Raw genomic sequence first — 54,501 nt, 5'->3', positions numbered from 1 at the left:
GGTGCTGGCGGACGGCGACGCGTCCGGCGTCTTGCTGGGTGACGGGCTGCCGCCCGCGGGCTTGTCGCCGCAGCCGGCCAGTGCGGTCATCAGAAGCGCGCCGCTGAGTGCAAGAGCAAAGAGCCTTTTCTTCATTATAAATGCCTCCTGTTCAGATTGAGGGCCTCGGCTGGAAACGTTTCATTGGAAACGTTTCCAGCCCCCTGTGCCATTTATGTTAAACCACTTTCTCCGTATTTTCAAGTGGTTTTTGCGCACTTTACACAATTTCAGCGTTCCGTCAAAAATACGCCGGGGCAAATTGTACAATGCGCCACATTTGGGGCTTGGAAGTGGGGCAAATCCAGGCGGAACCTTCCAGGAGTGGCATGGAACCCCTCTATTGGTACAGCCAATTGAGGGAGATGCCGGGTGAAAAACGGTTTTAAAAAGACGAGGGTCCGCAGGGCCGGGTGGGCGGCGCCCCGCATGAGCATCCCTATGGAAGAGGCGCCGGCCCACCGGTGCTCGGGCGCCTTCTCTTAGGGTTTCACAAATTCACCCTGTTTCTCCCAAAAACGCTGTCCATTATTTCAGCAGGTTATTTCGCCCTTTCGGCAGCATTTACGGTATATGCTGCACTTGGAACGCCTGATTTGACCTTTTGCACAAATTGAGCCGTTAATATTTTCACAGTTTGCCGCGAATTTCTCTTGCATCCGCGCCAAATATGGGGTATGATTGGGTCGATTCAAAATAATATTCTTTGCTAAAAAAAATTTGTGAGGCGATTATGATGGAAAAGAACGCCGCAAAGACCAGCGAGACCGTCTTCTCCTACACAGGCATTCCCCCTGCCGGGCAGCTCGTCCCCCTGGGTCTCCAGCACGTAGTGGCCGCCGTGGTGGGCGTCATCACCCCGGCCATGATTGTGTCCGGCGTATGCAACCTCTCCGGCGAGGAGAAGACCCTGCTCATCCAGGTCTCCCTGATTGTCACGGCATTGGCCACCCTGCTCCAGCTCTTCCCCATTTTTGGCCGCATCGGCTCCCGCCTGCCGGTCATCATGGGCATCAGCTTCGCCTACGTCCCCACCCTCCAGGCCATCGGAATGGATTTCGGCATCGGCGCAATCCTGGGCGCCGAGCTCATCGGCGGCTTTGTGGCAATCCTCTTCGGTATTTTCGTCAAGCCCATCCGCAAGCTCTTCCCCCCGCTGGTCACCGGCACGGTCATCTTTACCATCGGCCTTTCCCTCTACCCCACCGCCGTGCGGTATATGGCCGGCGGCAATGCCTCCAGCGAGTGGTTCGGCGGCGCCCGGAGCTGGATTGTGGCCCTCATCACCTTCGCGGTGGTCATTATCCTCCAGAACTTCACCAAGGGCGTGTGGAAGCTGGGCGCTCTGCTCTTCGGCATGATTGTGGGCTACATCGCGGCCTTTATCGCGGGAATCGTGGACCTCTCCGCCGTGGGCGACGCCGCATGGTTCGCTCTGCCCAAGTTCATGCCCTTCGAAATTCAGTTTGAGCCCGCGGCCATTGTGTCCCTGGCCATTGTATACATCGTCAACTCCGTCCAGACCATCGGCGACCTCTCCTCCACCACCATGGGCGGCATGGACCGTATGCCCACCAACAAGGAGCTCTCCGGCGGCATCGTCGGCCAGGGCGTCATGAGCGTCATCGGCGCCTTCTTCGGCGGCCTGCCCGTGGCCTCCTACAGCCAGAACGTGGGCATCGTCACCGTCAACCGGGTCATCAACCGGGCGGTCTTCGCCCTGGCCTCTGTTATCCTGCTGGTGGCCGGTCTGGTGCCCAAGTTCGCCTCCATTCTCTCCACCATCCCTCAGTGTGTGGTCGGCGGCGCCACCATCTCGGTTTTCGCCATGATCACCATGACCGGCATCCGCATGATCACCTCCGAGGGCAAGTTCACCATGCGCAAGAGCACCGTGGTGGGCCTCTCCGTCGCCCTGGGCGTGGGCATCACCCAGGTCAGCGGCTGCCTGAGCGGCCCCGGCTTCCCCTCCTGGGTCGCCACCGTGTTCGGCTCCTCCTCCGTGGTGGTCGCCACCCTGATGGCCATCCTCCTCAATCTGATCCTCCCCAAGGACCCCGAGGAGAAGGCTGCGGCCAAGGCCGACGCCGCAGTCAGCGAATAAGAGTCGCCTCATCGAAAAGAGCGCGCTTCGGCGCGCTCTTTTCGCGTCCGCCGGGCCGGGACAGGAGGGGGGATACAAAGTCGGAAAAAGCCCGGTCTTCTTTCGCAGGTTCTCCACCACGGCCGGCACAGGCTGCGCCCCAAGCGTCGGCGGCATTTCTCCCCCGCCGTCGGGACCGCTCCATGTCCTCCGTAATTCGGCAGTTTTTGTGCAGTTTGCCATGTCCTTTCGTCGACTTCCCCAGTTTTTGCATTTTACATTGACACCCGTGTATATAGAATGCTATAATTCTTTTAGTAGTTAAGACGTATATACAAGTATATGTTTATACTTATTGGAGGTGGCGTCAGGATGGAACCTGTGGTACGGATGGTGGGAATCACCAAGCGTTTTCCCGCCATCGTGGCCAACGACAGCGTGGACTTCACTCTGGAGGCGGGGCAGATCCACGCGCTGGTGGGGGAGAACGGCGCAGGCAAGACGACGCTGATGCGCGTTCTCTACGGCCAGTACGCACCCGACGAGGGCGAGATCTGGGTGGGTGGGGAGAGGCGCAGCTACAACGTGGCGGGGGCCCTGGCCCTGGGCATAGGCATGGTCCACCAGAATTTCATGCAGATTCCGGAGATGTCCATTGTGGAGAACATCATCCTGGGCCATACACCCAAGAGGCTGGGCTTCGTTAATTACCGGCAGGCCCGGCAGCGGGTGCAGGAGCTGCTGACCCGCTTCGGCATGAAAAACTCGCCCGACGCGCCCATCAGCTCCCTCTGCGTGGGCGAGCGGCAGAAAATTGAGATCATCAAGGTCCTCTACCTGGGTGCCAGGGTGCTCATTCTGGATGAGCCCACGGCGGTGCTCACACCCCAGGAGACCACCGAGCTTTTCGGCATCCTCCGGGAGCTGAAGGCGGAGGGCACGTCGGTAATCTTCATCTCCCACAAGCTGCGGGAGGTCATTGAAATTGCCGACCGCATCACCGTAATGCGCAAGGGCAGGGTGGCGGCGGGCTTTGACGGCGGCGGCGTGGACGAGACCGCCGTCGCCCAGGCCATGATCGGCAAGCAGGACGTGCAGCTGCTCCAAAACGACAAGGCCGCAGACATCGGCGCCGCAGTGCTGGAGGCAAAAAACCTCTGGTGCTTCGACGGAGACGGCGTGCCGAAGCTGCGCAACCTCTCCCTCCAGGTCCGCGCGGGGGAGATCCTGGGCGTGGGCGGCGTGGAGGGCAACGGCCAGTCCCAGCTTATCGACATTCTGGTGGGGATGCTCCAGGCCTCAGGCGGAACTGTGACCCTGGCCGGGGAGGATATCTCCCGCTGCTCCATCCGCGAGCGCCGGGACAGGGGTCTGGGCTATATTCCCGAAGACCGCATGACCACCGGCCTGGCTCTGGAGGGGGACATCGACGAGAATCTGATCTGCGGCTGCGATAACAGAGGGCCCTTCAGCCGTATGGGCCTGCTGATGAGAAAGGCTATTCGGGAGAACACGGGGAGAATGATTGAGAGCTTCGACATCCGGGGCGTCAGCGCCGGAAAGCCCGTCAAATCCCTCTCAGGCGGCAATATGCAGAAGATTGTCCTGGCCCGGGAGATCGCCCGCAATCCCAAGGTACTCATCGCCGCCCAGCCCACCCGGGGACTGGATATCGGCGCCATCAATTTCGTCCGGGAACACCTGCTGGCGCGCAAGCGCGGCGGCACGGCCATCCTGCTGGTGTCCGCGGATTTGGAGGAGCTGATGAGTCTGAGCGACCGGCTCATCATCCTCTACGAGGGTTCCTGCGCCGGTGAGATCACCGATCTGGGCACGGTGAGCGAGGCGGACATCGGCCTGCTGATGGGCGGCGTCACCCGCCGGAAAAAGGAGGGCTAGTCAATATGGGAGCAAAAACGGCGGCCCTGGATCTCCGGGGTCTCAAGCACTGGGCACTGGGTCTTGTGAGCCCGGTGTGCGCCATCCTCATCTCTTTCATCATGGCGGGCATCGTGGTGGTATTCTCCGGCGGGAATCCGCTGGAGGCCTACGGCGCCCTGCTCAGAGGGGCCTTCGGCAGCGCTGCGGGCCTCAGGAACACGGTGCGGTATACTCTGCCCATCATCATGCTGGCCCTCTCCTTCTCCCTGTGCGACCGGTGCGGGTACTTCAATATCGGCCAGGAGGGGCAGATGTTCACCGCCGCCCTGGCGGTGGCCTGGGTGCCTCAGTTCATGGGCGGCGCGCCCGGTTTTCTCCAGATATTGGTCATGGTGCTGCTGGGGGCGCTGGTGGGGGGAGTGATGTCCCTGATCCCGGCCCTCCTGAAATTCCTGCTGGGCATCAACGAAATTGTGATTGGCGTGCTCCTCAACTACATCGCCACACTGCTGAGCAGCTACATGCTCCTCCACGCCTCCTTCGCCGACCCCAATTCCTCCATGCCCATGTCCTACCTCATTGAGGCCGCCCTCCCTGCGGCGGCCATGGTGGGCGGCGTGGTCCTGATTGTGCTGGTCTACGGCCTGGGGATGCAGCGTACGGTGCCGGGCTACGAGCTGCGGATGATCGGTAAAAACCCCCGGTTCTCCAGAGCCTGCGGCCTGCCCACCGTGCGGATTATCCTCATTATGGCCCTCATTGGCGGCGCCTTCTCCGGCCTGGCCGCCGTGGGTGAGGTGGCGGGGGTGTACCACAAGATGTACGAGGGCTTCGCTGCCGGAATGGGCTATAACGGCATGACCGCCGCCCTCATCGGCAAGGGTGGAAGCGTGGGCATGGTCTTCGGCTCCCTCATCCTGGGCGCGCTCCAGAGCGGGTCGGTGACGCTCTCGGTGGAGACCAGCGTGCCCGCCGAGCTGGTGCAGGTGGTGCAGGGCTTCGTCATGTTCTTCGCCACTGTCAACATCCTGCGCTTCGGCTTCCGCCGGAACCGGAAGGGGGGAAATTAAGCCGTGCTGGATTTTCTCAATCTGACGGTGCGCCTGGCCGCGCCGGTGCTGCTGGTGGCCCTGGGCGGACTCTTCTCCCTGCGGGTGAATATCTTCAACATCGCCCTGGAGGGCTTCATGCTCTTCGGCTGCTTCGCCTCGGTGGTGGGGGCCTACCTCACCGGGAGCGTGCTGGGCGGCATCCTCTTCGCCGCAGCGGTGAGCCTTCTCATGACCATGGTCTACGCCCTCTTCGTCTTTGAGCTGGATGTGGACCCGGTCATCTGCGCCATCGCCGTCATCACCATCGCGGGAGGGCTGACCCGGTATCTCCTCATCCCCATCTTCCACACCAGCGGACGGTACATCCTCCCTCCGGAGCTGGCCCTGCCCACGGTAAACCTGCCCTGGCTGGAGGCCATCCCGGTACTGGGGCCCATCCTCAACAACCACTCCATCCTGGTCTATCTCGCCCTGGTCCTCCCCTTCCTGCTGCACATCTTCCTCTATAAGACGGATTTGGGCCTCTCCATGCGCTCGGTGGGGCTGAATGCGGAGGCGGCGGCCTCGGCGGGCATCAGCGTGAAGAAGGTCCGCTACTTCGCCCTGGCGATGAACGGCATCCTCTGCGGGCTGGCGGGGGCCCAGCTGGCCCTCTCCCTGAACCTCTTCAATGTGGGTATGACCAACGGCCGCGGCTTTACAGCTCTGGCCGCCCTGACCCTCACGGGCTTCGAGCCCATCCTCACCCTGCTGGCCTGTCTGCTCTTCGGCGCGTCGGACGCGCTGGTGCTCATGCTCTCCGGCGAGGGCTACCCTGTCCAGATTCTCTCCATGCTCCCCTACGTGCTGGCTCTGGTGGTGGCCATCGTGCCCCCCATCGTCCGCAGGCTTGCCAAAAATGCCAGGCGGCGCAGAGCGGAGCGGACCCTCATGGCACCCGGCCGGGAGTGCCCGGCACAAGAATAAGCATAAAAGGAAAGGCGGCATACACATGAAAAAACAGTTTACCCGGTTCCTCTGCGCGGCGCTCGGCGCGGCTATGCTCCTCGCCCTGGCGGGCTGCGGCCCCAAGGAGGGGAGCGGCGGCGACGGCGACAGGACCAAGGTGGCCTTCGTGTCCTACATGGCGGTGGACCAGGCGGAGTGGCTTCAGAACCTGGACCAGGGTCTGAAGGACTACCAGTCCGCCCACCCCGAGCTGGAGATCAAGCTGGTGGAGGCCACCCAGACCAGTGAGTACGAGCCCAAGGTCCGGGCCCTGGCCGACGCAGGGTACGACATCATTATCACCAGCTACGACAATATGGCGGCAGCCACCGTGGCGGTAGCCAAGGACTTCCCCGACATCAAGTTCGGCAGCATGGACGGCGCGATCCCGGATCTGGAGAACTGCAAAAATATCCAGGAGTTCGGCCTGAGCCGGACCGAGACCGCCTACCTGGCCGGCGTGGCCGCCGGCATGATGACCCAGACGAACAAGGTGGGGATCGTGGGCGGCTCCGACGTGGGGCCCATCAACGAGATCATCGCCGGCTGGCAGCAGGGGATGCGCAGCGTCAACCCCGACATCGAGGACGTGGTGGTCTACGCCAACACCTTTACCGATCCCACCAAGGGCAAGGAGCTGGGGCTGGCCCTCATCGGCAAGGACTGCGACATCATCGGCGGCGCGGCGGGCGGCACCGGCGTGGGCGCGGCCCAGGCCGCGGCGGAGAAATCCTCCTACTATGTGGGCTGGGATGTCCACTACGGCGACGTGGTGGGCGACCTGGAGCTGGGCAGCGCGGTCAACTTCTTTGACAAGATGGTCATCCAGTTCATTGAGGACGCGGTGGGCGGCAAGTACACCCCCGGTGTGCGTACCATCTACGGACTGAAGGAGGGGGCCTGCGACTTCGAGTTCCTGGAGGGCTCCAAGGTATCCGACGAGGCCAAGGCCGCCGTGGAGGAGGCCCGCAAGGCCATCACCGAGGGCAGGGTGGAAATCAGCAGCGAGCCCATCCATAAATAACCATAACATCATTTGGAGGAAATCAGCATGAATCACGAGCAACTGTACGACCGCATCCTGGGCTGTCTGGTGACGGCGGGCATGGGCGACGCCATCGGCGCGCCCTCCGAGGCTATGAGCCGGGCGGAGATTCTGGAGAAATTCGGCGGCCCCATCGACACCTTCCTGGACGGCGGCGAGAACGCCTACGCCTACGGCAACCTGGTCGGCGAGGTAACCGACGATGCCAGCCAGATGTACGAGATGGCCAAGGCGGTGATCGCCTGCGGCGGGAAGCTCACCGTGGAGGCCGCCGCCCAGGCGCTGGTCACCTGGTCGGAGCGCTATCCCAAGTACTTCCCCCGCAACGCAGGCCCCACCACCTCTTACGTCATCAATGAGCTCAAGGCGGGCAAGGACCCCATTGCAACCGGGCTCGTGGGTCATGTCTACGGCCGGGGCACCTCCAACGGCGCGGCCATGCGGGTGGCGGCGGCCGGCCTGTGCAGGCCCGGCGACCTGGACTACGCCGTCCGCACCGCCGTCACCATGACCGCCCCCTCCCACGGCACACAGCACGCCTACGCCGGAGCCTGCTGCATTGCCTCGGGTATCGCCGCCGCCATCGGCGGGGCCGGCCTCTACGGCGTGCTCAAGGCCTGTCTCTACGGCGCCGAGGAGGGCGAGCGCATCGGCCGGGCCGAGGCCCGCACCGCCTCCGGCCCCAGGCTGCAGCCCAAGCTGCTCCAGGCCGTCGAGTGCGCCCTCTCCTCCCGCTCGGTGGAGGAGGCCGGGCAGAAGATTGAGGACCTCATCGGCAACGACGGCTCCATCCAGCCCAGCGTGGCCGCTGCCGTGGGCCTCTTCGCCGCGGCGGAGGGCGACCCTGCCAGGACCATCCTGGGGGGCGCCAATATCGGCGGCGATACCGACACCATCGCCTGCATCGCGGGAATGCTGGCCGGGGCCTACGCCGGCTTCTCCGCCCTGCCCGAGGGCTGGTATGCCACCTTCAAGAACGCCAACCCCACCCTGGACTTTGAGTCCGCAGCGGAGCGTCTGACCGTGATTGCTCAAAACGCCTGAGCCGCAGGCGCAGTTGGGAGGCAGCGCATATGGTAGACTCCGTCTTTCTCACCTTTCCCCTGGTGGATATGACGGTGCCCCTGGACGGGGAGCTCCCTGTCCGGGCGGGCACCACCACACCCATCCGCACCGTCGTCAACGAGCCGGGCGGACCGGCCAACATCCTCATCGCCGCCAGGCGCATGGGCTGCAGCATCCTGCCCGTGGGCCTGGTGGGTGACGACTATTACGGCTCCTTTCTGCTGGACGCCTACCGCCGGGAGGGCATCGACACCTCCCGGCTGAAGGTCCGGCCCGGCCTTGAGACCCGGAAGGTCCTCGTACTGGTGGATCGCAATGGACAGCACGCCTATATCAGCATGCTGGAGGGGGCGTTCGAACCCCTTCCCGACCTGGAGGATCTGATGGCCTCCACCCGCTCCCTCTGTCTCTCGGGCTATATGCTGATGGACCGCGGTACCGGCAGCGAGATTATGCGCGCGGTCCGACTGGCCCGGAAGCTGGGCCGCGCCGTTTTCTTCGACCCCGGTCCCCTCATCCCCCAAATTCCGGCGGACTGGATGGACGAGGTTCTGGCATCCAGCGATGCGGTGATTCTCAACGACGAGGAGGCGCGGCTCCTCTCCGGCCTTGAGGGCGTGGAGGAGGGCGCGCGGGCCATCGGCGCGCGCACGGCTGGCCGGGTGGTGGTAAAGGCCGGGCCCGGGGGCTGCCACATATGGGAGGACGGCGCGGGGTACTGGTATCCCGGCTTCTCCGTCCCGCTGGTGGACACCACCGGCGCGGGGGACTCCTTCCTGGGGGCCTACATCTTCGCCGCCCTCTCGGGCTGGGACCGGGAGACGGTAGCCCTCTTCTCCAACGCCATGGGGGCCGCTATGGTGTCCAAGCGCGGCTCCGGCACCCAGGTGCCCACCTTCGGGGAGCTGGTGAAGGTCCTGGAGGACGGCGGGTGTGCGGTGCCGGCGGAGACCCGCCGGCGGGGCCGCTTCGGGGCGCTCACCCTGCGCCGGGAACTGGACAATATTAGCAAGGCATGATAAAATGATGTCAATTCAAGAGTGGATGTGGTGTTATGCTCATCAGGCAGCCGGGAATTTCGCTGTGCCATCAGATTAAGGAGAGCCTCCGCCGGGAACTGGATTCCATCGGTTACGGCGAGCAGATCCCCTCCGAGCAGCAGCTCTCCGCCCGGTACGGCGTCAGCCGCGGCACGGTGCGCCAGGCCATCACCGAGATGGTAAATGAGGGGCTGCTCTACAAGATACAGGGCAAGGGCACCTTTAAGGGCGGTATCGCCGTAAGCCACTCCCGGTACGCCGGCCTGGTCCACAGCTTCACCGAGCAGCTCCTCCGCGGAAGACTTCAGCCGGGCATCCGTTCCGTGGAGCTGGACGTGACCCCCGCGCCTGAGCGGGTGGCTCACCGCCTCCACCTGGAGGTGGGGACCTCCGTGTGGCGGCTCTCCCGCATCCGCCTGGCCAACAATCAGCCCGTGGCCCTGGCCACGGCCTACATCCTGCGGGAGCTGACGCCCAGCCTGAAGGCCGGGGATCTGGAGATGTCCCTGATGGACATGATGGAAAAATGCTATCAGATCAGCTTCGTTCACTCCGAGACCTACTGTATGGCCGCCCTGGCCGACGCCCATCTCGCCGAGATGCTGGACTGCGCCGAGGGCGCCCCCATCCTCCAGACCGAGTATGTGGGGTATTCCCCCGCCCACTACCCCGCTATGGTGGACATCACCCAGTCCCTGGGGGATAAATACATCCTGCGCATCGACCAGGGGGATACGGCCCCGTCGCCGGCGGAGCAGGACGGCGTATGAGAAAAAAGAGGCGCTCTCTGTGCGGAGAGCGCCTCCTTCATATCTCAGCAATAGTTCAGCCCTTGGCCTCGTCGATATAGCTGTAGAGCGTATACTTGGAGATGCCGAAATACTTGCAGACCTTGTCGCCGGATTTGGTGATGAGGAAGGCCCCGGTGTCGTTGAGGAACTGGATGGCCTTCACCTTGTCCTCCTTGGTCATCAGCGCCACGGGCTTTCCCACCAGCGCCACGCTCTGGTCGATGAGCTCATCCAGCAGGTCGGCCACATTGCGGGAGATCCGCTCCGGCTCCTGCTGGGGCGTGTCTGTCATAGTGAAGGAGCGCAGATTCTCCTCCATGGCCAGCATGAGGGTAATGTCGTAATTGATGCCGAAAATACCGATGGCCGCGCCGTCGTCGTCCCGGATGTAGATGGTGGAGGACTTCAGAATCTTGCCGTCCTTGGTCCGGGTCAGGTAACACAGGTGGTCGTTCAGGTTCTCCCGGCCTCCCCGCAGGGCCTCCAGCACCACGTGGGACGGACCGTCCCCCACCTTGCGGCCGGTGACAGAGCCGTTCTCAATGGCGACGATGGAGCTGTCCTGGTCGTTGGTGGCCAAATCGTGGACCACCACCTCACAGTTGGGCCCAAACTGACGCGACAGGCCCTTGGCAAGCTGGAACAGGAATTGCAGCATGGAAGCGTCCATGAGGTCATCTCCTCTACCTTATATGTGATGCTTGTCTTCATGCGCAAGCAGTCAAACGCCGAATGCCGGCGGCTCAAACCCCGGACATTGCCCCTCAGTGCCCGTGTGCTGAAATAGCAGACGGAAATACTATTATTAATTGTAACATATTTTGTCGATTATTCAACAAAATTCGTTTGAACTAAAAAAATTTTTGATATGCTAAAAAACGGTTGAATTCTCTGTAAAACTATGATAAGATGGCATCGTCAAAAGAAAAACTCTGTACACAATGAACAAAATTTGATAGGTATGAGCTGCAACGAAGTGCTTCGCGCACGGGCTGAATTGGACGTTTTGTGATTCGGCGCGGGCGAAAGGTGCCGGAAACAGCGGAAACAGGGCGTCCATTTCTCATAATGGGCGCTATTTTTGTACATAAAACCGGATGGAACGCAATGAATGGAGGAATTACCATGCTGCTGGTCGGCAACGGAAAGCTCATCACCCGCGACAGTGAAAACCCCTATTTTGAGGACGGCGCCGTGGTCATCGACGGCGAGGCCGTCAAGGCTGTGGGCACACTGGCCGATATGAGGGCCAAGTACCCCGATGCGCAATTCGTGGACGCAAAGGGCCAGGTCATTATGCCCGGCCTCATCAACGCCCACACCCACATCTACTCGGGGCTGGCCCGGGGCCTGGGCATCGAGGGCAACAACCCCACCAACTTTCTGGAGGTCCTGGAGGGGATGTGGTGGAACATCGACCGCCACCTCACCATGGACGGCACCCGCGCCAGCGCCTACGCCACTGTGCTGGACTGCATCCGGGACGGCGTGACCACCATCTTCGACCACCACGCCAGCTTTTGCGAGATCCCCGGCAGCCTCTTCGCCATCAAGGATGTGTGCAGGGAGCTGGGGATGCGCGCCTGCCTGTGCTACGAGGTCTCCGACCGGGACGGCGAGGAGAAGTCCCTCCAATCCATTCAGGAGAACGCCGACTTTGCTAGGTGGGCCAGGGACGCGGACGACGACATGATCAAGGCCATGTTCGGCGGCCACGCCCTCTTCACCATCAGCGACAAGACCTTTGAGCGCATGGTGGAGGCCAACGACGGCATGACCGGCTTCCACATCCATGTGGCCGAGGGCATGAACGACGTGTACGACTCCCTGAGAAACTATGGCTGCCGCCCGGTGAGCCGCCTGCTGAACCACGGAATTCTGGGCGACAAGACCCTTTTGGGCCACTGCATCCATATCAACGGCGCTGAAATGGACATCATCAAGGAGACCGGGACGATGGTGGTCAATAACCCCGAGTCCAACATGGGCAACGCCGTGGGCTGCTCCCCCGTGCTCCAGATGTTCCAGAAGGGGATTCTGGTGGGCATGGGCACCGACGCCTACACCCACGATATGCTGGAGAGTCTCAAGGTCTTCCTCATCATTCAGCGGCACAACGCCTGCCACCCCAACGTGGCCTGGTGCGAGTGCATGGATATGCTCTTCAAGAACAACGCGGCCATCGGCGCCAAGTATTTCAAGAAGCCCCTGGGCGTTCTCAAGCCCGGCGCGGCGGCCGATGTTATCGTTATGGACTATAAGCCCTTCACCCCCTTCGGAGCGGAAAACATCGACGGGCATATGCTCTTCGGCATGATGGGCAAGAACTGCCGCACCACCATCATCAACGGCAAGGTGCTCTATAAGGACCGGGAGTTCGTGGGCATCGACGAAGACGCCATCAACGCCTGGACCATGGAGCAGAGCAAGAAACTTTGGGGCGAATTGAACCACAGGACTTATTGATGCCGCGAAGGGCGTTGACGGCGTCTTCCGCAAGCGTTTTGCCCCAGGCAAAACCTTGATGCCGGGGCAGTTCATCTGCCCTGTGCAGATAAAATAAAACGGGGTCCCCGCACGGCACAGCCGCGTGGGGAGCGCCATCAACGCCTGGACCATGGAGCAGAGCAAGAAACTTTGGGGCCAGCTTAACCACAGCATTTATGAAAGTCTCAGTTTAGACTCCCCCGCACCGACGGCGGCAATTGAGCACGGCAAAAAACGCAGTTATCAGCAAGTCCCGCCGGGTAAGTGTAACGCGCCTGCGAGCGCAGCCTCAAGCGGCATTCAAGAAAAACCGGCTTTCCCCGCGGGAAGCCGCAGAGAATAAAATGGAGGTTATCTCTATGAGCGACATTATGCGCCCCATTCCCTTCCCCCAGCTGATGAGCTGGGTCCTGAACGAGTACAAGGCCCAGGGCAGCATCTTTGGCGTGGACAAAGTTGTAAAGCACGTGAACGGCCAGGCCCTGCCCATCTTCTCCGAGAAGATCGAGTCCCCCTTCGGCCCCGCCGCCGGCCCCCACACCCAGCTGGCCCAGAACATCATCGCGGCCTATGCCGCGGGCTCCCGCTTCTTCGAGCTGAAAACCGTCCAGATCATGGACGGCGAGGAACTCTCCAAGTGCGTGGCGAAGCCCTGCATCACCGCCGGGGACGAGTGTTACAACTGCGAGTGGTCCACCGAGCTGACCGTGCCCCAGGCCTACGACGAGTATGTGAAGGCCTGGTTCGCCTGTAAGCTCATGGCCAGGGAGTTCGGTCTGGGCGACAGCGACGGCTTCGTCTTCAACATGTCCGTGGGATATGATCTGGCGGGCATCAAGAGCGAAAAGATCGACAACTATATCGAGGGCATGAAGAACGCCTCCAAGTCCGCCGTGTGGGCGGAGTGCATGGACTGGACCCTGCAGAACCTGGACGCGTTTCAGAACGTGAGCGAGGGCTTTGTCCGCTCCATCTCCCCGGTGGTTTCAAATTCCATCACTGAGTCCACCCTCCACGGCTGTCCCCCGGACGAAATTGAGCGCATCGCCACCTACCTCATCACCGAGAAGGGCCTGAATACATACGTCAAATGCAACCCCACCCTCCTGGGATACGAGTTCGCCCGGGCGCGGCTGGACAGTCTGGGCTTCGACTACATCGCCTTCGACGACCACCACTTTGTGGAGGACCTCCAGTGGGCCGACGCGGTGCCCATGTTCCGCCGTCTCATCGCCCTCACCCAGGAGCGGGGGCTGGAGTTCGGTGTGAAGCTGACCAACACCTTCCCTGTGGACGTGGCGGCGGGCGAGCTGCCCAGCGCGGAGATGTATATGTCCGGCCGGTCCCTCTACCCTCTCACCATCGCCCTGGCCGCCCGCATTTCCACGGAGTTCGAGGGCAAGCTGCGCATCTCCTACTCCGGCGGTGCAGATCTGCACAATATCAAGAGCCTCTTTGACGCGGGGATTTGGCCCATCACGATGGCAACCACCATCCTCAAGCCCGGCGGGTACGACCGCCTGTCCCAGATCGCCGATGTGCTGATGGAGTGCGGCAGCAAGCCCTTCGCGGGGGTGGACGCGCAGCGTGTAACCGCTCTCTCCGAGGCAGTGCCCGCAGAGGATCTCTACCGCAAGCCCATCAAGCCCCTGCCCGACCGCAAGAACGGCAAAAAGGTCCCCCTCATCGACTGCTTCAACGCCCCCTGCCGCAACGGCTGCCCCATCGAGCAGGACATTCCCGCCTACCTGATGGCCTACAGCCAGGGCAAGTACGAGGAGGCGCTGGAGATTATTACCCGCCGCAACGCCCTGCCCTTTATCACGGGCACCATCTGCCCCCACCACTGCGCCGACAAGTGCATGCGCAACTACTATGAGGAGTCCGTGCGTATCCGGGACGTGAAGCTGGCATGTGCGGAAAACGGCTACGACGCCCTCCTGCCCAAGCTGGAGGCCAAGGCCCCCCAGAGCGGCAAAAGGGTCGCCGTGGTCGGCGGCGGCCCCGCCGGCATCTCCGCCGCCTTCTTCCTGGCCCGGGAGGGCGTGGACGTAACCGTCTTCGAGCGGAAGGAGACCCTGGGCGGCATTGTCCGGCACGTCATCCCCGAATTCCGCATCGCCTCTGAGGCCATTGACAAGGACATCTCCCTCTGCAGGGCCATGGGCGCCAAGTTCCGCACCGGGGTGGAAGTGAAGTCCGCCGCCGATCTGCTGGGCCAGGGGTATACCCACGTCATCTTTGCCACCGGCGCGTGGAAGGCCGGGGACGCCCATCTGGAGTACGGCCAGGCCCTCAACGTCATCACCTTCCTGGAAACCGCCAAGTCCGACCCGGCCAGCCTGAAGCTGGGCGCCGACGTGGCGGTCATCGGCGGCGGCAACACCGCCATGGACGCCGCCCGGGCCGCGAAGCGAATCCCCGGCGTGGAGCGTGTGCGCCTGGTATACCGCCGGGATAAGCGCAACATGCCCGCCGACGAGGAGGAGCTGGCCCTGGCCCTGGAGGACGGCGTGGAGTTCATGGAGCTGCTCTCCCCCATCGGTGTGAAGGACGGGGTTCTCACCTGCCGCGTGATGGAGCTGGGTGAGCGCGATGCGTCCGGCCGCCGCGCCCCCGTGGACACCGGCCGGGAAGTCACCATGCCCGCCAGCGCGGTGATCACCGCCGTGGGCGAGAAGGTGGACAGCGAGCTATTTGCCGCAAACGGCGTGGAACTTGGCAGGAAGGGCCTCCCCGTGGTCGGCGATACCATGGAGAGCTGTGCGGAGAACGTCTTCGTGGTGGGTGACGCCCGGCGTGGCCCCGCCACCGTGGTGGAGGCCATCGCCGACGCTTCCGCCGCCGCCGTGGCCATCGCGGCTATGGACCCCAATGCGGACGTGGAGAAGAACGTCACCGACGACTACTTTAAGCCCAAAGGCAAGCACGGGAACCTCTGCACCGACTGCGACCACTGCTCGGACACCCGCTGCCTGGGCTGCGCCACCGTATGCGAGACCTGCACCGAGGTCTGCCCCAACAGGGCCAATATCCATGTGGCCGTACCCGGCAAGCGGCAGAGGCAGATCGTCCATGTGGACGGGATGTGCAACGAGTGCGGCAACTGCGGCACCTTCTGCCCCTATGACAGCAGGCCCTACAGGGATAAGTTCACCTTGTTCTGGAGCCGCGAGGACTTTGAGGGCAGCGAGAACGAGGGCTGGCTCCCCAAGGGCGACGGCTCCGGCGTGTGCCTGGTCCGCCTGGGCGGACAGGTCAGGGAGTACGACGTGACCGACAGCAGCTGCGGACTCTATGAGGATATCCGCCAGTTAATTCTGGCGGTGAGGAAGGATTACGGCTATCTGGTGAGGTGAGAAGCGTGAGCGTAGGCGCATAGGGGGATAAGACGTCATGAGCTGAAAAACAGGTTGGGCGTCCCCCCTTACTCAGCGCGCTTTCTCAAACTTCGCCCGAAAGTGGAGCGTCTTTTCCGGCGCGGAATGCGCGGGATGGTCCGGCTCCTAAAAAATGGACTCCCCTTACTCTAATCATTCTGTAAGGAGGAAGTACAAATGCAGCATCTGGAACGTATGACGGAGCGGGTCGTCCTCATTACCGGCGGGGGCGGCGGCATCGCCCGGGGCATTGCCCGGGCCTTTGCGGACGAGGGGGCAAAGCTCATCCTCACCGACCTTTTCCCCGGCGGCATGGAGAAGACCAAAGCCATGCTGGAGCAAGATTTCGGCGCGGAGGTCTTCACCTACGTGGCCGACGGCGCCAGGGAGGAGGAGGTCAAGGCGGCCATTGAGGCCGGAGCGGCCCATTTCGGCAAGCTGAACGTGGTCATCAACAACGCCCAGGCCAGCGCCTCGGGTCTCACCCTGGTCCAGCACAGCAGGGAGGATTTCGATATCGCCATCCACTCGGGCATGTACGCCACCTTCTTCTACATGAAGCACGCCTACCCCTACCTGAAGGAGACCCACGGCAGCGTCATCAACTTCGCCTCCGGCGCGGGCATCTCGGGCAAGCCGGGCCAGAGCTCCTACGCCGCCGCCAAGGAGGGCATCCGGGGCATGAGCCGGGTGGCCGCCAACGAGTGGGGCGCGGACGACATCAACGTCAACGTGGTCTGCCCCCTGGTCATGACCGACAAGCTCGCCCAGTGGGGCAAGGAGAATCCCGAGATGTTCCAGAAGAACCTGGACGACATCCCTCTGGGCCGTTACGGCGACGCGGAGAAGGACATTGGCAAGGTCTGCGTCTTCCTCGCCAGCTACGACGCCAAGTATATCACCGGCGACACCATCTTCATCCAGGGCGGGGTCGGTATGAAGCCCTGAGTAAATGCCACTAGGAGGCGGCGGCAATGTCTGCAAAGGCGACGGTAAAGCGGTATCTCACGCGCCTGCGGGAGATACCCCGGATGACCGTGAAACGGTATCTGATGTTCCTGCTGGGGGTTCTGGTCTGCGCCACGGGAATCGCGTTTATCACCCGGGCTGCGCTGGGCACCTCCCCCATCTCCAGCACCCCCTTCGTGCTCAGCCTCATCACGCCCCCGTCCATGGGCGTGTACACCTTCCTCTTCAATATGCTCTTTCTGGTGGGTGAGGCCGTGCTTTTGAAGCGGTTTACCTGGAAGCAGGTCCTCCAGATTGCCGCCACCTTCATCTTCAGCCTCTGCATCGACGGCGCGCTGGCCCTCATCCCCACCCAGCTCCACGGGCCGCTTCCCATGAAGCTGCTCTACCTGGCCATCGGCTGTCCAGTCATGGCCCTGGGTATCTCCCTGGAGATTTTCGGCGGGGTCATCATGCTGCCCGGCGAGGGCTTCGTAAAGGCTCTGGCGGAGAAGCTCAGGGTGGAGTTTGGCAACATGAAGGTCATTTTTGACAGCTCTCTGACCGCAATTGCCGCGGTCATCGCCCTCCTGGCCTTCGGCAGGCTCAACGGCGTGGGCTTCGGCACCCTGGTCTCCGCCCTTTTGGTGGGACAGATCGTGAAGTTCTACACCAGGCGTCTGGGATTCATCAAAAAGGTCTTTGAGGAAAAGCCCCGTCCCAGCAGCGGCGAGCTGAGAGCATAACGGCAGAGAACGCGGCGGTACGAATGTACCGCCGCGTTCTCTGCCGTTATCTGTTTATTTCAGGGCTTCCCTGTCACGCTTCACGTCCGCCGCGACGGGCCCTAAGCCGTACGACTGCGCAAAAATCCTCCATGCGGTTTCCGGGCGCGCCGCCCTGCGGCTTTTCGCTCCGCTCCCGCCTTACTACCCTGCGCCCGGACGCTCAGCGCTTCCGGGTTGCGATACACACCGTCAGCCCTGCCAGGGAGGGGGCAAAGAGTATGACGAAGAACATCATCAGGCCGTCCCGGAGCGCCGCGGCGTGAACTTCCACGGTTCCGGTCTGGGGCAGGCCGCCCAGGGGGACGGCCTCATCCACGATGATAGTCTCGCCTGTGGACTCGTCTGGGGGCACCGGCTCCGGGGGCTGCTCCGGCCGGCCAGGGGAACGTCCTCCTCGGGAATCTCGACCTCCGAACCGGGCGTCTCGGGTATCTCGGCGGGGCTTTCGCCGGGACCGGGCTTGGGTTTCTCAGGTTCCACAGGAGTCAGCGGCGGCCGGTAGGGGGGCACATAGGGCGGCTCCTCTTCGGCCCCGGACGCCTTGGTATAGGTATTGGTAATGCGCAGAACGGCGGCGGCCCTGTCGGCCCCTTCGCCGCCGACTGCAAAGGTGACGGCCAGGTTGTAATCCGCCAGGCCGGCATTCTGCTCGGTAAAGGTATAGGTCCCCAGGGGCAGCTTCTCCAGGGTGCAGGCATACACGCCGTCCGCCTGCACGAAATCGGTCAGGGTCAGGGTCCGCGTCTCAAAGCTCCCGTTTCCGCTCTCCAAGGTGAAGCTCAGCCCCTCGGGCACGGTCGTTGCCGCCCCGGCAAAGACCTTCTCCAGGGTCAGGGTGCCGGCTGCCGTCTCAGGTTTCTCCGGCTCCTCGCCGGGCTTGCCAGCCAGGGTGAAGGACACATCCAGCGCGCCCATCACCGCCTCCATACCAAAGCCAATCATGGTCTGGTAGGGCTTGCCCACCTCGTGGGCGCCGTCGTAGACCACGCCGTAATTGAGAAAGCTGGATAGCTCGCCGCCCACTCTGCGGTAGCTGACGTAGGAGAAGCCCAGGTCGGATACGCTCTGCTCCGCCCCGCTCACAGTGACGGTTACCACGCTGCCGAGGACCAGGGATGCCGAATCGGTCAAGGGAAACTGCGTCCCACTCCAGAGGCCGGGCAGGCTGTAGGTCGCCTCGGCGTTCTCGGGAATCTTCACGGCGGTAATTTCCGCGTACTTGTCGGCGCTCAGGGTGAAATATCCGGTATACTTGTCCCCGGCCTCGTCGTAAGTGAGGACGGCGGGCCCCTCAGGCTGGGCGGCCACCGTAACCGCGTCCACCCGCTCCAGCACCTGGTCGGTGGTGGCGTAGGTGAAGAGGGCCCGGCTGTAGGCATCTTGGTAGGTGGGGACGCTCTTGCCCGCCAGGATGTCCCAGATTACCTGCTGAGTGCTTATTCCCAGCCCCATGCTGTGGGAGAGCATATCGTCGTAATAACGGGAGAGTCCATAGGAGTCCAGCGGGTAGCCGGCCTCCAGGGCGCGGACCAGCCGCGCCGCGTTGGCGCTCACCTCGGCGACGGGCTCGCCGCCGAGATAGCCAACGCCCATGCCGGGATAGGCGAAGCGGGGCCCGCTGCAGTAGGTATAAAAGGTCTCGCCGTTTCCGGTAATGGACCGCCCCCCGGTGCCGAAGCCGTCCCCGGTCACGGTATCCACGCCCGCGGCCAGCACCTCGCTCGGCAGGGCCACAATCGCCTTGTCGTGAGTACTGATGATCTTGTTGTAGCCGACCAGCGCGTCGTACTGCTCGCGGACAACCTCCGGTCCAGCCTGATCCGCATAGGCGGCGGCACAGCCGTAGACGACAGCCTCCAGCCGCTGCACAAAAGCGTCGTACTCCCGGCTGTAGATGCCGGGAGTACCGGGTCTGTCCACGGTGCCGTTGTGGTTGGCCTCGGTCAGAACATGGCTTTTCAGCTTCTCCACCAGCGTGGCGGCGAAAAGCGCGGATGAGACGTCCTCTTTCTCTTCCTCGGCGGCGGTCGGCGCAGGCAGTCCGTTCTGCACGGTATCGGGGCGCGGCGCGCCCTCCTCTTCCCCACCGGTGGGTGTGGGAGTGACCAGCTCCTCCAGTCCCGCCTCTGCGGCGGGCCGGTCGTATTCCTCCCCGGCAAGGGCCGCGATGGAGAACAGGGAGACGCAAAGGCTCAGGGCCAGCAGGACCGAAAGCACACGGTTCAGTCTTTTCAAGTTCATCAGCTCCATATGTTTTTCAGCCGGCTCATTCTATTCTCAAAAGGTCACAAAGCGGCAAAAAAATCCACCGCCCTGGCAAATACACCAGAGCGGCGGACTTTTTTCGGTTTATTTCTTCTTTTTGCTGTAGGGGGTCCCCTCCAGGGGCAGGGCGGTGCGGAAGTTCCCGTCCCGGTTGTAGTAGGCGTTCTGAACGGCTGGGGCGGTGGGGATGGAGCAGATCTCGCCGATGCCCTTGGCACCGCAGGCCAGCTCGGAGTCGTTCTTTTCAATGATGACGGCCTCCACAGGAGGCGTCTGGTTGGCGCGGAAGAGTCCCAGACCGGCGTAAACCGCGGTGGGGCGGCCATCCTTTAGGGGGAAGTCCTCGGTGAGGGCGTAGCCCAGGCTCATGACCACGCCGCCCTCGATCTGACCCTCCACGCTGACGGGGTTCACGGCCCTGCCCACGTCGTGGGCCGCGATCACCCGCTTCACCCTGCCCTCGTCGTCCAACTCCACCAGATGGGTGGCGTAGCCGTAGGCGATGTGGCTGACGGGGTTGGGCCGGTCGGAGCCCAGCTTATCGGTGATGCCGGTATACTCCTGGTGAAAATCCACGCCCTCCACGGCGGTGAGATCCCGTCCCTCCAGGGCCCACCTGAGTTCTGTAGCGGCCCGCCTTGCGGCTTCGCCGGTAAAGAGGGTCTGGCGGGAGGCGGTGGTGTTGCCCGAGTTGGGGGCGATGGAGGTGTCCGGCGCGTCCCACACCACCTGATCGGGCCGGAGGCCGGTGACCTCACAGACAATCTGACAGGCAATGGTGCCGATGCCCTGGCCGATGCAGGCGGCGCTGGTGCGGACGTGGACGACGCCGTCCTCCACATGCAGGGTGACGCGGCCCGTATCGGGGATGCCCACACCCAGGCCCGCGTTCTTCATAGCGCAGGCGATGCCCGCCTTGGGATTGGCCTCATAATAGGGCCGCACGGCGTCCAGAGTCTCCACCAGGGCGGTGCCCGCGTCGGCAACCTGCCCGTTGGGGAGAACCTGGCCGGGGCGGATGGCGTTGCGGTAGCGGATTTCAAAGGCGGAGATGCCCACCAGTTCGGCCAGCTTGTTCAGGTTGCACTCGCTGGCGAAGCAGCTCTGGGTCACGCCGAAGCCCCGGAAAGCGCCGCAGGGCGGGTTGTTGGTGTAGTAGGCCTTGCCGTCGATGATGATGTCCTGGAAGTTGTAGGGGCCGGCGGCGTGGGTACAGGCCCGCTGGAGCACTGGCCCGCCCAGGCTGGCAAATGCGCCGGAGTCGGTGAGAAGGGTGGCCTTCATGGCGGTAATGATGCCGTTCTCGTCGCAGCCGGTGGTGACCTCCATCTCAAACCCGTGGCGCTTGGGGTGGCAGAGCATGGACTCCTTGCGGGTCATGGAGACCTTGACGGGCCGCCCGGTCAGCAGGGCCAGGACGGCCGCGTGGTGCTGAACGGACATATCCTCCTTGCCGCCGAAGCCGCCGCCTACGCTCTTGGCCACCACCCGGACCAGGTCGGGGTTCAATCCGGTGGCGTCGGAGCACTCCCGCTTGGTCTGATAGATGCCCTGGTCGCCGGAGTACACCACCACGCCGTCCCCCTCGGGGGCGGCCACGGCGGTCTCAGTCTCCAGGAAGGCGTGCTCGGTGGGGGGCGTGTGGTACTGGGTGGTGACGACGTACCTGGAGGCCGCCAGCTTGGCCTCCGCGTCGCCCCGGACCAGGTGCTCGTGGGCAAAGCAGTTGCCCCCCTCCTGGAGCTCTGGGGCGTCGGGGGCCATGGCCTCCTCCAGTGTGAGGACGGGCTTTAATACCTCGTACTCAATCTTTACCTTGGCCCGGGCCTCGTTAAGGGCCTCCACGGTCTCGGCGGCGATGAGGACGATGGGGTCGCCGCAGAAATGGACTTCTCCTCCCACGGGGACCAGCACCCACTGGTCCCGCTTCAGGTGGCCCACCTTGAGCTGGCCGGGCAGGGCGGCGGCGGTGATGCACTTCACCACGCCGGGGGTCTGGATGGCCTCGGTCACATCGATGGACTTGACGATGGCCCGGGGGTACTCGGACCGGACCGCGCCGCCGTGGAGCATACCGGGCAGGCGGATGTCGTCAGCGTACTCCGCTGTGCCGACGGCCTTGGCGGGGGCGTCCACCCGGGGCAGGTTCTCGCCCACCCTGCCGGTGAACACCTCGTGGGGGACCTCGCCCCCCTCCCGGAACATCTTCGCCGCCAGCAGGACGGCGTCCTCGATCTTCTTATAGCCTGTACACCTGCATATATTGTTGCGCAGGGCGAAACGGACCTGATCCCGGTCCGGGTCGGGATTCTCATCAATCAGGCCCTTGGCCGAGATGACCATGCCCGGGGTGCAGAACCCGCACTGCACCGCGCCGCAGTGGGTAAACGCCCAGGCGTACACGTCCTTCTCCCGCTCGGTCAGGCCCTCGCAGGTGATCACCCGCTTGCCCTCCATCTTCGAGGTCTTCTGCACGCAGGCTTTGGTGGCCTTGCCGTCAATGAGAATCATACAGGTGCCGCAGGCGCCTTCGGAGCAGCCGTTCTTCACGGAGGTGAGGTTCAGTTCCTCCCGCAGGAAAGTGAGAAGCTTCTCGTCTTTCTCGGTGGAGACGGTTTTCCCGTTCACGACAAAGGTATACATGGCGATATTGCCTCCTCTTATGCTGGCGGGGATCAAAGCCCGCCCAGTACTTGTTACCTGATTCACAATTATAGCTTAGCACCAAACCAGCCCGGTGGCAACCTTAATACATATGGCAAAATAACCAAATATCTAAAAATATTTTTGGCATTACAAAAATTTTTTAGATTGCCTCTTGACTTGTTGAAATCCCGTGATATGATGTGTACAGAAAGCAAAAAATTCGTTTGGTTTTCTCCAGAATTTTTCGGAGGCGAGAGAGACATGAAAGACCCCATCAAGTGGGTAGACAACCACATGCCCAAAAGCGAAGACAAGCAGCTGGAGGTCATGTCCCTGGCCAACGTGGCCAAGGCGCGGTTTTTCCACAGCAGTTTCCCCCAGTACTCCATCACCCCCCTTGCCCGGCTGGACGGCATGGCCAAATATTTGGGCCTCGGGAGCCTCTTCGTCAAGGACGAGAGCTTCCGCTTCGGCCTCAATGCGTTTAAGGTTCTGGGCGGCTCCTTCGCCATGGCGAAGTACATCGCCGCGCAGATGGGCCGTGATGTCTCCGAGATGACCTACGACTACCTGACCAGCGAGGCCTTCCGCAAGGAGTTCGGCCAGGCCACCTTCTTCACCGCCACCGACGGCAATCACGGCCGGGGGGTTGCGTGGGCGGCGGGCAAGCTGGGCCAGAAGGCCGTGGTACATATGCCCAAGGGCTCCAGCAAGCCCCGGTTCGACAATATCCTGAAGGAGGGTGCCCAGGTTACCATTGAGGACGTGAACTACGACGATTGCGTCCGCATGGCGGCTGCCGAGGCCGAGGCCACCAAGAACGGCGTCATCGTGCAGGACACCGCCTGGGACGGCTACGAGGAGATCCCCTCCTGGATTATGCAGGGGTACGGCACCATGGCCAGCGAGGCCAGCGAGCAGCTGCGCCAATGCGGCGTGAACCGCCCCACCCACGTCTTTGTCCAGGCGGGCGTGGGCTCCCTGGCCGGCGCGGTCATCGGCTACTTCACCAACCTCTATCCCAATGACCCGCCCAAGTTCATCGTCATGGAGGCCAGGGCGGCCGACTGCCTCTACCAGGGCGCTCTGGCCGGAGACGGCAGTCCCCGCATCGTGGACGGCGATCTCCAGACCATCATGGCGGGTCTCGCCTGCGGCGAGCCCAACACCATCTCCTGGGACATCCTGCGCAACCATGTCACCGCTTTTGTCTCCTGCCCCGACTGGGTTTCCGCCCGGGGGATGCGGATGCTGGGCGTGCCCGTCAAGGGCGACCCGGTGGTCATCTCCGGCGAGTCCGGCGCGGTGGGCATGGGCCTCATCGCCGCGCTGATGGAGACCGACGAGTACAGGGACCTCCGGGAGGCCATCGGCCTGGACCGCTTCTCTCAGGTGCTGATGTTCTCCACCGAGGGCAACACCGACCCCATGAAGTTCAGGAAGGTGCTGTGGGACGGGGAATATCCCACTGTCTGACCTGGGCAGACAGCGGGGGCACGGGCCGTTTCGCCCGCACAGCCGCCCCCCTTGCGACGCCGCGCTTGCGGCGGGCCCCGGAGGGCGCCAACCTATCGAAGAAGAAATCATTGATTATATGGAGGGCAATCAAATGGACTTTAACCAGATCAAATCCGCCGCCGCGGGCTACAGCGCCGACATGAACCGCTTCCTGCGCGCCATGATCTCCCACCCCAGCGAGAGCTGCGAGGAGAAGGATGTCGTCATGTGCATCAAGGCCGAGATGGAGAAGCTGGGCTACGACAAGGTGGAGATCGACGGCCTGGGCAACGTCATCGGCTGGATGGGCGACGGTGAGAAGATCATCGCCATCGACTCCCACATCGACACCGTGGGCGTGGGCAACCGCGACAACTGGACCCACGACCCCTACGAGGGCTACGAGGACGACGCCGTCATCTACGGCCGCGGCGGCTCCGACCAGGAGGGCGGCATGGCCTCCGCCGTGTACGGCGCCAAGATCATGAAGGATATGGGCCTCATCCCCGCGGGCTACAGGATCATGGTCGTCGGCTCCGTCCAGGAGGAGGACTGCGACGGCATGTGCTGGCAGTACATCGTCAACAAGGCCTACCCCCAGGAGAAGGATAAGATTGAGTTCGTCATCTCCACCGAGCCCACCGACGGCGGCATCTACCGCGGCCACCGGGGCCGTATGGAGATCCGCGTGGATGTGAAGGGCGTCTCCTGCCACGGCTCCGCCCCCGAGCGCGGCGACAACGCCATCTATAAGATGGCCGACATTCTCCAGGACGTCCGCGCCCTCAACGAGAACGACGACGCCGACGGCACCGAGGTCAAGGGCCTGGTGAAGATGCTCAACCCCAAGTACAACCCCGAGCACTACGAGGACGCCCGCTTCCTGGGCCGCGGCACCTGCACCACCTCCCAGATCTTCTTCACCTCCCCCAGCCGCTGCGCCGTGGCCGACTCCTGCTCCATCTCCATCGACCGCCGCATGACCGCCGGCGAGACCTGGGACTCCTGCCTCCAGGAGATCCGGGACCTGCCCAGCGTGAAGAAGTACGGCGACGACGTGAAGGTCTCCATGTATATGTACGACCGTCCCTCCTGGACCGGCGAGGTCTATGAGACCGAGTGCTACTTCCCCACCTGGATCAACAAGGAGAACGCCGCCCACGTCCAGGCTCTGGTGGACGCCCACCACGCCCTCTTCGGAGGGGAGCGCATCGGACCCGACGGCGCCATGCACCTGCGCCACCGCCCCCTCATCGACAAGTGGACCTTCTCCACCAACGGCGTCTCCATCCAGGGGCGGTACGGCATCCCCTGCGTGGGCTTCGGCCCCGGCGCGGAGTCCCAGGCCCACGCCCCCAACGAGATCACCTGGAAGCAGGACCTCGTGACCTGTGCGGCCCTGTACGCCGCCGTCCCCGGCCTCTACAAGGAGGAGAACAAGACCTCCGACGTGTCCCAGTTCCGCGCCACCCTCACCGATAACGACATCCAGTAAAAAACAGCGTGCCGGGCGGACCCTGGGGCTGCCCGCCGAGAATGAATCAGATTGAAGGAGAAATAATGATGGATAAGACTCTTCAGATGTATATTGACAAGCTCAACAAGCTCAACTTCAAGGAGATGTACGAGGGCGACTTTTTCCTGACCTGGGATAAGACCGACGACGAGCTGGAGGCCGTCTTTACCGTGGCCGACGCTCTGCGCTACATGCGCGAGAACAATATCTCCACCAAGATCTTCGAGAGCGGCCTGGGCATCTCCCTCTTCCGTGACAATTCCACCCGGACCCGCTTCTCCTTCGCCAGCGCCTGCAACCTGCTGGGCCTGGAGGTCCAGGATCTGGACGAGGGAAAGAGTCAGATTGCTCACGGCGAGACCGTCCGTGAGACCGCCAACATGATCTCCTTCATGGCCGACGTCATCGGCATCCGGGACGACATGTACATCGGCAAGGGCCACACCTATCAGAAGGAGGTGGTCGAGGCCGTGACCCAGGGCCATGAGGACGGCGTTCTGGAGCAGAAGCCCACTCTGGTGAACCTCCAGTGCGACATCGACCACCCCACCCAGTGCATGGCCGACATGCTGCACATCATTCACGAGTTCGGCGGCGTGGAGAACCTGAAGGGCAAGAAGGTCGCCATGACCTGGGCCTACTCCCCCAGCTACGGCAAGCCCCTCAGCGTTCCCCAGGGCGTGGTGGGCCTGATGACCCGCTTCGGCATGGACGTGGTGCTCGCCCATCCCGAGGGCTATGAGATCATGCCCGAGGTCGAGGAGGTCGCCAGGCAGAACGCCGCCAAGACCGGCGGCACCTTCACCCGCACCAACTCCATGGCAGAGGCCTTTAAGGACGCCGACATCGTGTATCCCAAGAGCTGGGCCCCCTTCGCCGCCATGGAGAAGCGCACTGATCTGTACGGCAAGGGCGACAGCGACGGCATCAAGGCCCTGGAGAAGGAGCTTCTCGCCCAGAACGCCCAGCACAAGGACTGGTGCTGCACCGAGGAGCTGATGAAGACCACCCGCGACGGCAAGGCCCTGTACCTGCACTGCCTGCCCGCAGACATCAACGACGTCTCCTGCGTGGACGGCGAGGTTGAGGCCAGCGTCTTCGACCGCTACCGCACCCCCCTCTACAAGGAGGCCTCCTTCAAGCCCTATGTCATCGCCGCCATGATCTTCCTCGCCAAGGTCAAGGACCCCCAGGCCACCCTCAAGGCCCTGGAGGAGCGCGGCACCTCCAGATGGTTCCAGAAATAAGAAGCGCTGAGCCGCCGAGCAGGGGCGATAAGGACAGAGCGAATGGGGCCAGACCAAGAAAAGAAAGGCGTCCCCCGCACCCCTTTCTGTCTGGACCCGAAGTCGGCGGGCTTATCGCCCCGGCCGCGAGGCGTGCGAAGCGTGACACCCCCGGCAACCCGTTGCCCGTTTTCCCCTGCCGGACCGATTCAGCAGTCGCCGGCCTGATATAGACCGATTCTTCCTTCTTTCTCTTCCCGCGCCGGCCCGTCCGCAGATACGACTGCCTATGTATATGCGGACGGGTCATTATTTTCTGGACGCCTTAACAGGAGGTTATTTATAACCATGGGTAAACGAATTGTAATTGCATTGGGCGGCAACGCCCTTGGAAATAATCTGCCCGAGCAGATGATCGCCGTTCAGCAGACCGCAAAGGCCATCGCCGACCTGATCGAAGAGGGCCACGAGGTCATCATCGCCCACGGCAACGGCCCCCAGGTGGGCATGATTCAGACGGCCATGGCCGAGCTGACCCGCTCCGACCCGGAGAAGTACATTCCCTGCCCCCTCTCGGTCTGCGTGGCCATGAGTCAGGGCTACATCGGCTACGACCTCCAGAACGCCCTGCGGGAGGAGCTGCTGGACCGCGGCATCGACAAGGGCGTCTCCACCGTGCTCACCCAGGTGGAGGTGGATCCCGACGACCCCGCCTTCCAGAAGCCCACCAAGCCCATCGGCGCTTTCATGACCAAGGAGGAGGCCGACAAGCTGGTGTCCGAGCGCGGCTACAACGTGGTGGAGGACGCCGGCCGCGGCTACCGCCGTGTGGTGGCCTCTCCCCAGCCCCAGTCCATCGTGGAAATCGACACCATCCGCGCCCTGGTGGAGTCCGACCATGTGGTCGTGGCCTGCGGCGGCGGCGGCATTCCCGTCTACAAGACCGAGGGCCACCACCTGAAGGGAGCGGCGGCCGTCATCGACAAGGACTTCGCCTCCTGCGTGCTGGCCCAGCAGTTGGACGCCGACTGCCTCATCATCCTCACCGCCGTGGAGAAGGTGGCTATCCACTTCGGCAAGCCCGACGTGCAGTGGCTCTCCTCCCTCACTCCGGCTGAGGCACGCAAGTACATGGACGACGGTGAGTTCGCCCCCGGCTCCATGCTCCCGAAGGTCCAGGCGGCCGTCCGCTTCGCCGAGTCCAAGCCTGGCCGCACCGCCCTTATCACCCTGCTGGAGAAGGCCCGGGACGGCGTCCAGGGCAAGACCGGCACCCACATTCAGGCATAACCTGCAGACAGCACAAAGCGCCCGGACCATTCGGCCGCATACCTTCTAAAGGTACGGCACTTTATGGTCCGGGCGCTTACCTCGTCCGCAGACGACGCAGTCAAATAAAAATTCGTCATTTCTGGGGACATGAGTCTGAGAGATGACACTGCTCATGACGGCTAGGGCGACCTTTTCCAAAGAAATCGAGCCCCAGCCGTCATGCAGCCTTTTGTCAAGGAAGCCCCTTGGGCTTCTTTGACAAGCTGAGAGGACCCAGCCGGGCTGATGCCCGGCTGGGTCCTCCGTTTGCTTTCTTTACTGCGCTGCGGCGGACTTCTCCTCCGCGCGCTCCGCCTTGGCGGGAGCGGGGGCCATGCCGGGCTCCGCGAAGCTCATGCAGTGGGTGGGGCAGCTTGCGACGCAGGTGCCGCAGGCGGTGCACTTGGTGGGGTTCACCTGGGCCAGTGAGTGGTCCATGGTGATGGCTCCCTCGGGGCAGACCTTGCTGCACTTGGTGCAGCCGATGCAGCCCGCCTTGCACACATCCATAACCGCCTTGCCACGGTTGGGGTTGGAGCAGCGGTCAAAGACCTTCTGGCTCATGGGCCGCACGCCGATGACGTGATTGGGGCAGGAGCGCTCGCACAGGCCGCAGCCGATGCAGAGGTCCCGGTTCACCACCGCCACGCCCTTGTCGATGGTAATGGCGTTCTCAGGGCAGACGGCCACGCAGTCGCCGTTGCCCAGGCACCCGAAAGCACAGGCCCCCGCGCCGCCGAAGAGCAGCTTGGCGGCGGCGCAGCTGTGGGCGCCCTGGTAATCCATCCGGGCCTCCGTGCGGGTGCAGTCGCCGCCGCAGAAGACGATGGCGACACGCTTCTCCACGGCGCCGGCCTCCAGGCCCAGCACGCCCGCGAGGGCCTGGGCACAGTCGGCGCCGCCGGGGACGCAGAGGGTGGTGCGCTTGTCGGTGCCAGCGGCCAGGGCCTTGGCGTAGCCGTCGCAGCCGGCATAGCCGCAGGCGCCGCAGTTGGCGCCGGGCAGGCATTCACGCACAGCGGGGAACAGGGGGTCTTCCTTGACGGCCATCACATTCGAGGCGATGACCAGCATGACGGAACAGACCAGGGCGATGACGGCCACCGAGACGATGGCTAGTACAATAATATTCATCCCGCCACCTCCTTAAGCGCCGAACAGCGTCTCCACCACGCCCGCGAATCCACTGAAGGAAGCGGCCAGGATGGCGGCGGCTGTTAGCGTGATGGGCAGTCCCTTGAAGGACTCGGGGGCCTCGCAGTTCTCAGTGCGGGCGCGGATACCGGCGAAGAGCACCATGGCCAGGAAGAAGCCCAGGCCGGAGCCGAAGGAGTTGGCCATGGACTCGCCGAAGGAGTACTTCTCGGTGATGTTGAGCACGGTAACGCCCAGCACGGCGCAGTTGGTGGTAATCAGCGGCAGATAGATGCCCAGTGATTTATAGAGGGCCGGGATGTACCGCTTGAGGACGATCTCAACGAGCTGCACCAGGGCGGCGATGACCAGGATGAAGACGATGGTCTGGAGATAGCCCATGCCGTTGGGGTCCAGCAGAAAGTGCTGGATGGGCCAGGTCACGGCGGTGGCCAGCAGCATGACGAAGACGACGGCGATGGACATGCCGGAGGCCTGGTCCAGCTTCTTGGAGACGCCCAGGAACGGGCAGATGCCCAGGAAGCGCTGCAGCACGTAGTTGTTGACGAAGACAGCGCCCAGGATGATAAAGAGCAGATGCTTGACGTCCATGCCTTACGCCTCCTTTCCGATTTTGCCGCAGGCAGCGGCGCTGGGGCAGTTTGCGCAGCCGGTGGCGCTGTGCTTCACCTTGCCGTGGGTAATCTTGGCCACAGCCGCGATCATCACGCCGAAGACGAAGAAGCCGCCGGCGGGCTGGGTGAGAATGGGGATGTTGAACTCGCTGAAGAAGGGCAGGGAGATTCCGGCAAAAGCGCCCGCGCCGAAGACCTCGCGGATGGTGGACATGACCAGCAGCGTCACGATGAAGCCCAGGCCCATGCCCACGCCGTCCAGCGCGGAGTCCGCCACGGAGTTTTTGCTGGCGAACATCTCAGCCCGGCCGAGGATGATGCAGTTGACGACGATGAGGGGCAGATACACGCCCAGCGCGTCGTACAGCGGGGGGACGAAGGCCTGCACCAGCATCTGGACCACGGACACGAAGCCTGCGATAACCACGATATAGCAGGGGATGCGCACCGAGTCGGGGATGATCTTGCGGAGCAGGGAGATGAAGATGTTGGAGCAGATGAGTACGATGGTGGCCGCGATGCCCATGCCGATGGCGGTGGACACCGAGGTGGTGGTGGCCAGCGTGGGGCAGGTGCCCAGCACCAGGACCAGCACGGGGTTCTCCTTGATGATGCCGCGGGTCAGGGTGGAGAGCTTAGACGGCTGATTTTTCTCAATCATTTAACCCGCCCCCTTTACAGTTTCAAGATTGGCGATGGCATAGTCCACTCCGCCCTTAATCGCGTCGGAGGTGATGGTGGCGCCGGAGACGCCGTCCACCTCGCCGCCGCCGGAGACGCCGGCAAAGGCGTCTGTAAAGCCGTTCTCGCCCAGAGGCTGGCCGTACTCGGGGGTCTCTGCGGAGGTGTCGGCCACCACGGCCAGAATCTGGCCGTCGGCGCCGAAGAGCACCGCCACGGGGACGGGGCCGGTCATGCCGGCCTCGCCGGCGTAGACCACGGTGCCAGCGTCGGACACCTTGCCGCCGGGGACGTCGGTGAAGGACGCGCCGGGGTAGTACTGGGCCAGGACCTCGTCGGTCAGGTTGGCGGGGGCCTCGTAGACCTTGGCCTCCACGGTTCCGCCGGAGAGAATGGTACCCGCATCCAATGCGGCCTGGACGGCATTCTTCATTCCGTTGGAAGACATCGTGGCTCCCGCGATACCCTCAACGCCGTCGACGCTGTCAATGCCGACCAACTGCTGCTGAAAGGCAGATCCATCCTCAACCACCTTAGAGCCTATGCCCTTGGTCTCCTCCTGAACCAACACCTGGGTGCCGGTGACCTTGCCGTCGGAGCCCACACCGACCATAACGGTCATGTTGGCATAGCCCTTGGCGCTGACGGTGATGACATAGCCCGCGCCGTTGCCGGCGGCCTGAACCTCAGTGACGGCCTCAGGCAGGCCCTCCGTGCTCTCTACCAGGGCAAAGTCCGCACCCTGGGGCAGGACGGTCTGCATTGCCTTCTCGGCCGCCTGGCGCTGGGCCTCGGCGATGACGGGAGCGGTGGCCTCGTTGGTAAGGGCCAGGGCGGCGGTGATGACGCCGCCGATGAGCACCAGCACTACGATGGGGGCCAGGAGCGCCCAGGTCTTGTTCTGCTTCTTCATGCCGCGTCACCTCCCAGGGCCTTGTGGGCGGTCAGTTTGTCAATGTGGGGTGTGAGGATATTCATCAGCAGGATGGCATAGCTGACGCCCTCGGGGGTGGCGCCCCAGAGGCGGATCATCATGGTCAGCAGTCCGCAGCCCACGCCGTAGACCAGCTTGCCGGCGTTGGTCATAGGGGAGGTGGCGTAGTCGGTGGCCATGAAGATGGCGCCCAGCAGCAGGCCGCCGCCCATGAGCTGGATGGAGAGGTCCTGCTGCGCGATTAGAGAGACCACCGCCACGGTTCCGATGTATGCCACGGGGATGTGCCAGGAGATGACCTTGCGCACCACCAGGTACGCCCCGCCGATGAGCAGCGTGAGGGCGCAGGTCTCGCCCAGGCTGCCGGCGTGGTTGCCCAGGAACATACCCAGCACGCCGGGGTTGGCCGCGCCCGCGGCCAGGGGGGTGGCGGAGGTCACGCCGTCGATGGCGTAGGTGCTCATGGCCCCGCCGAAGGAGATGAGGAGCACCACCCGGGCGGTGATGGCGGGGTTGGCGAAGTTCTGGCCGATGCCGCCGAAGAGCTGCTTCACCACCACGATGGCGATGACGCTGCCCAGCCCGGCAATCCACAGGGGGATGTCCACGGGCAGGCAGAAGGAGAGCAGCACGCCGGTGACCACGGCGGAGAGGTCATTGATGGTGACGGACTTCTTGACGCCCTTCTCAAAGACGAACTCGGAGAGGACGGCCATGCCCACGCAGACGCCGGTGACCAGCAGGGCCTGGAAGCCGAAGATGACAATGGAGGCCACCAGGGTGGGGGCCAGGGCGATGAGCACGTCCAGCATAATGGAGCGGGTGCTCGCCTTGTCCCGGATATGGGGGGCGGGAGAAACGGTAAGCAGCTTCATTATTTGTTCGCCTCCTTCCTGGCCTCGTCAGCCATGTAGCGCTTGGCCAGCTTGTTGGCGGTGACCATGTCCCGCTTGGCCGGGCAGACATACGCGCAGCAGCCGCACTCGATGCACAGATCCGCCCGGATTTTCTTGAGGGTATCCAGGTCCCTGGCCTCGTAGGCCTTGCCGATCTGGAAGGCCATCAGATTCATGGGGCAGTGATCCACGCAGCGCCCGCACCGGATGCAGGCGGTGGAGTCGGGCACCTTGGCGTCCTTCGCGTCCAGGGCCAGGAAGGAGCCGTTCTGCCACAGCAGGGGGAAATCCAGGTTGGGCAGGCACACGCCCATCATGGGTCCGCCGGCCAGAATCTTGGCGGGCTCGCACTTGAAGCCGCCGGCAGCCTCAAAGATATCGCCCACGGGAGTTCCGATGGGGGCGGTGATGACGCTGGGGGTGTTGACGGCGCTGCCGTCGACGGTGACGGTCCGGCTCACCAGGGGCATGCCGGTGCGGAGGTACCGGGCAAGATAGGCGGCGGTGTTCACATTCAGAACGATGCAGCCCACGTCCTTGGGGAGCTTGCGGCCCGGGATGACCCGGCCGGTGGTCTCCTTGATGAGCATGCGCTCGGCGCCCACGGGGTAGTACTCCTGCAGGTGCTTGATCTCCGCGCCGGGGATGGCCTTAAAGGCCTCCTCAATGCCCTGGGGCGGATGCTTGACGCCGATGATGACCTTGGGGATCTTCCCGTACTCCTTCACCAGGCGCACGCCCTCCACCACATCGGCCGTGAAGTCCCGCAGCGCAATATAGTCGGCGGTACAGTAGGGCTCGCACTCGCTGCCGTTGATGATGAGGTATTCCACCTCGGCGTTCAGCTTCACCCAGGTGGGAAAGCCCGCGCCGCCCAGTCCGACCACGCCGCTCTGCCGGACCGCCTCCAGAAAGCTCTTCAGGTCCTCCACCACGGGGGGCTTGATGCCCTCCCAGGGGGTCTGCCTGCCGTCGGACTCAATCACGACGGCGTCCACAATGGCGCCGCTGGCAAGCCGGACGGTCTCAATACCCGCCACCTTGCCTGAGACGCTGGCGTACACGGGCACGCCGATGCCCTGTCCCTGGGTGGCGACAGGCTGGCCCACGGCCACCTCGTCCCCCTTCTGGACCAAGAACGTACTGGTGTTTGCACCCAGCAGCGCCAGCGGGATCCGTACCTTCGCAGGCACCGGCATCGCTACCGGCTTACAGTCGACGGTGTTTTTATGACCGTTCAGCCGGATCCCATGGTTTCCCATTCCCATAATCCTATACCACTCCTTCTTTTCAAGGCCCGCGGCTCCCGCCGCGTTTTTGACTGCAGCGTTTTGTCAACATACGCAATTCTCTATACCGCATTCCGCGGGTCACTGCTCCTGCAGGGTAAAACGTCCTTCCAGGCCGGAGGTCCAGGTGACAGCGTCGTCCCGGGTGACGAAGACGGCCTCAATACCGTCCAGCCCCTCAATAAAGGCCGTGCCCGCCTCCAGCCCCATGGCGAAGACGGTGGTGGACAGGGCGTCCGCGTCAAAGGCGTCCTCCGCCACGATACTGACTCCCGCCAGCTCGTTCTGAACGGGCCAGCCGGTTTTCGGGTCCAGAATATGGTGGTAGCGCACGCCGTCCACATCGAAGCCCCGCTCGTAGATGCCGCTGGTGACCACGGCCTCGCCCTCCACGGCGACCACGCCCAGAATGCCCTGGCTCTGGGTTCCCTGAGGGTCCTGTACGCCGATGTTCCACGCGGTGCCGTCGGGCTTCCCGCCGATGGTCAGCACATTTCCCCCAAAGTTCAAAAAGCCGTTCTTCACGCCCCGGTCCTTCAAAAAATCCGCAATCCGGTCGGTGATGTACCCCTTGGCGATGGCCCCCAGGTCGATGGTCATCCCGGCGGGGATGCGCACTCCCCCGTCGCTGACGTCCACCTGGGTCCAGTCCACCTTGGCCGCGGCCGCGGCCAGTGCGTCCCCGTCGGGCAGAATGCCCATTGCGTCCCCCGTAAAATCCCACAGGGCCACACAGGGCTCAATGGTGATGTCAAAGCGCCCTTCGGAGAGCCGGGAGTACTCCAGGGCCTTTTCGATGATGTCCCGCGTGTCCTCGCTGACGGCCACCCGCTCGCCATTCGCGTGGTTGATGTTCCACACGTCGGAGCCCACCTTGGTCTTGCTCAGCAGGTCATCGTACCGCTGGCACTCGGCCTGGGCGTCATCCAGCAGCTTCTCGTCATTGGTGTATACCGTCATGGAGATTACGGTGTCGAAGTAAAAGCCCGACCGGCTCTGTTTGGCGGCCGAGGGTGCGCAGCCGCCCAGGGCCAGACCCAGCGTCAGGCTCAGACAAAGCAGGGCGGCGGTCCATTTTCTGCTCATGAATTATGTATCCTCCCCGGGGTCCTTGGTCTTGCTGCTCAGGGGGTCGGGCGCGCCCGGGAGCCTCAGCACCCGGACAATCTGCCTGCCCGCCAGGCCGGTAATGACGCCGGTGACCACGGCGGAGATCAGCAGCGGAAAAATATAGAGCATGAGTCCCGGCGTCCGCACCACAAGGGACGCCACCAGAAGCTGTCCCACGTTATGAAACACGGCGCCCACCACGGAGACGCCCACGATGGAGACCTTGTCGTTTCCGCCCAGCTTCTTCACCAGAAGCATCATGCCCAGGCTCAGGGCGCCGCCGCCCATGCTGTAGAGGAAGGCGGCCGCCAGATTGCCGGACATGAAGCCGGTGAGCACTACCTTTAATATCATCAGTATCACCGAGTAGCCCGGCCCCAGCAGATAGACGGAGTAGAGCAGCACGGTATTGGCCAGGCCCAGCTTGATGCCCGGCGGGAGAAACATAAAGGCGATGATAATACCCTCAAAATACCCCAGTACCACCGCCACCGCCGCCAGCAGGGCCAGGCGGGTCATCTTCTGGGTGGCCAGTCTGGAAGAGTTTCGGCTCATGGCTACTCCTTGTCCTGGGTCTTCAGCTCAATAATGACCTTGTTGGGCAGGCACGCGATGGGCACGGGAAACTTCTCATAGCTCTCGGCGCTCAAATCCCCCTGCTTGACGCACAGCTTGTCGGGGCAGGTGGAGTCCACCATGCGGACAATGCCGTTTTTGATCTGAATGTGGTTGACCACCCCGTCGCCCTGATCAATCTCGATGAGCTTATCCTCATTGAGCGGATCGGCCTCGTAGAGGGCGTCGTTCACGTAGATGTAGACATAATCGGCCCCGCTGGAAAACAGCCGCATCGCAAAAAAACCGGCGGCGGCCACAACCAGCACTGCAACAATAATTATGATGTCGCGTTTCTTCATATAAGCGATATCCTCCGCGCGTATTTTGCCCGGCGCGGGAAAACTCCCCCGCCCCTAAGCGCGCTTTACTAGTATAACGCGCAAACCGATGGGACGCAAGCGTTTTAGGCAATTTTTGTCCGCTTTTCTCTTCCTCTTTTCCCATTTTTCCTATCTTAGACCTTTTTTCAGCATAAAAATCGGAATTCTTTGTTAAATTTTTGGTTATTTCCCCGGAACGGTCTCCTCTTATTTCCTCTTGACATACATATGTTCCAGTGTCATAATAGTGGTACAAATGTTCTAATAACAAGTCAGGAGCGCCGGACCATGGAATTAATGGATAAGTTGACTATATTGGCCGACGCCGCCAAATATGACGCCGCCTGCACCTCCAGCGGTCTGGATCGCACCAGTCGGCCGGGCGGGCTGGGCTCCACCATCATGGCCGGATGCTGCCACTCCTTCTCCGCCGACGGGCGGTGCGTCACCCTGCTCAAGGTGCTCATGACCAACCGCTGCGTCTACGACTGCCAGTACTGCGTCAACCGTCGCTCCAACGACGTGCCCCGGGCGGCCTTTACCCCCCGGGAGCTGTGCGAGCTCACCATCGGCTTCTACCGGCGCAACTATATCGAGGGGCTCTTCCTCTCCTCCGCCGTCTGGGGCAGCCCCGACCGCACCACCGAGCTGATGACCGAGACATTGCGCCTGCTGCGCCGGGAGTACAATTTCTGGGGCTACATCCACGCCAAGGCCATTCCGGGGGCCGACCCGCTCCTGACCCACCGCCTGGGCCTCTTCGCCGACCGGCTGAGCGTGAACATTGAGCTGCCCAGCGAGCAGTCCCTCAAGCTGCTGGCCCCTGATAAAGGCAAGCAGTCCATCCTGGCTCCCATGGGCCAAATCCGGGACGGCATCCGCACGTCCAGGCAGGAGCTTGCGCTCTATAAGCATGCCCCCCGCTTCGCCCCCGCCGGTCAGTCCACCCAGATGATCGTCGGCGCCACCCCGGAGAGCGATCTCCATATCCTCCGCCTCACCGAGAGTCTCTACCAGAAATACCAGCTCAAGCGGGTCTTCTACTCGGCCTATATGCCCGTGTCCGACAGCAAGCTCCTCCCGGCCCGCCGGGACTTCAAGCCGCCCCTGCTGCGCGAGCACCGGCTCTACCAGGCCGACTGGCTCCTGCGCTACTATAAGTTTGAGGCAAGGGAGCTGCTGGACGAGCAAAACCCCAACTTCAACCCCCTGGTGGACCCCAAGTGCTCCTGGGCCCTCAACCATCTGGAGCGCTTCCCGGTGGAGGTGAACACCGCCGACTACGAGACCCTCCTCAGGGTGCCCGGCATCGGCGTGCGCAGCGCTCAGCGCATCCTGTCCGCCCGGCGCTGCGGCGCACTGGACTTCTCCGGCCTCAGAAAGCTGGGAGTGGTCCTTAAGCGGGCACAGTATTTTCTCACCTGCTCGGGCCGGATGGTCGAGGGCCTCCGGGTCAGAGAGGACGGCATCATCCGCCATCTGGTGGCGCAGGAGCGGCCCATGCTGGCCCAGGAGGCGCCGGAACAGCTTTGTCTCTTCGAGAATACCGGCTGAAGCGGTTTAAAACATATGAAGCAAAGGGGCGTGCGATCTCAGCTTCCGCCCCTTCCCCGGACCGTGCGCCCAAATGGAATCTGCCGGCTGCAGATCTCCGGCCTTCTCTTCCGGTTTTACGCACTCCTTTTCACTTTTTATTTTAAAACTGCTGGGGGTGATCCCATGCCCTGGTCCCAGGTGGCGTATTCTTACGACGGCACCTTCAACGGCTTTCTCACCTGCGTGTATGAGAGCTATGTCAACAAGGAGCGGCCCGCCTGCTTTTCCGCACCCGGGGACGTGCAGCTCTCCCTCTACCCGGAGCGGGCCGTGGAGACCGATGCCGCCCACGCCCGGCGGGTCCTGGTCTCCCTGCCCAAGAAGCTCTCCGCCGACGGCCTCCATCTGGTCACCCACGGCTTTCTCACCTGCCTGCCTGAAAAGGAGAAGCACCTCTACGATTTTATTGCCCTGGGCTATGAGCAGGGCCCTTCCGTGGTGCGCAGCCTCACCGACGACCGGGTGGCGGTGCTGGTGAAGGCCGCCACCCATCTTAAGGGGGAAGTCCATCTCCTCCGGGGCTTTATCCGCTTTTCCGAGCAGGAGGGGGTGCTGATCGCCGAGATTGAGCCGAAAAACCGGGTCCTGCCCATCCTGCGCTCCCATTTCTGCGCCCGATATTCGGGGGAGCGCTTTCTCATCTACGACCGCACCCACAAAGAGGCCCTCTTCTACCAGCCCAGCCCCAAGCAGTGGGCCATTGTGCCGCTGGAGGAGTTTCACCCGGCCGCCCCCGGCCAGGAGGAGCGGGATTACCGCGCCCTCTGGCGGCGGTTCTATGATACCATCGCCATTGAGGGGCGCTATAACCCCAAGTGCCGCATGACCCATATGCCCAAGCGCTATTGGCACCTGATGACCGAATTCAATGGGGATGTACCCGCCGACGTGGGGCCGGACGGCCCGGCCCGCAGCCAAAAGGAGCTGTCCACGTGAAAACCGAGCGCTTCGCCCTCCCGGGCCAATACGCCGGCCTGGCTGTACGAATCTCATAAGCGCGGCTTCTGCGGTGCGTCCATGGGGAACAATGATTAAGGAGTGAGCCTGATGAAAAACATACGCATCACCGTTCTCCGCAAGCAGCTCTACAGGGACTTCGCCGGGGAATATCTCACCGACGGCTCCGATGTGGAGTGTGATTTCTATGAGGTGGGCCAGACCTTCCTGTACACCGGCGGGGCCGAGATGCCTGCGGGCTTCTGTCCCTGGGCCTGGATAGACGTCTACCGCTCGGTCTCCGCCCTCTCCTCCGGCGCCACCTATACCCCCTGGCAGAAGCGCGGCGGCATGAGCGTCGTCTGCTGTACCGACGGCATACGCCCCGTCACCTTCCTGCTGGAAGCCGTAGATGACTAGGGCTTGTCCGATAAATGGCAATCTGCCCGGCGGTGCGGGATTTTTTCCTCCGGCAGGCAGTTTTTTCGCAGGAATCCTGTCGGATTTTAAGGAATGACTGCGCCGTCCGGGCGGAATGAGGCCCGGCGGTTGGCCGTGTCGACCTTTTTCATACAAGGCCCGGAGGTCGGGCACCCCCCCAGCTCACGATTGTCCGGTAAGCAGCTTCGCAACGCATTTGCCGCCGTATGACCAAAGCGCCGCGCAGTTTTCTGCGCGGCGCTTTGGTCATACGTTTACTTTCAGGTTCAATAGGATGCCGCGTCCGGTACGGTATGGGTCCTTCCGCTGAAATCCCGGTCAAACCAGTCCGAGAGCGGCCCGCCCTTGGCGGCGGTACGGAAAAAGCCCGTGATTTCCGCCGCCGCGGGGGCCACGGCCCCCTCCAGCAGCTGGTCCAATATCGTGTTGCTCACGGCGCACTCTGCCTGGGGCACCCGGTCCAGCACCACCCCGCGGAAGTCGGGCTTTCCCGCCGTGCGGCGGGACACGGCGTCCACCGCCCGGCGCAGTCCGGTCCCGGCGGCCAGGGTCTGCAGGCGGCTCACCCGGCGGAACATGGCGAGGCCCGCACGGAACTGGTCCGGCGTCAGGCCGGGGTACACCGACGCGATGGTCCCCAGCAGCAAAACGGGCGGCTCGCCGCCGGGCATGGGGGTCTCGCGGAGGGGGTCCACGCCGCTGCGCTCCATAAGCAGGCGGTCGAACTCCGCCTCCATCCCCGAGTGGGTGGCCGGGCCCACTGCCGAGCGCTCCTCTATGTAAGCGTGGCAGGCGCTGTCCAGCGCGAAGTGGCAGAGAAACCCGGCGGCGTACCCCCGGGCCTGGGGCCGGTTCTCCTCCACCGCCAGCAATAGCCGCTCCGCCATGGGCCGAACCGGCTCCTTGTGCATTCCCAGCCCCAGCCGGCGGATGGGGTTGTCCTTTACAGGTCTGTAAAAAAACAGGGGATCGGGACCGTAGCAGCCGATGTCGAAGGCCGTCCGCTCTCCCTCCAGCAACCGGGCGAGGGGTTCGGGCAGGCACCGGAGCACCCGCCCGCCAAACTGCAAATGTGCGTAGTAATTGGGCATGAATTCACACCTGGTTTCCAAATATAGATATTGCGGCATAGAACATTCTACCACACGGGCCGGGTAATAAAAGTGGAAAATTTTTAAATTTCGCTGTCCGGTATCGCCGCAGACCGCATGCTCGCTGAACGTCGGGCCTGTTTCATGGCGCAGGACGGGCCTTTCGGACTCCAGCGTACAGGCACTCAAAATTTATCGGACAAATCCGCGCAAGCGAGAACAGGATTTTATCTGCACAATCCATTATATTAGGTTGTGGGGAGGGTCGGCAATGGAGTCAATACAGCTTATACAGCAGGCAATCTGCTATATGGAGCAGCATCTTCTTGAAGACATTAGCTATGAGGCCGTTGCAAAAAGCGTGTGCATGTCAAGCTATCATTTTCACCGGATATTCAGCTTTACGGCGGGCATGACCGCCAGCGAATACCTCAGAAGCAGGCGGCTTTCGTTGGCGGGGCAGGCGCTTCAGACGACTGATATTTCGGTGATAGACGCCGCTTATCAGTACGGCTACGATACGCCCGAGAGCTTTTCAAAGGCATTCTCGCGTTTTCACGGAGTCACTCCGAGGCAGGCGAAGCGTAAAGGCGCGCAGCTCCATCTGTTCAGCCCCCTTGTCATCAAAATTACAATGGAAGGCGGCAGTGTTATGAACTACAAAATCGAGCGCAGGGAAAGCCAGCGGTTTATCGCATGGGTCAGAGCGTTTCCAAATGAAATCATTAACGACGACGACAACCACAGTATTCCGGATTTTTGGACGGAGTGCCGGGCAAAAAATTTGATTGAGCGCATTACATCCCTGCGCCCCGGGGGCAGGCGTGATCTGTACGGGCTGTGCAGCCCCGCCAAAGAAAATGAAACCCACTTTAACTATGGAATCGGCGTTATTATCGACGGGGAAACCGACGTCTCACATCTGGATGAGATTTTGGGCGGCGGGTGTACCATTTGGGAGACGAAGCCCGCGGATTACGCCGTGTTCCAGTGCTTTGGAAGCGGCGGCGACTGTATCGGCGAGACCTGGAGCAGATTTTTTAAGGAATTTGCCCCGCAGACAGGCTACACGCAGACAGACGGTACCGACTTTGAAATTTACTTTGAAAAGGAAGCTGACGGTCTGTTCTGTGAGCTCTGGGTTCCGGTCAAAAAAGCATGACGGCGCCGGTGCAGAGCGAATGCGCAGCGGCAACAGGAGGTGGAAAGCACTGAGTGCTTTCCACCTCCTGTTGCCGCGCAGGATAAGCCGCCAGGGGCCTGTCACCGTCTATCATTTCGCTTCCTTTGTCCCGTCCGTCAGCCTCCCCGGCTCCACGCCCAGCAGGAGCAGGACCCCCGCCGCAGCCAGATAGCCGGCGGGCGGCAGCCCGGGCGGAAAGGGCAGAACGAACTCCTGCTGCTCCACCACGCCGCCGTCCACATCCACGATCTCCCGCTGGAGCGCCAGGCAGATCTGGTCCCCCTCCAGGCTGGAGAAGGTAAGGGTGTCCCTGGGTGATGTGCCGTAGCTCACCGCGCTGACGCAGCGCAGCCCCCGGGCCAGGGGGCCCGCCGTCCCCGGCAGGAGGAGCACCCGGCAGTCCACAGCGCTCAGCCCCGCCCAGCCGGTGGCCTCCGGCGTGACGCACAGCAGGTCCAGCTTGCCCTCCGCGAAGTCCGCCGGATGCGCGCCCGGCAGCAGCTTCACCCGCGGCCCCCGGTCCCCCAGCGCATTGCGCACCGCCTCGAAGACGTCGCGGTCACGCCCCCAAATGCCAACTCTCGTCAAAACGCAACACCTCGAGAGACAGTTTGTGGAGTTTTCCCCGTCTTATGCACCCCGCAACCCTTGACTTTTCGGGCTTTCCTGCATAAAATAAGTTGCGATACTCAAATACATCTTGTAAAGGATTGAAATAAGGATATGGCACAGGACAAGAAGCAGGTGGAGCAGATCACCGACATGGAGGTGGACTTCGCCAAGTGGTACACCGACGTGTGCAAGAAGGCGGAGCTTATCGACTACTCCAGCATCAAGGGTATGTTCATCTACCGCCCCTACGGCTATGCCATCTGGGAGAACATTCAGCGCATTCTGGACGGGGAGTTCAAGAAGACCGGGCATGAGAACGTCTACCTGCCCATGCTCATTCCCGAGAGCCTGCTCCAGAAGGAGAAGGACCACGTGGAGGGCTTCGCCCCCGAGTGCGCCTGGGTCACCTACGGCGGCGTGGACAAGCTGGAGGAGCGCTACTGCATCCGTCCCACCTCGGAGACCCTGTTCTGTGAGCACTATGCCAATATCATCCACTCCCACCGGGACCTGCCCAAGCTCTACAACCAGTGGACCAGCGTCCTGCGCTGGGAGAAGACCTCCCGCCCCTTCCTCCGCCACAGGGAGTTTCTGTGGCAGGAGGGCCACACCATGCACGCCACCGCCGAGGAGGCCCAGGCCGAGACCGAGCGGATGTTCAACATCTACGCCGATTTCTTTAAGGACGTGCTGGCCATCCCCGTGGTGAAGGGCCGCAAGACTGATAAGGAGAAATTCTCCGGGGCCGAGGCCACCTACACCGTGGAGTGCATGATGCACGACCGCAAGGCCCTCCAGGGCGGCACCAGCCATTATTTCGGCGACGGCTTCGCCAAGGCCTTCGACATCACCTTTACCGGCAGGGACAACCAGCTCCACCACCCCTTCCAGACCTCATGGGGCGTCTCCACCCGTATGATTGCCGGCATCATCATGGTCCACGGCGACAACAACGGCCTGGTTCTGCCCCCCCGCGTGGCCCCCATCCAGGTGGTGGTCATCCCCGTGGCCCAGCACAAGGAGGGCGTAATTGAGGCCAACCGGGCCGTCATGGACCGTCTGTCCGCCGCCGGCCTGCGGGTGAAGATGGACGACTCCGACCAGTCCCCCGGCTGGAAGTTTGCCGAGTACGAGATGAAGGGCGTGCCCCTGCGCCTGGAGCTGGGCCCCAAGGACATTGAGAAGAACCAGTGCGTCCTGGTGCGCCGGGACAGCGGCGAGAAGGCCTTCGTCTCCCTGGATGGCATTGAGGACACCGTCTCCAGAATGCTGGATGAGATTCATAACGGTCTCTACACCAAGGCCCTTAAAAACCTGGAGGAGAACACCTATGCCTGCGCCTCCCTGGAGGAGGTCAAGACCAAAGTGGCCGCACAGGGCGGCTTTGCCAAGACCATGTGGTGCGGCGATCTGGAGTGCGAGCTGAAGATGAAGGAGGAGGCCGGCGTCTCCTCCCGGTGCATTCCCCTGGAACAGGAGCACCTGGGCGACACCTGCGCCATCTGCGGAAAGCCCGCCAGGCATATGGTCTATTGGGGCGTGGCATATTGAGTCATCTGGTTCCGGGGCAGGCTTCTGTCCCGGAACTTTTTAAGGAGAGGGCACAGATGGACGGCGCACTGTACAGCTGGTTCCAGTCCCGTGGGCTGATCGACCGCTTTCGTGCCGATCTGCCGAAATTTTTGGACGCGTACCGCCAGGAGGAGCCTGAAGATTTCTACGAGGTTTTTGGTGCGGACTGCCCCGACGTAAGCCTGAAATACCTCAAATTATCCTATGAGCTCCCTCTGGACTATGTCGAAGACCCCAAGTATTCGATTACCGGAGATATGATTTTTCATGAGCGGGTAATCGGCTGGTTCCGCCAGGCCTGGCTGGGGGACGGCACGTATTTCGACGACTGGTTCGTCATTGAATAGGGCCATATGTCCCGGTCGGTGGAAGTTATCCACCGACCGGGACATTTTTGTGAATATCAGTTCCTTTTTTGACAATCTACCTCTCCGGTGCTACACTGGATCCTAAAGCATTCCGTATCCGGTCAAAGGAGGGTGAACGCGTGAAAATCCGCTTGATTGAACCGGCGAACACGCCGTACCGGCGTTCTCCGCTGAACCTCTTCGTCTACGACAGGCATATCCGCACCCCCTCCCAGGGTCTGCTGACCCTCTCCACCATCGCCAAGCGGATGGTGGAGGATACGCTGATGTACAGCGAGTCCATCTCCAAAATCGTCTGGGGCGACGTGCTGGACGCCGACATCGTCTTCCTGGGCGTCTTCACCTTCAACGCCCAGCGCGGCTATGAGCTGGCGGAGCGGATTCGGCGCAGCGGCAGGGCCCTGGTGGTCATCGGCGGCCTCCACGCCACCCTGAACCCCGAGGAGGCCGCCCGCCACTGCGACTGTGTGCTTCTGGGAGAGGGGGACGAGACCGTCCCCGCCCTCATTAAGGCGGTCCGGGAGGGGCGCCCTCTCGACTTTCCCGGCGTTGCCCGCTATAAGGGGAATCGTTTTTTTACCACAGGCAGGGCCCCCGCGCCCCAGGACATCGACACCGTCCCGGACAGGGACCTGCTCTACCGCTTTCGGAAAATGGCGGGCCACAACACCATCTGGCCCCAGGTCCACGCCTCCCGCGGCTGTCCCCACAACTGCGACTACTGCGCGCTGGTGGCCGCCTTCGGACGGAGCGTCCGCACCCGCTCGCCGGAGGCGGTGGTGCAGGATATCAAAGCGGCCATTGCATTTTTTGACGGCAGGCACCGCCGCATCGCCAGGATGCTGTGGATTACCGACGACAATTTTTTCGCCGACCGCGCCTGGGCCGTCCGGGTGCTCCGTCTCATCATCTCTGAGAACATCCAGTACAACTTTACCATCCAGGCCCGTTACGAGGTGGGCTTTGACGACGAGATGCTGGTCCTGCTGCGGCAGGCCGGTTTTTCCGAGCTGGCCGTTGGCATTGAGTTTTTGGAGGACGAGGCGTTTGAAGCCTACCATAAAAAGAGCACCTACCGGGAGATCTTGTCGGCGGCCGAGAATATCAGGCGTCACGGTCTGCGGGTCCGGGGCCTCTTCATCGTGGGCGCGGACAGCCACACACGGGGTGTGGGCAGGCGCCTGGCCGATTTCGTCATCCGTCATGATATCTGCGGCGTGCTCATTCAGTCCATGTATTTCATCCCCGGCACACCCGTGTATGAGACCCACAAGGGGAGCCTCATTGATGAGAACTGGGCCCGCTGTACCGGCAAGGTGGTCCACAACCCCGAGCACATCTCAGCCTGCGACCTCCAGAAGGAGATTATCCTCGCCAGCAGATCCATTTACTCCCTGCCGCGGCTGATGGATGCGCTCCTCCACAAGCGGGGGATTGAGCGCACCCTGTTCCTGGGCGAATATTTTTGGCAGATGAGCGTCCGCCGGGAGCTGAAGCGGGATCTTGCCTACCTCCGTGCCCACGCTTTGCCCGACCCTCCCGAAAAAACACCTTGCAATTTGCCCCGGTCAAGCGTATAATAACGCGTATTAAACAAAGCCGCAATTTAGGAATGTGAGGTCCCCGTATGAGCGCTACCGCCCTCACAACTTCATCCTTCTCTTTTACCGCCAGCTGGGCTCGATTTACGAGCGCCGGCTATTTTGTGTTGGTAAAATAGAGGGATGGAATCATAGGAGCCCTGCATACATGGGGTTCTCTGTATCTTCGTATTCTTTGCGGGGAGCACATTGATTTCATCAATGTGCTCCCTTTTTATTTTGCTGCGAATGAAGAAAGGATGTTATTTTATGGTCGTCATTATGAAGCCCGGCACGCGGAAAGAGGACATCGACTCGCTGGCCAAGCGCTTTGAGGAGCAGGGCCTCCAGGTGGGGGTCACCAACGGCGTGGGCTGCACCATTCTGGGCCTGGTGGGGGACACCATCAGCCTGGACATCGACAAAATCAGTATGGAGCCCCATGTGGAGCGGGTCATGCGGGTCCAGGAGCCCTATAAGAAGGCCAACCGCAAGTTCCACCCCGAGGACACCATCGTCCGCGCGGGCGAGGCCGTCATCGGCGGCGGCAACTTCTCGGTCATCGCCGGTCCCTGCTCCGTGGAGAGCGAGGAGCAGGTGGTGGGCATCGCCGAGGCCGTGAAGGCCTCCGGCGCGGCCATGCTCCGGGGCGGCGCGTTCAAGCCCCGCACCTCACCCTACTCCTTCCAGGGCATGGGCACCCCCGGCCTCGACCTGCTGCTGGAGGCCAAAAAGGCCACGGGCCTGCCCATCGTCTCCGAAATTATGGCCCCCCGGTATGTGGAGCTTTTTGAAGAGAAGGTGGACGTGGTCCAGATCGGCGCCCGGAATATGCAGAACTTCGACCTTCTGAAGGAGGTGGGCAGGATGTCCAAGCCCATCCTCCTGAAGCGGGGCCTCTCCAACAGCTACGAGGAGTGGATCATGTCCGCCGAGTACATCATGAGCGAGGGCAACGAGAACGTCATCCTCTGCGAGCGGGGTATCCGCACCTTCGAGACCTATACCCGCAACACCCTGGATCTCTCCGCCATTCCGGCGGTGAAAAAGATGAGCCACCTGCCCATCATTGTGGACCCCTCCCACGCGGCGGGCATGGCTTGGATGGTGGAGCCTCTGGCCATGGCGGCCATCGCCGCCGGGGCCGACGGCCTCATCATTGAGGTCCACAACGATCCCCCCCGCGCCAAGTGCGACGGCCAGCAGTCCCTCACGCCCGCTCAGTTTGACATTCTTATGCGGAAGATGGGCGTGCTGGTTGACCTGATGGGTAAGAAATTGATAAAATAAAAAGGAAGCGCGAGCGTAGGCGCATAGGTGCGGATGGACCGGAGCGACGGGGAAAGCCGGAAAAGGCCGTACCCGCGAGGCGTTGTCCGGCTTTCCCCGGAGTCGGCGGGAAGCCGCACCGTATGATGCGCCCAACGCGAACGTGACAAGGAAGCGCGAGCGTAGGCGCATAGGGAGCTAAGACGGCATGGGGCCGAAAAAACAGGTCGGGCGTCTCGCGCAAGCTACCCGCCTCTTAATACTGGAAAGGACTTGCCAATGAACCATCTGGGCACCATCACGCTTGAGACCGACCGACTTCTCCTCCGACGTTTTATCCGCAGCGACGCCCCCGCCATGTTCCGCAACTGGGCCTGCGACAGTGAGGTGACGAAATTCCTCACCTGGCCCGCCCACGCGGACGAGGCGGTCTCCTTAAGCTATATTGAGTCCATGCTGGCCGAGTACGGCGATCCCACCTTTTACAATTGGGCCATCGTCCTCAAATCTCTGGGTGCGCCGATAGGCGCCATCAGCGTGGTGCGCCGGGACGACAGCGCGGAGAGCGTCCACATCGGCTACTGCATCGGCCGCCCCTGGTGGAACCAGGGCATCACCTCCGAGGCGCTGGCCGCGGTCATCCGTTTCTTTTTCGAGCAGGTGGGCGCAGGCCGGATCGACTCCCGCCACGACCCCCGTAACCCCGGCTCCGGCAAGGTGATGGAGAATTGCGGCCTCACCCGCGAGGGCATCCTCCGCCGCTCGGACTGGAACAACCAGGGCGTCTGCGACGCCGTCTGGTACGCCATACTGCGGGAAGATTACTTTGAGAAAAAGGGGGCCACCCTATGAAAACCCTGACCGTCGACCTCCCCGGCCGGGAGTATGACATCCTGATCGAGCGCGGGCTCCTAAACCGCGCCGGTGAGCTGTGCCGGGCCGTCCTCCCCGGCGCCGCCCGGCTGGCCGTGGTTACCGACTCCACCGTAGGTCCCCTCTACGGGGAGCGGCTGTGTGCCTCATTGACTGCCGCCGGCTTCGACGCCCGGCCCATCTCCATCCCCGCCGGTGAGAAGTCCAAGTCCGTACGGATGCTGGAATCCCTGTACGACGCCTTTATGGATATGCAACTGACCCGCACTGACGGCGTGGTGGCCCTGGGCGGCGGCGTGGTAGGGGACCTGGCGGGCTTCGCCGCCGCCACCATTCTCCGTGGCGTTCCCTTCATCCAGATCCCGACCACCCTTCTGGCCCAGGTGGACTCCTCCGTGGGCGGCAAGGTGGCGGTGGATTTGAAGGCGGGCAAGAACCTGGCCGGGGCCTTCTGGCAGCCCCGGCTGGTACTGATGGACCCCGCCGTCCTTGGCACGCTGGACGACGCGGCGTTTGCCGACGGCATGGCCGAGGTTATCAAGTACGGCTGCATCCGGGACGTGTCCTTCCTCTCCTGGCTGGAGCAGCGCCCCTCCCGGCATGAGATCACGCCGGATATTGAACACGTTTTGTATACCTGCTGCGACATTAAACGCTCGGTTGTCGTGGAGGACGAGCGCGATACCGGCTTGCGGATGCTTCTGAACTTCGGCCATACTCTGGGCCATGCCTATGAGCTGGCCGGAAATTACGAGCTCTGGACCCACGGCCAGGCGGTAGCGGCAGGCATGGTGAAGGCCGGGGAGCTGGGCGTAAAACTGGGCATTACGCCCCCGGGCCTCCCGGAGCGCATCGGCACCCTCCTCGCCTGCTTCGGCCTGCCCATTGAGATCCCCTGCACGCCGGAGGACTACTCCGCCGCCATCGGCTTGGACAAGAAGGGCGACGGCGACATGATCTCACTCATCCTTTTGAACGAGCCCGGCCGCGCCATCCCTCTCAGGGTGGAAAAATCCCGTGTTCTGGGGCTTCTGTCCGAACCGGCGGACTGAAACCCACAGGGGGCGCTCTCATTCCACCGCGCAATCCTGTAAGGGCCGCCGAGAGCGGCGGCCCGTCTGGAGGTCACATGGACATTACGATTACTCCGAAAAAGCTCAGCGGCCCAATAACGCCTCCCCCCTCCAAATCCCAGGCCCACCGGCTCATCATCACGGCCTGCCTGGGCGCGGGGGTGAGCCGGATCTCCAATCTGAATTTTTCACAGGACATCCGCGCAACCCTCTTCTGTATGGAGCAGCTCGGGGCCCGCTGGGAACAAACGGACGGGGATACCATTCAAGTCACCGGTATTGGTGCTCGCAAATCCAAATCAGACAGCCGCCTTCCCCGCTTTGACTGCGGCGAATCCGGCTCCACGCTGCGTTTTCTCATTCCCATCGCCCTGGCGGTGGCGGGGGGCGGCGTATTCACCGGCCGGGGGCGGCTGATGGAGCGGCCTCAGCAGCCCTATTTTGATCTCTTCGATGAGAAGGGCATCTTCTATGAACAGCGCGACGGCGTCCTCACGGTCCGGGGCGAGCTGACTCCCGGCGACTACGCCCTGCCCGGCAATGTCTCCAGCCAGTTCTTCACCGGACTGCTCTGCGCCCTCCCACTCCTGGACGGCCCCTCCCGCATCTACCCCACCACCGCTCTGGAGAGCTGGGACTACATCGCCATGACGATGGACGCCCTCATGGGTGCTGGCGTGGTGGTGACCGAGCCGCACGGGGAGAGCGGCTGCTTCCACGTCTCCCCCCAGGCCTACTCCCCCATTGACCGCGCCGTGGAGGCCGATTGGTCCCAGGCCGGGTTTTACTACGCCGCAAACGGCCTTGGAAATAGCGTGAAAATCCTGGGAATGAATGCCGGCTCCGTCCAGGGCGATAAGATTATCTGTCCTTACTATGCCAGACTCTGCGGCGGAGGCCCCGTGGAGCTGGACGTGTCCCAGTGTCCCGATCTGGTGCCCCCCCTGGCCCTCCACGCCGCCCTGCGGGCGGGAGAGAGCACCCGGCTGGTGGGCGCCGCCCGCCTGCGTATCAAGGAGAGCGACCGCCTCGCCACCGTGACCTCCGAGCTGCGCAGGCTGGGCGCGGACATTGAGGAGGGCCCCGATTTTTTGTCCATCCGGGGCATCGCCGCCCTCACCGGCGGCGACACCGACAGCCACAACGACCACCGCATCGCCATGATGCTGGCCATGGCCGCCACCCGGACCTCGGGCAGCGTTACCATCCGCGACGCCGGAGCCGTCGCCAAGTCCTACCCGGACTTCTGGTCCGACTATGCCCGCCTGGGCGGGGTGTTCACCCGGACGGAGTAAACGGCGAAAATGCCTGCAGGTCAAGGGGGCAGGTCTCGCCGTCCCCTATGCCCCACCATAAAGGAAGTGACCCGTATGAAACATATCATTTTCGGCGAGTCCCACGGAAGCGCCATCGGTGTGGTGCTGGAGAATGTCCCCGCCGGGGTGGAACTGGACATGGACTTCATCCGCAGCGAGCTCGCCCGCCGCGCTCCGGGCAGGAACGCCCTCTCCACCGCCCGGAGGGAGGCCGACGAGCCCCGGATTCTCTCCGGCGTGTTTGAGGGGAAGACCACCGGCGCGCCCCTCTGCGCGGTGATTGAGAACACCGACACCCGCTCGAAGGACTACTCCAAGCTGAAGGACCTCCCCCGGCCCGGCCACGCAGACTACGCCGGCTATATCCACTCCGAGGGCTGCGGCGACTACCGGGGCGGCGGGCACTTCTCCGGCCGCCTCACCGCCCCCCTGGTCTTTGCCGGGGCGGTCGCCAAGCTGATTCTGCGGGAGATGGACGTGACCGTCTCCGCCCGCATTTCCAACGTGGCGGGCATCCCCGACCCCACGCCGGAGCAGCTTGAGGAGGCCGTCCTGGGTGCCAAGGCGGACCAGGACAGTGTGGGGGGCTGCATCCGCTGCACGGTGGAGGGCCTCCCCGCCGGCCTGGGGGCCCCCGACTACGGCCGCAATGTGGAGGGTATTTTCTCCCAGCACCTCTTCGCCGTCCCCGCCGTGAAGGCGGTGGGCTTCGGCGCGGGGTTCGGCTTCGCCGCCATGCGGGGCAGCGAGGCCAACGACCCCTTCTGCTGGGAGGGGGGCGAGGTGCGTACCCGCACCAACCATTCCGGCGGCGTGAACGGCGGCATCACCAACGGAATGAGCGTGGAGTTCGAGGTCGCCATCCGCCCCACCCCCTCCATCGCCCGGGAGCAGGACACGGTGAACCTCGCCACGCTGGAAAACGCCAAGCTGACCATCGAGGGCCGGCACGACCCCTGCATCGTCCACCGCGCCGTCCCCGTTATCGAAGCCGCCGCCGCCCTTGCCACCTGCGAGCTGCTGGGCCTCTAGGGTTCGTGACGGCCCTCGAACACGAGCGTTTTGCCTCCGGCAAAACCTTGATGCCGGGACAATTCATTTGGCCCGAGCAGATATCATCATGAGGGGTCCCCGTCATCGAAGCCGCCGCCGCACTTGCCACCTGCGAGCTGCTGGGCCTCTGAGAAAATGGGATGGCGCAGAGGCTGCCGCCGCCGCTTCTCTCCAGGTCAACACAAAAGGAGTTGCTTTCCATGTCCGAACTAGAAGACTACCGCTGCCAGATAGATGAGGTGGACGCCCAACTGGTGGAGCTCTTCCGCCGCCGCATGGACATCACGGGTAAGGTGGGCGAGTACAAGCTGGCGCGTCAAATCCCCGTGCTGGACGCCCAGCGGGAGCGCGAGGTTTTAGCCAAAAAGGCCGCCATGACCGACGACCCCCTGCTGAAGGCCGACGTGGCCACCCTCTTCCAGACCATTATGGCCATCTCCCGTCGCCAGCAGCGCAGGCTGGTCCATGAGGGGGCCGAGGACCCCGGCTACGCCGCCTATCTGGACGCCCTCTCCCGCGCCCGGGAGCCGGTGGCAAGCCCCCGGGTGGTCTACCAGGGCGAGCCCGGCTGCTACAGCGAGGAGGCCGCCGCCGGATTCTTCGGCCCCCAGGTGAATTCCCTGGGCGCGGCCTGGTTTGGCGACGTATTCCTCGCCCTCCAGAACGGCGAGGCGGACTATGCCGTTCTCCCGGTGGAGAACACCTCCACCGGCTCCATCCGTCAGGTCTACGACCTGCTGGCCCAGTACGCCTACGCCATCGTGGGGGAGTGGCAGGTGAAGGTGGAGCACTGCCTGGCCGCCCTCCCCGGCGTGACGATGGACGGGATTCAGACCGTCTACTCCCATGAGCAGGGTCTCCAGCAGTGTGACCGCTTCCTGGACAGCCGCCGGAGCTGGACGAGGGTCCCCACCCTGGACACCGCCGGCTCCGCCAAGCAGGTGGCCGCCTCCGGGGACCGCACCGCCGCCGCCATCTGCTCCAAGCGGGCCGCCCGGCTCTACGGGCTTGAGATTCTGGCGGAGAAGGTGAACCACAACGCAGAGAACACCACCCGCTTTGTGGTGGTCTCCCCGGTAATGGAGCGGAGGGAGGGGCGCGACAAGATCAGCGCACTCTTCACCCTGCCCCACCAGAGCGGCTCCCTACACGAGATTCTGACTCTCTTCACCGTCCAGGGCCTGAACCTGATGAAGCTGGAGTCCCGGCCCATCCCCGGGCGCAACTGGGAATACCTTTTTTTCCTGGACTTTTCCGGCGACCTCTCCGCCCCCGGCATGGACGGCGTGCTCCACGAGCTGAGCCAGCTCGCCTCCGGCATGCGGATTTTGGGCAACTATAAGGCTTACGAGGGCTGATAAATGAATATCGTACTGATTGGAATGCCGGGAAGCGGTAAATCCACCGTGGGCCGCCTCCTCTCCCAGCGGCTCGGGATGCCCCTGGTGGATACTGACGCTCTGGTGGAGGCCGCCGCCAATCGCAGCATACCGGAGCTCTTCGCCGCAGAGGGGGAGGCCGCCTTCCGGGACCGGGAGACCGCCGCCGTACGCGCCGCCTCCGCCCTGGAAGACACGGTGATCGCCACCGGCGGGGGCGTTGTCCTCCGCAGCGAAAATATGCGGGCGCTCTCCGGCACCGGTTTGGTCTTTTTCCGGGACCGGGCGGTGGAGGACATCATGGGCGAGGACCACTCGGGCCGTCCCCTGGTGGGCGGCGACCGTGAGCGCATTCTCCAGCTCTATACCCAGCGGATTGACCTCTACCGTAAATACGCCCGGTATACTATCTCCGGCACCAAAACCGCCGAAGAGGCGGCCGACCGGATCGCTACAATCTACTTAGAGGAGTGCGCGATATGAAATTTCTGATCATCAACGGCCCCAACCTGAACCTGCTGGGCAAGCGGGAGCCGGGGGTTTACGGTGAGAATACCTACGAGGCCCTCTGCGACCGCCTGCGCAGCTTTGCCGCCGCCCACGGGAGTACCGCCGAGTGCTTCCAGTCCAACCACGAGGGCGCCGTCATCGACGCCATCCACGCCGCCGAGGGCACCTACGACGCCATCGTGATGAATCCAGGGGCCTTTACCCACTACAGCTACGCCATTCTGGACGCACTCAAGGCCGTGTCCGTCCCCTGCGTGGAGGTCCATATCTCCAATGTCCACCAGCGGGAGGAATTCCGCCATAAGAGCGTCACCGCCCCCGCCTGTGTGGGCCAAATCTGCGGTCTGGGGCTCTACGGCTACGAGGCGGCCATGGGGTATTTTCTCTCCGCACCGTCCCTGTCCTGAGGTTTCTACACCGCGCCCGTCCCCCGACCGATAAAACGAGGTGTCCGCCATGCAGGTTGAACTGACCAATGCCACCCGAAAGCTCTGCGTCATCGGGGACCCGGTGCTCCACTCCAAATCCCCCCTGATTCAAAACACCATGCTCCGCGCCCTGGGCCTGAATTATATATACCTGTGCCAGAGCGTCCCCCGCGGCCAGGCCGCCCATTGGCTGGAGTGCGCCCGCTTTTCCGGCTATGCGGGCTTCAACGCCACCATGCCCCATAAGGAGGATCTCCTCCCCCTGATGGATGTGCTGGACGAGGACGCCAGGCTCTACGGTGCTGTGAATACCATCTGTATCAAGAACGGTAAATATTACGGATTCAACACCGACGGCCGGGGCTTTTACCGCGCGCTGGCCGACCTGGACGCAGAGATTCCCGGCAGGCGCGTCACCCTCCTGGGAGCGGGCGGCGCGGCCAAGGCCGTGGCCCTGAAGCTGGTCCAACAGGGAGCCGCCCGCGTCACCGTGTGCAACCGCACCCCGGGCCGTGCCCGGCAGCTGTGCGCGCTCGCCCCGGACAAGATGTCACCCGACGCCTTCGACGCCGGCGCCCTCGCCCGTCGGGCGGCGGAGAGCGACCTTCTCATCAACTGCACCTCTCTGGGCATGACAGGCATCACAGGCCAGTTTGAGGATCTCTCCTTCCTGGACGCCCTGCCCCCCTCCGTCCCGGTCTGCGATCTCATCTACGCCCCTGCCGAGACCGAGCTGCTCCGCCGCGCCCGCCTGGGCGGCCACCCCACTATGAACGGTCTGGGGATGCTGATTTACCAGGCGGTATTTGCCCTGGAGCACTTTACGGATACCGCCGTCGATGCCGCCGCCATGGCCGCGCTGGTCAGGACGGCGCTGTAGGCCGTAAAAAACACTCTGCACGCCGCTCACAGGCGGCGTGCAGAGTGTTTTTGCTGCTTATGTGTGTTCAATCGCCTTTATACTTCTTCCGCGTAGCGATACCGCCGCGGATATGCCGTTCCGCCTTATTCTCGTCCAGGACCCCTTTGACCTGCTCATAGAGGGGCTTGTTGAACGCGGGCAGACGTTCGCTGAGGTCCTTGTGGACGGTGGACTTGGAGATGCCGAATTTCTGGGCGGCAGCGCGCACCGTCGCCTTGTTCTCTATGATGTAAAGCGCCAGCTGGCAGGCGCGCTCCTCGATGTTCCCTTTCAAAAGACAACACTCCCCGCAATTGATTTCCACTGTCGGATGTATATGCGGTGAGTCTTGGAGATATGTAAAAAAGCGGCGGCGCGTCAGGACCGCACCCATCAGGGGGGTGTCCCAAGGTGCGGCGGGAAACCTGCTGCCCGGCGCATCTTCATCCCCATGGGCCCTTGCGGGGCCGCGGAAAATCCCCGGACGACAGCCCGACACAAAAAACCGCATAAAGGAAAGCGCCTGGGCAGTCCTGATGAACAGCCCCAGTAAAAACGGACAATGACAAAATGCCCCCTGATGTAGGATAATAGAACTACATCAGGGGGTATTGTTATGAGCAAACGAAGCTATACAAAAATAGGAGCGATGGAGG

Annotated in this window: 47 protein-coding genes; 32 read left to right on the top strand and 15 right to left on the bottom strand. The window is 62.9% G+C overall.

The genetic code is table 11. From position 1 onward, the window contains the following. Positions 1–775: 775 nt before the first annotated feature. The 8 genes from H8S62_RS17175 to H8S62_RS17140 all read left to right on the top strand — a co-directional run bounded on the left by H8S62_RS17175 (position 776) and on the right by H8S62_RS17140 (position 9,962). Entirely contained in the window at positions 776–2,143 is a 1,368-nt protein-coding gene (locus H8S62_RS17175; protein ID WP_155150891.1) for a solute carrier family 23 protein, read from the top strand. A 351-nt stretch (positions 2,144–2,494) separates the two neighbouring features. Continuing rightward, positions 2,495–4,021, top strand: coding sequence for an ABC transporter ATP-binding protein (locus H8S62_RS17170; RefSeq protein WP_186920379.1), 1,527 nt, complete (start codon positions 2,495–2,497; stop codon positions 4,019–4,021). Between the two features lie 5 nt (positions 4,022–4,026). Then, positions 4,027–5,073, top strand: a complete 1,047-nt coding sequence (locus tag H8S62_RS17165) for an ABC transporter permease (RefSeq protein WP_186920378.1) — start codon at positions 4,027–4,029, stop codon at positions 5,071–5,073. A 3-nt stretch (positions 5,074–5,076) separates the two neighbouring features. Then, the gene (locus H8S62_RS17160) at positions 5,077–6,021 is read left to right on the top strand and encodes an ABC transporter permease subunit (protein ID WP_155150899.1); all 945 of its coding nucleotides are present in this window, start codon (positions 5,077–5,079) and stop codon (positions 6,019–6,021) included. A 25-nt stretch (positions 6,022–6,046) separates the two neighbouring features. Next, entirely contained in the window at positions 6,047–7,066 is a 1,020-nt protein-coding gene (locus tag H8S62_RS17155) for a BMP family ABC transporter substrate-binding protein (RefSeq protein ID WP_173023574.1), read from the top strand. A gap of 27 nt (positions 7,067–7,093) precedes the next feature. Then, positions 7,094–8,131, top strand: a complete 1,038-nt coding sequence (locus tag H8S62_RS17150) for an ADP-ribosylglycohydrolase family protein (protein ID WP_155150905.1) — start codon at positions 7,094–7,096, stop codon at positions 8,129–8,131. Positions 8,132–8,160: 29 nt separating this feature from the next. Further along, entirely contained in the window at positions 8,161–9,171 is a 1,011-nt protein-coding gene (locus tag H8S62_RS17145; protein WP_186920377.1) for a carbohydrate kinase family protein, read from the top strand. A gap of 35 nt (positions 9,172–9,206) precedes the next feature. Beyond that, on the top strand, positions 9,207–9,962 hold the full coding sequence (locus H8S62_RS17140) for a GntR family transcriptional regulator (protein WP_186920376.1): 756 nt from the start codon (positions 9,207–9,209) through the stop codon (positions 9,960–9,962). A gap of 55 nt (positions 9,963–10,017) precedes the next feature. Here H8S62_RS17140 and H8S62_RS17135 read toward each other — a convergent pair whose 3' ends face one another. Next, positions 10,018–10,653 carry a helix-turn-helix transcriptional regulator gene (locus tag H8S62_RS17135; RefSeq protein WP_155150914.1) on the bottom strand — a complete coding sequence of 212 codons (636 nt, stop codon included), beginning with the start codon at positions 10,651–10,653 and terminating at the stop codon, positions 10,018–10,020. Between the two features lie 455 nt (positions 10,654–11,108). Between H8S62_RS17135 and ssnA the strand changes: the two genes are divergently transcribed. From ssnA to H8S62_RS17115, 4 genes are all read left to right on the top strand, one after another. Then, positions 11,109–12,449 (top strand): putative aminohydrolase SsnA, encoded by a 1,341-nt coding sequence (gene ssnA / locus H8S62_RS17130; RefSeq protein WP_186920380.1) that lies wholly within the window; start codon positions 11,109–11,111, stop codon positions 12,447–12,449. Between the two features lie 380 nt (positions 12,450–12,829). After that, entirely contained in the window at positions 12,830–15,829 is a 3,000-nt protein-coding gene (gene ygfK / locus H8S62_RS17125) for a putative selenate reductase subunit YgfK (RefSeq protein ID WP_186920375.1), read from the top strand. A 207-nt stretch (positions 15,830–16,036) separates the two neighbouring features. Further along, complete coding sequence (locus H8S62_RS17120) at positions 16,037–16,798, top strand: SDR family NAD(P)-dependent oxidoreductase (protein WP_423788682.1); 762 nt, start codon at positions 16,037–16,039, stop codon at positions 16,796–16,798. Positions 16,799–16,824: 26 nt separating this feature from the next. Then, positions 16,825–17,544: a YczE/YyaS/YitT family protein gene (locus H8S62_RS17115; RefSeq protein WP_243141944.1), complete on the top strand. Its 720-nt coding sequence runs from the start codon at positions 16,825–16,827 to the stop codon at positions 17,542–17,544. A 276-nt stretch (positions 17,545–17,820) separates the two neighbouring features. Here H8S62_RS17115 and H8S62_RS17110 read toward each other — a convergent pair whose 3' ends face one another. Next, complete coding sequence (locus H8S62_RS17110) at positions 17,821–19,821, bottom strand: thioester domain-containing protein (RefSeq protein WP_186920374.1); 2,001 nt, start codon at positions 19,819–19,821, stop codon at positions 17,821–17,823. 114 nt (positions 19,822–19,935) lie between these two features. After that, on the bottom strand, positions 19,936–22,494 hold the full coding sequence (gene xdh, locus H8S62_RS17105) for a selenium-dependent xanthine dehydrogenase (RefSeq protein ID WP_186920373.1): 2,559 nt from the start codon (positions 22,492–22,494) through the stop codon (positions 19,936–19,938). A gap of 264 nt (positions 22,495–22,758) precedes the next feature. On the opposite strand from xdh, the gene dpaL reads away from it, so the two are divergent. The 4 genes from dpaL to arcC all read left to right on the top strand — a co-directional run bounded on the left by dpaL (position 22,759) and on the right by arcC (position 28,026). Further along, positions 22,759–23,973, top strand: a complete 1,215-nt coding sequence (dpaL, locus tag H8S62_RS17100) for a diaminopropionate ammonia-lyase (RefSeq protein WP_186920372.1) — start codon at positions 22,759–22,761, stop codon at positions 23,971–23,973. A gap of 133 nt (positions 23,974–24,106) precedes the next feature. Continuing rightward, positions 24,107–25,489: a YgeY family selenium metabolism-linked hydrolase gene (locus tag H8S62_RS17095; protein ID WP_155150936.1), complete on the top strand. Its 1,383-nt coding sequence runs from the start codon at positions 24,107–24,109 to the stop codon at positions 25,487–25,489. A gap of 68 nt (positions 25,490–25,557) precedes the next feature. Beyond that, positions 25,558–26,757, top strand: a complete 1,200-nt coding sequence (gene ygeW / locus H8S62_RS17090) for a knotted carbamoyltransferase YgeW (protein ID WP_155150941.1) — start codon at positions 25,558–25,560, stop codon at positions 26,755–26,757. A 327-nt stretch (positions 26,758–27,084) separates the two neighbouring features. Then, entirely contained in the window at positions 27,085–28,026 is a 942-nt protein-coding gene (gene arcC, locus H8S62_RS17085; RefSeq protein WP_186920371.1) for a carbamate kinase, read from the top strand. Positions 28,027–28,323: 297 nt separating this feature from the next. On the opposite strand, the gene H8S62_RS17080 is transcribed toward arcC, so the two are convergent. From H8S62_RS17080 to H8S62_RS17040, 9 genes are all read right to left on the bottom strand, one after another. Further along, complete coding sequence (locus tag H8S62_RS17080) at positions 28,324–29,181, bottom strand: RnfABCDGE type electron transport complex subunit B (protein ID WP_155150947.1); 858 nt, start codon at positions 29,179–29,181, stop codon at positions 28,324–28,326. 12 nt (positions 29,182–29,193) lie between these two features. Continuing rightward, on the bottom strand, positions 29,194–29,793 hold the full coding sequence (locus H8S62_RS17075) for an electron transport complex protein RnfA (protein WP_155150950.1): 600 nt from the start codon (positions 29,791–29,793) through the stop codon (positions 29,194–29,196). Between the two features lie 3 nt (positions 29,794–29,796). Then, on the bottom strand, positions 29,797–30,477 hold the full coding sequence (rsxE, locus tag H8S62_RS17070) for an electron transport complex subunit RsxE (protein WP_155150953.1): 681 nt from the start codon (positions 30,475–30,477) through the stop codon (positions 29,797–29,799). Next, on the bottom strand, positions 30,478–31,410 hold the full coding sequence (locus tag H8S62_RS17065; protein ID WP_155150956.1) for an FMN-binding protein: 933 nt from the start codon (positions 31,408–31,410) through the stop codon (positions 30,478–30,480). Then, complete coding sequence (locus tag H8S62_RS17060; RefSeq protein WP_155150959.1) at positions 31,407–32,306, bottom strand: RnfABCDGE type electron transport complex subunit D; 900 nt, start codon at positions 32,304–32,306, stop codon at positions 31,407–31,409. The genes H8S62_RS17065 and H8S62_RS17060 overlap by 4 nt, the downstream gene beginning before the upstream one ends. Then, positions 32,306–33,589, bottom strand: a complete 1,284-nt coding sequence (locus H8S62_RS17055) for an RnfABCDGE type electron transport complex subunit C (RefSeq protein WP_186920370.1) — start codon at positions 33,587–33,589, stop codon at positions 32,306–32,308. Before H8S62_RS17055 ends, H8S62_RS17060 begins: the two co-directional genes overlap by 1 nt. 108 nt (positions 33,590–33,697) lie before the next feature. Beyond that, positions 33,698–34,702: an FAD:protein FMN transferase gene (locus H8S62_RS17050; RefSeq protein WP_186920369.1), complete on the bottom strand. Its 1,005-nt coding sequence runs from the start codon at positions 34,700–34,702 to the stop codon at positions 33,698–33,700. A 3-nt stretch (positions 34,703–34,705) separates the two neighbouring features. Next, positions 34,706–35,281 carry a Gx transporter family protein gene (locus H8S62_RS17045; RefSeq protein WP_243141946.1) on the bottom strand — a complete coding sequence of 192 codons (576 nt, stop codon included), beginning with the start codon at positions 35,279–35,281 and terminating at the stop codon, positions 34,706–34,708. Between the two features lie 2 nt (positions 35,282–35,283). After that, positions 35,284–35,643, bottom strand: a complete 360-nt coding sequence (locus H8S62_RS17040) for a NusG domain II-containing protein (RefSeq protein WP_186920368.1) — start codon at positions 35,641–35,643, stop codon at positions 35,284–35,286. A gap of 309 nt (positions 35,644–35,952) precedes the next feature. Between H8S62_RS17040 and H8S62_RS17035 the strand changes: the two genes are divergently transcribed. The 3 genes from H8S62_RS17035 to H8S62_RS17025 all read left to right on the top strand — a co-directional run bounded on the left by H8S62_RS17035 (position 35,953) and on the right by H8S62_RS17025 (position 38,616). Further along, complete coding sequence (locus tag H8S62_RS17035) at positions 35,953–37,218, top strand: putative DNA modification/repair radical SAM protein (RefSeq protein ID WP_186920367.1); 1,266 nt, start codon at positions 35,953–35,955, stop codon at positions 37,216–37,218. 165 nt (positions 37,219–37,383) lie between these two features. Beyond that, positions 37,384–38,196 carry a TIGR03915 family putative DNA repair protein gene (locus H8S62_RS17030; protein ID WP_186920366.1) on the top strand — a complete coding sequence of 271 codons (813 nt, stop codon included), beginning with the start codon at positions 37,384–37,386 and terminating at the stop codon, positions 38,194–38,196. Between the two features lie 111 nt (positions 38,197–38,307). Continuing rightward, a complete protein-coding gene (locus H8S62_RS17025) occupies positions 38,308–38,616 on the top strand; it encodes a TIGR04076 family protein (RefSeq protein WP_186920365.1) in 309 nt (102 codons plus the stop codon). A 287-nt stretch (positions 38,617–38,903) separates the two neighbouring features. Here the strand turns inward: H8S62_RS17025 and H8S62_RS17020 are convergent, their stop codons facing one another. After that, on the bottom strand, positions 38,904–39,728 hold the full coding sequence (locus H8S62_RS17020) for a zinc dependent phospholipase C family protein (protein ID WP_186920364.1): 825 nt from the start codon (positions 39,726–39,728) through the stop codon (positions 38,904–38,906). A gap of 271 nt (positions 39,729–39,999) precedes the next feature. On the opposite strand from H8S62_RS17020, the gene H8S62_RS17015 reads away from it, so the two are divergent. Further along, positions 40,000–40,890 carry an AraC family transcriptional regulator gene (locus H8S62_RS17015; protein WP_186920363.1) on the top strand — a complete coding sequence of 297 codons (891 nt, stop codon included), beginning with the start codon at positions 40,000–40,002 and terminating at the stop codon, positions 40,888–40,890. 111 nt (positions 40,891–41,001) lie between these two features. Here the strand turns inward: H8S62_RS17015 and H8S62_RS17010 are convergent, their stop codons facing one another. Continuing rightward, complete coding sequence (locus H8S62_RS17010; RefSeq protein ID WP_186920362.1) at positions 41,002–41,499, bottom strand: hypothetical protein; 498 nt, start codon at positions 41,497–41,499, stop codon at positions 41,002–41,004. 135 nt (positions 41,500–41,634) lie between these two features. On the opposite strand from H8S62_RS17010, the gene proS reads away from it, so the two are divergent. The 12 genes from proS (at position 41,635) to aroE (ending at position 53,824) form a co-directional block, all read left to right on the top strand. After that, complete coding sequence (gene proS, locus H8S62_RS17005) at positions 41,635–43,074, top strand: proline--tRNA ligase (RefSeq protein WP_155151003.1); 1,440 nt, start codon at positions 41,635–41,637, stop codon at positions 43,072–43,074. A gap of 56 nt (positions 43,075–43,130) precedes the next feature. Next, positions 43,131–43,442, top strand: coding sequence for a hypothetical protein (locus H8S62_RS17000; protein ID WP_155151006.1), 312 nt, complete (start codon positions 43,131–43,133; stop codon positions 43,440–43,442). A 140-nt stretch (positions 43,443–43,582) separates the two neighbouring features. Next, the gene (locus tag H8S62_RS16995) at positions 43,583–45,043 is read left to right on the top strand and encodes a B12-binding domain-containing radical SAM protein (RefSeq protein WP_186920361.1); all 1,461 of its coding nucleotides are present in this window, start codon (positions 43,583–43,585) and stop codon (positions 45,041–45,043) included. A gap of 270 nt (positions 45,044–45,313) precedes the next feature. Then, entirely contained in the window at positions 45,314–46,333 is a 1,020-nt protein-coding gene (gene aroF / locus H8S62_RS16990) for a 3-deoxy-7-phosphoheptulonate synthase (RefSeq protein WP_186920360.1), read from the top strand. Between the two features lie 258 nt (positions 46,334–46,591). Next, a complete protein-coding gene (locus H8S62_RS16985) occupies positions 46,592–47,164 on the top strand; it encodes a GNAT family N-acetyltransferase (RefSeq protein ID WP_186920359.1) in 573 nt (190 codons plus the stop codon). Next, positions 47,161–48,237: a 3-dehydroquinate synthase gene (aroB, locus tag H8S62_RS16980; RefSeq protein WP_186920358.1), complete on the top strand. Its 1,077-nt coding sequence runs from the start codon at positions 47,161–47,163 to the stop codon at positions 48,235–48,237. The genes H8S62_RS16985 and aroB overlap by 4 nt, the downstream gene beginning before the upstream one ends. Positions 48,238–48,314: 77 nt before the next feature. Then, positions 48,315–49,553, top strand: coding sequence for a 3-phosphoshikimate 1-carboxyvinyltransferase (locus H8S62_RS16975; protein WP_186920357.1), 1,239 nt, complete (start codon positions 48,315–48,317; stop codon positions 49,551–49,553). A 75-nt stretch (positions 49,554–49,628) separates the two neighbouring features. Next, complete coding sequence (locus tag H8S62_RS16970) at positions 49,629–50,606, top strand: chorismate synthase (protein WP_186920356.1); 978 nt, start codon at positions 49,629–49,631, stop codon at positions 50,604–50,606. A 221-nt stretch (positions 50,607–50,827) separates the two neighbouring features. Then, positions 50,828–51,985 (top strand): bifunctional chorismate mutase/prephenate dehydratase, encoded by a 1,158-nt coding sequence (locus tag H8S62_RS16965; protein ID WP_155151027.1) that lies wholly within the window; start codon positions 50,828–50,830, stop codon positions 51,983–51,985. A 3-nt stretch (positions 51,986–51,988) separates the two neighbouring features. Beyond that, complete coding sequence (locus tag H8S62_RS16960) at positions 51,989–52,489, top strand: shikimate kinase (protein ID WP_186920355.1); 501 nt, start codon at positions 51,989–51,991, stop codon at positions 52,487–52,489. Further along, the gene (aroQ, locus tag H8S62_RS16955; RefSeq protein WP_155151033.1) at positions 52,486–52,923 is read left to right on the top strand and encodes a type II 3-dehydroquinate dehydratase; all 438 of its coding nucleotides are present in this window, start codon (positions 52,486–52,488) and stop codon (positions 52,921–52,923) included. The genes H8S62_RS16960 and aroQ overlap by 4 nt, the downstream gene beginning before the upstream one ends. A gap of 49 nt (positions 52,924–52,972) precedes the next feature. Further along, positions 52,973–53,824 carry a shikimate dehydrogenase gene (aroE, locus tag H8S62_RS16950; protein WP_186920354.1) on the top strand — a complete coding sequence of 284 codons (852 nt, stop codon included), beginning with the start codon at positions 52,973–52,975 and terminating at the stop codon, positions 53,822–53,824. 67 nt (positions 53,825–53,891) lie between these two features. Here aroE and spoIIID read toward each other — a convergent pair whose 3' ends face one another. Continuing rightward, positions 53,892–54,140, bottom strand: coding sequence for a sporulation transcriptional regulator SpoIIID (gene spoIIID, locus H8S62_RS16945; protein WP_155151039.1), 249 nt, complete (start codon positions 54,138–54,140; stop codon positions 53,892–53,894). Positions 54,141–54,501 lie beyond the last annotated feature (361 nt).

This window comes from Lawsonibacter faecis, from assembly GCF_014287675.1.
GTDB lineage: Bacteria > Bacillota > Clostridia > Oscillospirales > Oscillospiraceae > Pseudoflavonifractor > Pseudoflavonifractor faecis.
This window is presented reverse-complemented; position numbering and strand designations above follow the sequence as displayed.

Coding starts and splice junctions, on each gene's coding strand:
- H8S62_RS17175 (WP_155150891.1), top strand. CDS start 776: ATGGAAAAGAACGCCGCAAAGACCAGCGAGACCGTCTTCTCCTACACA.
- H8S62_RS17170 (WP_186920379.1), top strand. CDS start 2,495: ATGGAACCTGTGGTACGGATGGTGGGAATCACCAAGCGTTTTCCCGCC.
- H8S62_RS17165 (WP_186920378.1), top strand. CDS start 4,027: ATGGGAGCAAAAACGGCGGCCCTGGATCTCCGGGGTCTCAAGCACTGG.
- H8S62_RS17155 (WP_173023574.1), top strand. CDS start 6,047: ATGAAAAAACAGTTTACCCGGTTCCTCTGCGCGGCGCTCGGCGCGGCT.
- H8S62_RS17150 (WP_155150905.1), top strand. CDS start 7,094: ATGAATCACGAGCAACTGTACGACCGCATCCTGGGCTGTCTGGTGACG.
- H8S62_RS17145 (WP_186920377.1), top strand. CDS start 8,161: ATGGTAGACTCCGTCTTTCTCACCTTTCCCCTGGTGGATATGACGGTG.
- H8S62_RS17140 (WP_186920376.1), top strand. CDS start 9,207: ATGCTCATCAGGCAGCCGGGAATTTCGCTGTGCCATCAGATTAAGGAG.
- H8S62_RS17135 (WP_155150914.1), bottom strand. CDS start 10,653: ATGGACGCTTCCATGCTGCAATTCCTGTTCCAGCTTGCCAAGGGCCTG.
- ssnA (WP_186920380.1), top strand. CDS start 11,109: ATGCTGCTGGTCGGCAACGGAAAGCTCATCACCCGCGACAGTGAAAAC.
- ygfK (WP_186920375.1), top strand. CDS start 12,830: ATGAGCGACATTATGCGCCCCATTCCCTTCCCCCAGCTGATGAGCTGG.
- H8S62_RS17115 (WP_243141944.1), top strand. CDS start 16,825: ATGTCTGCAAAGGCGACGGTAAAGCGGTATCTCACGCGCCTGCGGGAG.
- xdh (WP_186920373.1), bottom strand. CDS start 22,494: ATGTATACCTTTGTCGTGAACGGGAAAACCGTCTCCACCGAGAAAGAC.
- dpaL (WP_186920372.1), top strand. CDS start 22,759: ATGAAAGACCCCATCAAGTGGGTAGACAACCACATGCCCAAAAGCGAA.
- H8S62_RS17095 (WP_155150936.1), top strand. CDS start 24,107: ATGGACTTTAACCAGATCAAATCCGCCGCCGCGGGCTACAGCGCCGAC.
- ygeW (WP_155150941.1), top strand. CDS start 25,558: ATGGATAAGACTCTTCAGATGTATATTGACAAGCTCAACAAGCTCAAC.
- arcC (WP_186920371.1), top strand. CDS start 27,085: ATGGGTAAACGAATTGTAATTGCATTGGGCGGCAACGCCCTTGGAAAT.
- H8S62_RS17080 (WP_155150947.1), bottom strand. CDS start 29,181: ATGAATATTATTGTACTAGCCATCGTCTCGGTGGCCGTCATCGCCCTG.
- H8S62_RS17075 (WP_155150950.1), bottom strand. CDS start 29,793: ATGGACGTCAAGCATCTGCTCTTTATCATCCTGGGCGCTGTCTTCGTC.
- rsxE (WP_155150953.1), bottom strand. CDS start 30,477: ATGATTGAGAAAAATCAGCCGTCTAAGCTCTCCACCCTGACCCGCGGC.
- H8S62_RS17065 (WP_155150956.1), bottom strand. CDS start 31,410: ATGAAGAAGCAGAACAAGACCTGGGCGCTCCTGGCCCCCATCGTAGTG.
- H8S62_RS17060 (WP_155150959.1), bottom strand. CDS start 32,306: ATGAAGCTGCTTACCGTTTCTCCCGCCCCCCATATCCGGGACAAGGCG.
- H8S62_RS17055 (WP_186920370.1), bottom strand. CDS start 33,589: ATGGGAAACCATGGGATCCGGCTGAACGGTCATAAAAACACCGTCGAC.
- H8S62_RS17050 (WP_186920369.1), bottom strand. CDS start 34,702: ATGAGCAGAAAATGGACCGCCGCCCTGCTTTGTCTGAGCCTGACGCTG.
- H8S62_RS17045 (WP_243141946.1), bottom strand. CDS start 35,281: ATGAGCCGAAACTCTTCCAGACTGGCCACCCAGAAGATGACCCGCCTG.
- H8S62_RS17040 (WP_186920368.1), bottom strand. CDS start 35,643: ATGAAGAAACGCGACATCATAATTATTGTTGCAGTGCTGGTTGTGGCC.
- H8S62_RS17035 (WP_186920367.1), top strand. CDS start 35,953: ATGGAATTAATGGATAAGTTGACTATATTGGCCGACGCCGCCAAATAT.
- H8S62_RS17030 (WP_186920366.1), top strand. CDS start 37,384: ATGCCCTGGTCCCAGGTGGCGTATTCTTACGACGGCACCTTCAACGGC.
- H8S62_RS17025 (WP_186920365.1), top strand. CDS start 38,308: ATGAAAAACATACGCATCACCGTTCTCCGCAAGCAGCTCTACAGGGAC.
- H8S62_RS17020 (WP_186920364.1), bottom strand. CDS start 39,728: ATGCCCAATTACTACGCACATTTGCAGTTTGGCGGGCGGGTGCTCCGG.
- H8S62_RS17015 (WP_186920363.1), top strand. CDS start 40,000: ATGGAGTCAATACAGCTTATACAGCAGGCAATCTGCTATATGGAGCAG.
- proS (WP_155151003.1), top strand. CDS start 41,635: ATGGCACAGGACAAGAAGCAGGTGGAGCAGATCACCGACATGGAGGTG.
- H8S62_RS17000 (WP_155151006.1), top strand. CDS start 43,131: ATGGACGGCGCACTGTACAGCTGGTTCCAGTCCCGTGGGCTGATCGAC.
- aroF (WP_186920360.1), top strand. CDS start 45,314: ATGGTCGTCATTATGAAGCCCGGCACGCGGAAAGAGGACATCGACTCG.
- H8S62_RS16985 (WP_186920359.1), top strand. CDS start 46,592: ATGAACCATCTGGGCACCATCACGCTTGAGACCGACCGACTTCTCCTC.
- aroB (WP_186920358.1), top strand. CDS start 47,161: ATGAAAACCCTGACCGTCGACCTCCCCGGCCGGGAGTATGACATCCTG.
- H8S62_RS16975 (WP_186920357.1), top strand. CDS start 48,315: ATGGACATTACGATTACTCCGAAAAAGCTCAGCGGCCCAATAACGCCT.
- H8S62_RS16970 (WP_186920356.1), top strand. CDS start 49,629: ATGAAACATATCATTTTCGGCGAGTCCCACGGAAGCGCCATCGGTGTG.
- H8S62_RS16965 (WP_155151027.1), top strand. CDS start 50,828: ATGTCCGAACTAGAAGACTACCGCTGCCAGATAGATGAGGTGGACGCC.
- H8S62_RS16960 (WP_186920355.1), top strand. CDS start 51,989: ATGAATATCGTACTGATTGGAATGCCGGGAAGCGGTAAATCCACCGTG.
- aroQ (WP_155151033.1), top strand. CDS start 52,486: ATGAAATTTCTGATCATCAACGGCCCCAACCTGAACCTGCTGGGCAAG.
- aroE (WP_186920354.1), top strand. CDS start 52,973: ATGCAGGTTGAACTGACCAATGCCACCCGAAAGCTCTGCGTCATCGGG.